Genomic DNA, 57671 nt, shown 5'->3' with positions numbered 1-57671 from the left:
GCCAGTCGGCGAGTTGGGGCTGGACGATGCGGACGGCTGACTCGTAGAACGCGTCGAGGGCGGTGGGGCCGTCGGCGGCGTACGCGTCGCGTAGTACGGCGAAGCCTTCGAGGGCCAGGTTGCGGCGGGCCATCGCGGACGGCGTACGGGCCTCGCCTTCACCGGTGAGCGTGGTGGCCTCGAGGTACGTCTCGCGGTCGGTGAGGTGCTCGGGTGGGAGCGTGAGGACGGCGTCGCCTGCCTCGGGGAGGCCGGAGTTCGACATCAGGGTGAGGATCTGCAGGCCACCGCCGTTGATCAGCCGGTGGATCGTGCCGGGGTCGAACCAGACGACCGTGCCGGCCTGCAGCGGGGTCTCGGTGAAGCCCTTCGGGTTGAGGGTCTGGACCGCGCCGGAGCCGGCGATCACGTAGTACCCCTCGGAGCAGGCGAGGTGGACGTGCGGGGTGCCGCCGACCAGACCGTCGGGCGCCTCGATGTCGTACACGGTCAGCCGCGAGACGCCGATACCGCCGGGCAGTGCCGCGGCCGGGCCGAACTCGCACATGCTCGTCTCCTCGCGTTGGGCTGCTGAAGCCTTGGAAAGGGCTTTCCAAGGCTCGTGACCGCAACCTTAGGTGGGCCGTCACGGCGAGTCAACCTGTCGGGAAAGTCGGTGGAAAGCGATTGCAGGCCGATTCCGGACAGCGGGGTGCCGATCGGCGGATGGGGTACGGCGAGGCGATGGGCGTTAGCGTCGTTTCAGGAGACGAAAGGAGCACGGTGGCCAAGCGCGGCGATTCGGCAGCCGACGGGGGCGAGACAGGCCCACCGTCGCTCGACGTCACCCTGACGGAAGACCTCCGCCTGGGCGAACGCCGGCAAGCTGAGCGTCGGCAGGCTGAGCGACGGCGGCGCGAGCGGCGGGAGTCCGGGCCGACGACCGGTGAGTTGTCGGTGGATGAGTTGTCGGCTGAACTGCAGGCGGCGGATGAGCGGGCGCGGGATGAGCAGCGTGAGCTTTATCGCACCCTCGATCTCGCTCTGCGGATCGGCGAGGTCGTGCTCTCCAGCGGCGCCGGCACCGCCGACGCGACGGCCACCATCCTCAGCGTGACCGCCGCCGCCGGACTGCGCGGTTGCGAGGTCGACATCACCTTCACCTCGATCGCGATCTCGTACCAGGCAGCGCCCGACGTCGCCCCCGAGACGCACATGCGCATCGTCCGGTACCGCGGCCAGGACTTCTCCCGCCTGACAGCCGTCGACCAACTCGTACGCCGCTTCGTCCGCGCCGAACTCACCCGCGAAGAAGCCAGCCGCGAGCTGGCCCGGATGGTCTCAGCCGGCCCGCCCTTCCCGCGCTGGAGCTCGGTAGTCGCCTGGGGCGTGATGGCCGGCGGCGCGACCCTCCTTCTCGGTGGCGGCTGGCTGATCACCCTCGTCGCCGTCGTCACCGCCTGCTTCATCGAGCTCAGCAACCGCTGGTTCAACCGCCAACGCCTCCCCGCCTTCTACCAACAGGTCGCAGGCGCTTTCGTCGCAACGGCCGTAGCCCTGGTCCTGTACGCCGTACACGCCCCAGTGAAACCATCCCTGGTAGTTGCCGCCGGCATCATCATGTTGCTCGCCGGCATCGCCCTCACCGGTGCCGTCCAAGACGCGATCACCGGGTACTACGTCACCGCCGCCGCCCGAAGCCTCGAAGCGATGCTGCTCACCGGCGGAATCATCGCCGGCGTCTCACTGGGCATCAGCCTCGGCATCAAAATGGGTCTCCCGGTAGCCATCGAGGCCCAGACGATCCAGCTCAGCAACCTCCCCGTCATGGTCGGATCCGGCGCCCTGATGGCCGTCGCGTTCGCCTACGCGTCGTACTCCCCGCTGCGTTCCCTGCTCCCGATCGCGATCGTCGGCGGGCTCGGTTCGCTCGTCTTCACCTTGATGTCGCGCGCGCAGTTCGGCCCGGCCTGGTCGACCGCGGCAGCCGCCTTCGTCGTCGGCCTCACCGGCTACTCCCTGGGCCGCCGCTCTGGCGTCCCGCCCCTGGTGGTCGTCGTCTCCGGCACGGTCCCGCTGCTTCCAGGACTCACCATTTACAAGGGTTTGCTCGAGTTGATGAGCCTCGGCAACCTCATCGGCATCGTCTCGCTGGCCACGGCGGTCGCGATCGGCGTGGCCCTCGCGTCGGGCGTGATCCTCGGCGAATACGTGGCTCAGCCGATCCGGCGTGAGGCCCGTCGACTGGAGGACCGGCTGGCCGGTCCGCGCCTGGTGGGTCCGCGGCGGCCGGTACGGCGGCGTACCGAGCGCTCGCGTTCCCACCGCTCGCGGCGTACCCGCAGTAGTAGCTAGGGAATGACTACGACCTTCCCAATGGCCTGATTGTTCTCCATATGGTGATGGGCCTTGGCGATCTCGTCGAGCGTGAAGACGCGGTCGAGGTTGGGTCGGTAGACGCCGGCCTCCACCTCGTCGACGATGCGCTGCAAGGTGGTGCTGCCCGACGCGTCCTTGCTGTGGAAGGTCGTGAGCCGGGTCCCGGACGGGATCATCGCGATCGGCTCGAAGTCCGCGATCGACCACCCGCTGAGCGACCCGGACACGCAGACCGTGCCGCCGCGGCGTACCAACCTCAACGAATCCACCGCCGTCCTCGCCCCGACGAGATCGAGCACATTGTCGGGACCCTCCGGCCAGATCGCCTGCACCGCCGCGGCCAGCGACTCGCCGTCGTCGATGAGCACGTGCTCGACACCAGCCGCGGTCAGCGCCTCGGCTTTGTCCGTACTCCGGGTAGTCGCCGCCACCGTGATGCCGTGGCCGGTGGCAATCGATGCGGCCGCCATCCCCACCGACGAGGTCCCGCCGCGGATCAGCAAGCTGCCGCCAGGCCCCAATGCATCGAGTGAGCCCTGCGCGGTCAGGTACGTCTCGGGGAGCGCCGCCAAGATCTCCCAGGGCAGCGTCGTGGTGAGAGGCATCAGCAACGAGTTCGGCAACAACGCGTACTCCGCATAGCCGCCGTCGAACGCCCGCCCCATCTCGCCCATCACCGCCGCGACGGTCGTACCCTCCGGCAGCCGCGCATCCGTCGACGCCACCACGATCCCGACGCACTCGATCCCGAGCACCCGCGGGAAGCTCACGCTGGGCGAATGCCCCTGCCGCGTTCGCAGCTCGGACCGGTTGAGCCCGGCCCCCTTCACCTGCACCAGACTCCAGCCCTCCCGCACCTCCGGAATCGGCACCTCGCGGATCTCCAGTACTTCGGGATCGCCCGCCCGGACACAGACCGCCGCTCGCATCGTCGTTCGCATGCCTCAACTCTCGCCGCGCGACCTCGTGGCGGGCCACCGGTAAACTGCCAACTCATGCCCGTTGGCCGCCAATCTCCGTCATCCCCTCGGACCCTGCATCTGTGGCCGTCCGGAGGAGTCCACGTCTGGCCATCGGGCGGGACGAGTACCGCGCACTCCCACCCGCGCGGACACCTGGTGTACGCGGCTCGCGGCGTCCTCTCCGTCCATACCGAACAAGGCACGTCCGTGGTCCCCGCCAATCGAGTGGCCTGGACGCCCGGCGGATTCACGCACTACCACCAGGCCCACGGCGACACCGACATGCGAATCCTCTTCCTCACCCCAGCTCAGGCCCGGCTCGTCCCGCCTCGCCCGTCCGTGTTCACCGTCTCCGACCTAGCGCGCGAGGTACTGCTCACCCTCACCGGCCCCCGCAGCTACGACCCGGACGCGCACCACACCGCCGCCGGCCAGGCTCGCTTAGTGCGCGTGCTCGTCGACGAACTGGACCAAGCCCAAGAACAACCCCTGCAACTCCCCGAGCCCCACGACGACCGACTACGCGCCCTGGCCCAGCTCCTGTACGACGACCCCGCCGACAACACCCCACTGGCCGAACTCGGCCACAAGATCGGCGCCAGCGCCCGCACCCTCAGCCGCCTACTCCGCGACGAACTCGGCCTGACCTTCTATCAATGGCGCACCCAACTCCGCATCTGCCACGCCCTGGTCCTACTGGCCGAAGGCCACGACACAACCCACACCGCCCACGCCTGCGGCTGGTCCAACCCCAGCACCTTCATCACCGCCTTCACCACCCTGATCGGCACCACCCCCGGCCGCTACCGAAGCGCCAACTAGCGCAGCGAGCCGAGTTCGTCGATCACCCGAGGCGGAGTGCCGAGAAACACCCGCGGATCTGTGGTCGCATAGCCGATGTTGAAGGTATCGAGCTGGTAGATCCATTCACCGCTGTTGTAGTGCACCAAGCGGTAGTTCAGCTGCCACCGCAACCACTCGCCGGCCTCGATCCGCACGGCGGGATGCCGACTGCGCGGCGGCATCGGATAGTAGGTATTCGGGTACGCCCGGCATCGCCCGTTGTCCTCGGTCAGCTCCAGCCCGAACAGGGCGAGGTCGCCCGTCGACACTCGGGGCCGATAGTCCGACCACTGCTCCATCTCGACGCTGTGAAAGATCGGGCCCGGCCCGGGCGGCAACGCGAAGGCCACCGGTACGCCGTTGCGTACCGCCGCGTTCGGTCCGCCCCGGGACTCCTTGCCCCAGCGGGTCCGCACCCGTTGCACCACGACATCCACAGGCGAATGGTGGCATCAGCGCAGGGTCATCGAATTTCCTCGAGTACTACGTCGTCGAGTTGGAGCCAGACGTCTTGGCCGTGGCCGAAGAAGCCGGCGTAGAGCTGGACCAATGAGTCGCGGCCGCTGTCGAAGATGGTGGTTACTTGGGTGTACTGCGGGTGTGCGCCGCCGGTCTTCTGGGTGATGACCTTGCCGCGGAGGGTTCGGGCGCCGAGCATCGTTTCGGTGTTGTTGTCGGCGGTGCGGATCCAGGCGGAGAGTTTGTAGCGGTGGTGGGGGCGGACGGCGACGGTCTGCTGGAGTTGGTGCTGGCCGATCGAGTCGCGGACGAAGGCGTTGCTGGTGCCGCTGTGGCCCCGGTTGGCCTTGTCGATGCCGCCTCGGCCGTTGAGTTGCCAGGGAGGCGACGGAGCGGCACCGGACTGGGCTTCGAAGCTGGGATCCGTTACCAGGTTGGTGACTGAACCGTCGTCGGTCAGCTTGGTGTGCATGAGGAAGACGTTGTACGGGTCCCACTGCGACATCGTGAAGTAGAGGTCGGGGCCGGCGGACCACGGATGCATGAAGGTTCCGTAGAGGCCGGGGAAGTCGGTGCCTCGGACAACCACCTGCTGACCGGACCACGGGCCGGTGAGGGACGCGGCGGAGCGTAGTACGACGGAAGCCCGTTGCTCGTCGAGGTACATCATCAACCACCTGCCGAGATAGGCGTTCCACTGCACGGACACTTCACTGATCGGCCCGGCAGCGATCGGTACTGCGGAACGCTCATCGCGCGACCAGTTGCCGCCGTCCCAATAGCGCCACGCCTTCTTCGACAACACCTGCTGCTCCGGTACGCGCGCCAGGTGCGCATTGCCGAACCGGCCGTTCGGAGTACCGATCATGTAGACGTAGCCGTCCGACCGGACCAGCGCGTTCATCTGGAAGTTGTCGTCCCACGCGGCCGTGTTCTTCCAGATCGCCTTCGGGTCCTTCGTCCAGGTCTCGCCGTTGTCGTCGGAGTACGCGAAGCCCGAATGGTTCGTGAACCAGCTGCCGGCCGGACCCCAGTAGTTGACCGACATGTACTGCACGTACTGCCGCTTGCCGACCGAGATCCCCGCGGTCGGGATCACGGTGTGCTCGTCCCGATCGATCTTCTTGCAGCCGAGGAACTCCTTGGCATGACCGGGCCGGTCCTCGGCCGCGCTGTCGAGCGTCATCCCGTCGGCAAGGTTGTGGTCCTTGCTCCGGAACAGCAGATTGCAACGCCAGTCGATGGTCGCCGGATCGCCCGCGCCCCCACCCGGCCCGGTCCAGCCACTGCCGTAGCTATCGCCGAACGCGGTCAGGATCTCGCCCGAACCGTTGTCCCAGAGGATGCCCAGATCGGTCGCCTTCAGCCCGAAGCGAGCCTCGGTGTCGTTGATCGATCCCGGCCCGGTGAGCTTCGCGACCCGCTCGGCCGGCGCCGGTACCGCTTCAGCAGCTGACGGTACCGCCGAAGCGCGGGCGTCCGGCGCGGGGTTGGCCGGCAGCAGCGCGGCCCCGAGCAGCACCGGAAGGATGAAGGCCAATCGCTTCTGCATGCGCGTCTCCTAGGCGGCTCGATGATGCTCGTCCAACGGCAGGAAATCGATTTCTCGCCCACGCTAGCGAGGTGCCCCAGGCAGGTCAACGGCTGATCGCTTGACACCTTTTATCCAGCTGGGTAATTTTTACACATGCGGATAAACGGGAGAGCGGGCAGTACGGCGGCCCGGCGCGAGCAGATCGTCGGCGCGACCATCGGCGTACTGGCCGAGCGCGGTTACGCGGGCACGTCGTTCGATGCGATCTGCGAGGCGGCCGGGCTGAGCAGCAAGCGGCTGATCTCGTACCACTTCCAGACCAAGGAAGAGTTGCTCGCCGAGGTGCTCCGGCAGGTGACCGAGGACGCGGCGGCCTTCATGCGGCCAACGCTCGACGCGGCGACCGGCCCGGCCGAGCTGCTCGCGGCGTACATCACCTCGAACATCGGCTTCATCGCCGCGCAGGCGGATCACGTCCGTGCTGTTCAACAGATCGTCTTCGGCGCAGGACCGATGCCCTCGGAGGAGTCCGATGGCGCAGTCGTGCGGCTGGTCGCGCTGTTCGACGAGGGCCAGCGTGCCGGCGCCTTCCGGACCTTCGACTCGCTGCTGATGGCGGTGACGCTGCGCGGGGCGATCGACGTCGCGGCCGGCCGGCTCGTGGCCGGCGCGGATCCCAAGGCCTATGCCCGCGAACTGACCGAGATCTTCGACCGAGCGACCCGAGCGGAGCTGTCGTGACCGCGATGACCGAAACCAAACCGAAGGCCCGCTGGGGAGCGGTCCTCGCACCGGTCCTGATCGACCTGGTCGCGCCGCTGCTCATCTTTTACGTACTACGCCAGTCGGGCGTCGGCGTCGTCGGCGCAACCCTGGCCGGTTCCGTCATCCCGGTACTGCGAACCGCCTACGCGCTCGTCCGCGACCGCAAGATCGACTGGATGGCCGTCTTCATGATCAGCGCGCTGGCCGTCGGCACGATCGCCTCGCTGGCACTGCACAGCCCACGGATGCTACTCGCCAAGGATGGCGTCACCACCGCGCTCTGCGGACTGTGGATGCTCGGCACTCTCCTTGCCGGGAAGCCGTTGCTGCTGTCGATCGGTCGCGGAATCGCCGAGGCCAAGCGCGGCAAAGGTGGTGGCGAGGTGTGGGCGAGCCGCTGGGAGACCGAGCCGCGTTTCCGGCACGGGCTGCGCTTGATCACGGCCGTCTGGGGCGTCGGGCTGGTCTTCGACGCCGTCGTTCGGGTGGTGATCGCCTATGCGCTTCCACTCGACGCGGTGCCCGGCGTGACGACCGCGCAATGGATCGTCCTGTTCGTCCTGCTCTACGGCTTCATGATGCTCTACTCCCGTAAGAACGACCTCCTCGCATGACCGACGACGCGCAGGTCGAGCGCGCGCGAGGCGATGCGCCGGACGGCGTGCTGGTGATCGGGGCCGGGCCGACCGGGTTGTTGCTCGCGGCGGAGCTCAGCCTCGCCGGGATTCCGGTGACGCTCGCGGACAAGGCGACCGAGCGGTCAGGTCAGTCTCGTGCGCTCAGCCTTCAACCGCGGTCCGTCGAGATTCTGCACTCGCGCGGACTCCTGCAACCGCTGCTCGATGACGCCGTCGACCAGGTGCCGGCCGGGCACTTCGCCGGCCTGCCCGTCACCCTCGACTACTCCAGCTGGGACACGCGATTCCCTTACCAGCTTGGGATTCCGCAGGCCCGCATCGAGCAGCACCTCGAGAACCACCTCGCCGCCCGCGGCATCGCAGTACGGCGCGGTCTCGAACTGACCGGCCTGACACAGGACGCAGCCGGCGTCGAAGCGTCGTTCGCGGACGGTACGACGATGCGCACCGGCTGGCTCATTGGGTGTGACGGCGGGAGGAGCGCGGTCCGCAAACTGACCGCCATCGACTTCCCCGGCCGCGACGGCAGGATGTCGGCCGTCGTCGCCGACGTCGTCCTCGACGACCAGCGGGCCGAGAGTAGTGGCCGTTGGCAACTGCCTTCGCTGGTACCGCGGGACGGCGCCGTCCTCACGCTGATCCCACTCGGCCACGGTGTCCACCGAGTGCTGTTCACGGGCCCTGAGCAACAACTCTTGGTCAGGGAGGATCCGATCGGCTTCGACGAGGTCTCGGAGGCCTTGACCAACTGGTACGGCGCGAAGGTGGTCCTGCGTGAGATCCGGTGGGCGTCGCGCTTCACCGATGCGGTGAGGCAGGCGGATCGCTATCGGGCCGGCCGGGTCTTCCTGGCCGGCGATGCCGCGCACATCCATTCACCCACCGGCGGTCAAGGGATGAACCTCGGCCTACAGGACGCCTTCAACCTCGGCTGGAAGCTGGCCGCGTACCTCAACGGCGAAGCACCGGAGGAGCTGCTCGACAGCTATCACGACGAGCGCCATCCGGTAGCGGCCGCAGTACTGGCCAACACCAGAGCACAAGGCGTGCTGATGATCCCCGACGACGACATCGCCTGTCTGCGCGAGACCTTCCTCGACCTGCTGCGGATCCCCGAGGCCAACCATCGGCTGGCCGGTGTCATCTCCGGCCTGGGGATCGCGTATGCACCCGGCGACCATCCGTTGATCGGGCGGCGGATGCCTGATCTGGAGCTGGGCGATGGGACGACAGTCGCCGGATTGCTCGCCTGTGGGCGTCCGCTGCTGCTGGAGCTCGAGGGCTTCGCGGCTGCCCGGGTTCTGGTGAGGCCGGACGGTTATGTGGCGTGGGCGACCGATGATCCGGAAGGTCAGCCGGACACCGATTCCTCGAACGCGTCGGCGGTCTGGTCGATGGCGTCTTCCTCGCGGAGCAGGACGGCGAGTTCGGCGGCGCGTTGACGGGGGCCGTCGGCAAGCATCGGTTCGAGGGCTGCGAACAGGGTGGGTTCGCTCAGGTCGGTGAAGCGCAGGGTGCTGCCGACGCCCATCCGCTGGAGTTGGGCGCCCCAGAAGGGCTGGTCGGCGAAGACGGCGCAGATCACCGTCGGCAGGCCGGCGCGCAGTGAGGTGGCCGACGTACCGGCGCCGCCGTGATGGACGGCCGCTCGGCACCGGGGCAGGACGACCTCGTGGTTGAGGTTGCCGACGACGCGGACGGTCCGGGCGTTCGCAGTACTGGCTTTGAGGTTGACGAGGGCGCGGACGCCGAGGGTGTCGGCGACCTTCTCGATCATGGTCAAGGCGGCGTCGGGGTCGAGTACGGGCATGCTGCCGAAGCCGAAGTACACGGGTGGTTCGCCTTCGTCCAGCCAGGCGTCGAGTCCGGGGTCGACCAGGTCGTCGAGCAGTCTGCGCTGCTCGGCCGACGGCGCGAGGAAGCCGGTCAGCGGTCGGCGGACGTCCCAGTCGGCGAGCTCCGGTACGAGGTGGCGGCTGTACGCCTGGATCTCGAGGGCGCCGGAACTGGCTAGGCGGCTGCCGGTCGTCTCCGTGGTCTGGGCGAGGCCGACGCGGGCGCGGAGCTTGTTGACGTAGGGCTCGAAGAGCGGCCAATTGGTTCTGTCGATCTCGGCGTACGTCTCCAGGTTCCGCTCCGGAGAGAAGATGTCGGTCGAGACGAGCAGGTGCGGGAACGCGCTGTTGCTGCGGATTGGGGCGTGGTAGACCGACGCGTAGGGGATGCCTGCCGCTTCGGCGATGATGACGGATTCGAGCTCGGTCGCAGTACCGGAGATGAAGGCATCGGCTCCGGACGCGAGGTCGATCAGGTCGGCCTGGAGCTGGTCGGCGACCTGGTTCTTGTGGTCCATCAGCCAGCGCACATACGACTGGAAGTCGCCTGCGGCCAGCCACTTCTGGCCCTGTTCGGACTCGAGGAACTCCCGGGCGCTCGTGCGCAGATCGATCGTCCGCAGGCCGAGCGCTTCGCCGAGCCAGACCAGATCGGAAGACACACCGAGCGTGACTTCGTGCCCACGTGCGGCCAGTTCCGCGCCGAGGACGGCCATTGGTTGCGCGTCCCCCCGGGTCCCCATCCCCACCATTGCTACTCGCATGCGCCCACCCCTGAGCTTGGTACGCCGCAGAACCGGCGTACGGACCCTGATGCTAAGCGGCGAACCGCTATTACGTCGCCTTCCTGCCCAATCCCTGGGCGGTGCTGGTGTGACCCCGGAACAAAACAACCGTTAGAGTTACTGACTGGAAACATCGGCCTGCTATCGCTGGGTCAACGCCCGGCGGGCTCGGAGGATCGTTGTGGCACTGGGTAGGACGTCCCCGCGGGACCTGCCGCTGTTCGCGGACCTGTCGGGGCGGGAGATCAAGGACATCTTCCGGGCCGGCGAAGAGGTCTCGGTTCCGGCCGGCTGGTCGCTGATCCTGGAGCAGACGCCTCCCGACGCGGCGTACCTGATCCTCAGCGGCACCGCCTCGGTCCGGGTCAAGGGCGAGGAGATCGCCGTGCTCGGCCCGGGCGACATCGCCGGCGAGGTCGCGGTCCGGCAGAACCGGTTGCGAACGGCAACGGTCACGGCGAAGTCGCGGCTGCAGCTGCTGCACTTCACCCGGGAGAAGTTCGACGACCTGACCACCCGCCTCCCCAACTTCCGCAACGCCATCGACGCCACCATCGTCGAACGCCGTGGCCCCCAGAAGGACTGACCGCCCCGGATCCGGCGCCGCCGCTGATCCCGCAGCGCCGCCGGCCTCCGACGCGGCCCGGGCGTCCGAGGGGCCGGCCTCCGAGGCGTCCAAGGGGCCGGAGGCGCCGGGCTCCGAGGCGTCCCAGAGGCCCGAGGCGTCCCAGGTGTCCGAGGCGTCCCGGGGGTCCGCGGCGGCTCTTGAGGGACGAGCCGACGAGGCGGACGGAGCGACGCCCGCCTCCGCGCCCCCACCTTCCGGGGCGAGCTCGACGCCGGAGCCGGACCTGGGGTTGTTGCAGCAGGAGTTCGAGCAGGCGTTGCTGGGTGGGGAGCGGAAGTTCACCCGGATCGAGGTGTCCGAGCGGGCCGGGATCTCGATCGGGCGGGCCGAGCAGATGTGGCACGCGCTCGGCTTCGCGACCGTACCGGACGACGAGATCGCCTTCACCGACGGTGATGTCGAGGCACTCCGGCTGGTCGCGGCGCTCGAGGATGACGGCTTCATCGATCCTGCGGTGGAGTCGTCGCTCGCCCGCAAGCTCGGCCAGACGCAGTCGCGGCTGGCGTCTTGGCAGTCGGCGATGTTCCTGGAGTTGCTGGCGGGCGCCAAGCTGTCCGCCGACGACGCGATCGAGGTCGCGACGTTGTTGCTTCCGGCAATGGAACGATTGCAGACGTATGTCTGGCGCCGGCATCTGGCGGCAGCGGCCGGGCGTGCGGTGGCCGGCTCCGACGAGCTGTCGCGTGGCGTCCGGGTGGTGGGCTTCGCCGACATCGTCAGCTACACGCGGCTGACCAGGCGGCTGTCCATCGTCGAGCTGGGCAAGCTGATCGAGCGCTTCGAAGGACTGGCCGCCGACGTGGTCGCGCTGAACGGCGGCCGGGTGATCAAGTCGATCGGCGACGAGGTTCTCTTCGTCACCGACACGCCCGCGCAGGGTGCCGCGCTCGCGTTGGCCTTGCAGGACAAGGTGATGGAGGCCGGCGACATGCCTGAGCTCCGGATCGGGCTCGCGTACGGCAGCATCTTGATCCGCCTCGGCGACGTGTACGGCGAGGTCGTAAACCTCGCGTCGCGGCTGACCTCGGAGGCGAAACCCGGACGGGTCCTGGTCGACCGGGAGCTGGCCGCCGCGCTCGACGGCCATCCGGCGTACCGGTTGCGTCGATTGCGTCGGGTATCGGTGCGCGGGTATCACCATCTGTCGCCATACGCGCTGCAACGATCCACCTCGGCGCCTAGCTGACGCGTTAGGGACAATGGTTGCGTGCATGAGATCGCAACGGCTGGGGAGTTGGCGGCGAGAGCCGATGGGGACGCGTTGGTGGTCTGGGGCGGGCAGGGCCTGGGCGATCGAGCCCGCGCCTGGTACGCCGGTGACGCGGTGGCCGTAGCCGTCGCCGATCTGTCGAAGCACGATCGGCTGGTGGTGCGCGGGCCGTTGGCCGATCTCGTGCCGCTGGTCGGTTCGCTGCTTGGTGAGCTGGGGACGAGTTTCCGGCCGTTCGGTGAGGAAGCGTTGATTCGCGAGTTGGTCGCGCGGGTGCCGGGGTTGTCGCTGCGGGCGACTTTCGGGTGGATGGAGACGGCGGTCGTACCGTCCCAGCCGACCACGGCTGCCTGGCTGGACGGCGACGACGGGGTAGAGGCGGTGTTGAGTGAGGCGTCGCCGGAGTCCTATGCCTGGCCGGGGGCTTCCGGCGTACTGCGGTGGGCCGGTGTTGTGGATGAGGCCGGTGACCTGTTGAGCATCGCGGCGGATGGGTGGAGTGCGCCGGAGGTGGGGTTCATGGCTGGAGTGGCGACTCGGCCGGATGCTCGGGGACGCGGGTTGTCACGGGAGGTGTGTGCGTTCGTGACGGCCGAGTTGGTGAAGCGGCATGGGCGGACCGGGTTGATGGTCCATGGGGACAACGAGGCCGCGATCGCGGTGTATCGCAAACTGGGCTACACGTATCGCGCGGTAGCCGCGGCGCACATGTAGCCCAGTTGCTTTGAAGTAGTTCAGCGGGTCGGGGTGACCGTGAGGGTGACACCCGGTTTGCCGGTGGTGGCGGGTGGGGTCGGGGTCGGCTTGGTGGACGCGGCCGGAACCGATGGCTTGGCTGTCGGCGTCGGGGTCGGCCGGGGCGTCGTGGAGGCGCCCGGGGTCGAGCCGGTGGTCGGTCCCATGGTCGGGGTGGTGGCCGGGGCCGGCGGTGGGACGAACGGGGCCTTGTCGGTCTCCGTGCACGGGGTGATGTCGTTGCCGTTGGCATCCGTCTGGGCCGGCTCGTCAGTCTTTACGGTGGCCTGCGGGTACAGATTGCTGACCGAGTCGCTGCCACCGATGGTGCCGTTGCTGGCCGCACAGTTCTGCAGCGGCAGGCTGATCGGCCGGCCGTCCTGGTCGTAGAGGCGGACCTTCACCTGGCGGCCCTGCTCGTCGAACGGGTACACGTTGCTGATCGAAGTACCGTCCAGCGCCAGGCCGTTCTGGGGGTAGTAGCTGTTGCTGGTGGCGTGGCTGCGGTAGTTGGTGAAGGGTCCGGCCGAGCCGCCGACGAAGCTGTACGCCAGCCAGAGCGGGACGATGATGGTCGCGACCACGTTCAGCGGTACGACGTACCAGAGCCAGCGGCGGTCCTGCTGTGTCTTGCGGCCGATCCAGACCGAGACGATGGCTCCGGCGAGCGCGCCGACCACGACCACGGCGGCTGCGCCGGACATGGCGAAGACCGCGCCGCCTCCGACGATGCCGCGGGCGACCCACCACACCGGCTGGCCGATGGTGACGAGGTCGCGCCGGACGTTCGGCGGGATCTGGTCGATCAGGTTGCGGATCTGCTCCGCGCCGCGCTGACCGCGATACGTCTCGAGGACGATGCGCGGATCCCTGCCCTGCAAGGCCCGCACGCCCATGAAGGCGGCGCCGGCGAGCAGGAGCACGCCGATCGTGCCGAAGAAGGCGGCCTCGCCGATGCCGTTCGTCAGCCCGATGATCAGGAACAGCGGCCCGACGATCGAGGCGATGACTCCCCAGGTCAGCGCGGCCTCGGCGCCGGTACGCTCCGGCTTGGCCGCCTTCGTCCGCGGTGGGTAGCCGGCTGCGGTGCGGAGCTCATCGGCGTACTGGCTCGGGGTGCCGAGGCGGGCCTGTAGGCCGGCGGCCGTCGGCTCTTCCTCGAACTCGGCGGCGACCTCGCTCAGGTGACCGGTCACGTCGTCGAGAACCTCGGCCAGTTCGCCCGGCGGCAGGTCGCTCAGCTCGGCCTTGACTTGGGTCAGGTAGGTCGCGACCGGTCCGGTCAGAGTGCTGTTCACGCAGCCGCCTCCTCGAGCAGCAACACCGACATCGTGTCGGCGAAGTGGTTCCACGTCTTGGTGGACTCGGCGAGCAGATCCAGGCCGGTCTTGTTCAGCCCGTAGTACTTGCGGTGCGGGCCCTCCTCGCTGGGCTGCACGTACGACGTCAGCGCACCGGCCGCGAACAGCCGTCGCAACGTCCCGTACACCGACGCATCCGCGACATCCTCGAGCCCGGCGGCCCGCAGCCGGCGCAGTACGTCGTAGCCGTATCCGTCCGCGTCCCGCAACACCGCCAGGACCGCCAGGTCGAGCACGCCCTTGAGCAGCTGACTCGGATCCATCGCCTCCACCACCTCCGCTAGGTGCACCGCGAACCCGGCCCCCTCAGACCGGCCTCGCGGTGCTCTGCCGACCACACTACTACACACCGCAGAGTACTCCGCAATCCTGTTTCACCCCGAAGCGTCACCTACCCCGCCGTCCCCCACGGGCTTTTGGCGGTGGGTGCGGCGGCGCGGGTCTGTTTGGGGAAATCGATCAAGTCGGACGGGTGGTTCGGCGGGCACAGTGGAGGCATGAACTCCACGGATGTGTTTGCCGGCTTCGTGGCCGCTGTTGCCGACAGCCTCGATGACGCTGGGACGACTGGTTGTGATCTGGCTGGGCGGGTGCACTTGTCCCGCTCGCACTGCGATCGGGTGATCGCGGCTGTGGCGGGTGAGTCACCTTCGGCGTTTCGGCGGCGGTTGTTGCTGGAGCGGGCGGCGTATCGGTTGCTGGCGGGCGATACCGGCGTACTGGAGCTGGCGATCGAGGCGGGCTACGGGTCCCATGAGGCGTTTACGCGGGCGTTCAACAGGGCGTTCGGGATGTCGCCGCGGGAGTGGCGGCGGGAGTCGTCGCGGCGGTTCTTCCTGGCGGCACCGAGTGGGGTTCATTTTCAGCCACCGGCAGGTTTGCGCCTGCCCGCAAAGAAGGAGACGAGAGGGATGGACGTACTGGTACGGATGGTCGAGCACCACGTGTGGCTCACCGGCGAGATGATCGAGCGCGGCGCGCGCCTGGACGCCGCGACCCTGGACAAGCCGATCGAGCTCTCGGTCGAGGGCATTGACGATGACGTGTCGATCCGGTATCTGCTGGACCGGCTCGTCTGGCAGGAGGAGATGTGGCTGGCCTCGGTGGAGGACCGCCCGTTCCAGGTCCCTGAGTGCGGCCGCGAGGTGACGACTCCGATCGCCGACCTACGAAGCCGGCACGCCGACGCCGGCTCCCGCTTCGTCGCGCTGGTCAACCGCCTGAACGACGAAGGCCGCTTCGACGACAGCTTCGTCGACACCACCTGCGAACCACCCCGCGTCTTCACCTACGGCGGCATGGTTGCCCACGTCCTCACCTTCGCCGCCCACCGCCGCTCCCTCCTCGTAGGCGCCTTCCACACCGCCGGCATCACCGACCTAGGCTTCGGCGACCCCATGCAGTACATCGCCGACGGCATCCCCAGCTAGCCGGCTCCCCGACAGCGGCCTCCGAATTAGTTGCCGAGGGCACTTTGTGCTTCACCTGATGATTCCAGCGCCCGGGGAATGCTCACACGGAGCACAAAGTCATCAGGGGGTGAGTTCCACGGTGTCGGTGATGAGTAGTTCGACGAGGTCGTCGCGGTAGCGGATTCGGGCGGACTGGTTGGGGGTCAGGGCGGTGATTCGGGCCGTCGTCAGGCGGCCTTCGCGCCAGGCCAGATCCACGGTGAAGCCGCCTCGGGCTCGGAGGCCGCGGATCTCGCCGGTGGGCCAAGCCGAGGGGAGGGCCGGTAGGAGCTCTATCTCGTCGGCGGTGGACTGGAGGAAGAGTTCGGCGAGGGCTCCGGTGGCTCCGGTGTTGCCGTCGGTGGCGTAGATGTTTTCGGTGACACCGGCGATGCCGGCCACCGAGTAGGAGAGCAGGTTGGATTCGCTGGCGTCGGAGATCAGGGCCCGGTAGTGGGACAGGGCTTGGTCGCCGTTCAGGAGACGGGCGTAGTAGGCCATCAGGTTGGCTTCTACCCACTCGGTTTGTTCCCAGCCGTCAGCCGCTTGGCGTCGGGTGATGGTGGTTTCGCAGGCTGCGGCCAGCTCAGGGTGTTCGCGCGGGGTGATCTGGCGTTCGGGGTAGAGGGCGATCAGGTGCGAGGTGTGGCGGTGGCTGGGGACGGCTTCGTCGAAGTCGGTCAGCCATTCCTGGAGCTGGCCGTACTTGCCGATCTGGAACGGTGGGAGCTTCTTCCGGGCGGCCTCGAGGTGGCTGCGGAAGGTGTCGTCGGTGTCGAGGAGGACGGAGGCCTCGCTGCAGATCCGGAACAGGGCCTCGATCAGCACGGTGTCGCAGGTGTTGCCCATCGAGAGGGAGCATTGGTCGCCGTCGGGGGTGAGGTACCAGTTCTCCGGGGAGTCCGACGGGCCGCTCAGCAGTAGGCCGGTGGCGGGGTCTTCGGTCAAGTACGCAAGGAAGAACTCGGCGGCGTCACGGAGTACGGGATAGGCGCGAGTCTCCAGGAAAGTCAGATCGCGGTTGTACTCGAAGTGCTCCCACAGCTGCAACGAGATCCAGATCCCGCTCGTCACATGCATACCCCAGCCGAGACCCCAGCCAGGCGCTGAGTAACCCCACGCATTGCTGACAGTGTGCGAAACCCAGCCCGGTACGCCGTAAAGCTCCCGAGCCGTCCGTTGCCCACTGCTGCGCAGCCGGTCGATCCAGTCGAACAACGGCAGCTGGGATTCGCCCAACCCAGTGATCTCGGCGGCCCAGTAGTTCTGCTGAGTGTTGATATCAAGGTGGAAGTCATTCGTCCAAGGCCCACCCGACGCCAGTCCGTCGTTCCACAACCCCTGCAGGGCAAGGGGAAGCGGCGAATCCGCACGCGACCCGGCGATGGTCAGGTACCGCCCGAACTGGAAGTACAGCGCGAGCAACTCGGGATCCTCGCCACCCTTCGCCAGCAACTCACGTCGCTCGTCCGTCGGTAGCTCCCGGACCGCCTCGCCGGTACGCCCGATGTCGAGTGCGACCCGGCTGATCAACGGCGTGTAGTCGTCGAGATGCGCCTGCCTGAGTGTCGGGTAGTCGGCCGCGTTGGCCACCAGGCGCGCGGATCGTTCGGCGGGATCGGCGCCCAGCCAGTCGGTGCCGATGGCAATCAACAGCGTCGCGGAGGTGGCCCCCGTGACGGTCAAGTGGTTGTTGGAAACAACGGTTGATCCGTCGGTGGTCACGCGGGCGCGGATGTCGAGGGCGGCGCCGGTGGAGCCGTCGCTGTGCAGGCTCTCGTGGGCATGGCCGAGCAGTCGGAGAGTGTCGCCGTCGGCGGAGACCGTTGCGGGGATCTTGCCGTCGCTGAAGGAGATCGTGAAGTCGACCGGCGAGCTGTTGGTCAGCCGCACGACGATCACCGAGTCCGCGTGTGAGGCGAAGGCCTCGCGTTCGAAGACGATCCCGCCACGCTCGAACCGGGTTCGGACAATCGCATCGCTGAGATCAAGGGACCGCTCATAGGCAGTTGTCGATCCGTCGACGGCGAAGTCCAGAAGGATTTCCGGTAGTTGGACGTTGGTGCCGAAGGCGGTCGGTTGGCCGAGGAGGTGTTCGCCGGCCAGCGCTTGCGCTGCGGCGTACTGGCCGTCGAGAAGCAGTTGCCGGATCGCGGGCAGGTTCTCCAGTGCTGTCGGGCTGACATCTGTAGTACTGGCAGCGCCTGACCAGGCGGTTGATTCGGAGAGCTGGATGCGCTCCACCCGGTCGCCCGAGTAGACCATCCCGCCCAGCCGCCCGTTCCCGATCGGCAGCGCCTCGAACCAGCGCTCCGCCGGCCGGCTGCACCAAAGCCGTCCAGCCTCGAAAGCACCAATCGACGGAGAGGCCTCAACCACTGAGTACGAAAGCATGGCCCAACCCTAGGCGAATTAATTCACCAGGGTAAGTATGCGGATCAGCGGGTGGGATCGTGCAGGTCCGGGCGCTCGCTCGGGGTGGTGATGGTGACCTGGACCGGGGCGGCCTTGGCCGCGGGCGGGTTGATCTTGCCGACGGTGATCGGGAGGTTCAGCTTGCTGCCGGCCAGGTCGATGTCGATCGTGGCGCCGGAGTCGTTCGGCGTGGTCCAGTCGTCGTCGCTCAAGGTCACCGCCAGGCCGAGGATGCGGCCCTTCGGGATCACCTCGTCCTGGGCGCGCAGCGGCACGGTGACGTTGGCCCACTTGCCGGGCGTGAGTGGCTTCGGCGTGCTCAGCGAGGCGCTGTGCGCGGCGTCGATCCAGCCCCGGCTGACGATGCCGTGGTCGCTCTGCTCGGTCAGCTTCTCGATCTCGAAGTAGCAGGAGTCGTCGTAGCTGACACTCGAGCCGTAGCAGCTCGGCACCTTGGTGGTCTTGATGCCCGCGTACCGCTCTGCCTCGCCGTACTCGACCAGGCGGGCGGTCACCGGCGTGGTGGCCGAGTCGGACTTGATCCGCAGCGTCACGGTCGCCGTGCCGCTGATCCGGATGGCGGCCGGCAACGGCGCTGACAGGAACATCTGCCGGCCCGCGATCACCTCCGACGGGGTGGCGACGATGTCGTCCTCGGTCAGGCTCGGCTCATCGGTGATGGTGACCGTGCCCTTGCCGAACGAACCGAGCTTGCCGGCCGCCAGCGGCACCGGCACGGTCTTCTGAGTGGCCGGCCAGGTGCTGTAGTTCTTCCACTTGTCCGGCGCGGTCTCGACGGTCGCGATCGGCTCGCGCATCACGTTGTTCTGCAGGCCCTGCAGCCAGTAGTCGAACCACTTGTGCAGCTCTTCGGTCCACGCCTGGCGGCGGAAGTCGAACGGGTCGACGTGGTCTTCCAGGCCGAGCCAGATCTTGCGCTTGACGCCGTTCTTGCCGAGCGCGTCCCACCACTGCGCGAAGTGGTTGGTCTGCACGTTGTAGTCGTTCAGGCCGTGCGTCATGAAGACCGAGGCCTTCACCTTCTTCGCGTCCTTCACGTAGTCGCGCTCGGCCCAGAAGCTGGTGTAGTTCCCGGTCTCGTCCGCGTCCTGCTCGCCGAGGTCCGCCCGGACGGCGTCGCAGGCGGGCGTCTTGTGGCCGACGTAGTCGCCGAGCCAGGGCATGTAGTCGATCGAGTACGGCACCCCGCCGGAGCGGGTGTAGTCGTACCAGGAGGAGATCGCCGAGATCGGCACGATCGTCTTCAGCCCCCGTACGCCGGTAGCGGCGACTCCGTTGGCCAGCGTCCCGTCGTACGACTTGCCGATCATCCCGACCGAGCCGGTGGTCCAGGTCGCGCTGACCGGATCGCCGCTGCCGGTGTGCGCGGTGTTGCGGCCGTTCAGCCAGTCGATCACCGCGACGACGGAAGCGATCTCGTCCTTGCCGCCGACATCGCCACAGCCGGTCGAGCGGTTGGTGCCGACGATGTCGACACCGACCACGGCGTAGCCGAGCGGGACGAAGTAGTTGTCGTAGTACAGCGGCATCTTCTGGATGTCGCCGTTCTCGTCGTAGGTCTTGGTCTCGCCCTCGTTGCCGCGGCCGCAGCAGGAGTAGTACGGCGAGGCGTCCATGATGACCGGGATCTTGCGGCCGGCCGCGGCGGTCTCGCGGGGCCGGACGATGTCGACCGCGACCACGTCGTCGGTGCCGTCGGAGTCGGTGTCCATCGTGGTGTCCACGTAGACCGACTCGCGGATCGCGTTGCCGTAGTCGTAGACCGGCTTCGTGCTGTGCGTGCGCGGGTCCACGTTCGGCGGTACCGAGGAAGTCGCTGCTCCCTCAGCCGCCGGTGGCGAGGCCGCCTGTGCACCCTGTGCCGAGTTCTGCTGCTCCGGGGTCTCGGAGGGGGCGAAGACTCCAGCGGGCCCGTCCAACGGCGGCGCGGCGGCTGCGGTACCCGTGACGGTACCCAGACACACCAGCGCGGTGGACGAAGCCAGAAGGAGGACCCTGGCGCGGACGGTCGTCATGGCTTGGAAGGCTAGTCATTCGAGGGCCGCAAAGCCAGGTTCTGGAAACATTGCCCGGTAGTTCCCAGCCACACACGGTGATGATGACGCCACTTCCGATAGTGTGACCGCCACCCAGGGGGAGATGCACGGAAGGTGGGTAAGGCGATGAACCTGCGAGCACCGGTGACACTGCTCGATGTGGCGCAGCGGGCGGGTGTGTCCGTAGCGACCGCCTCCCGCGTCCTGAACGGCGGGGACCGGGTGCCGCGCCCGGAGCTGCAGGAACGCGTCCGGGACGCGGCTGCGGCCCTCGGCTACACGCCGAACGCGCAGGCCCAGGCACTGGCGAAGTCGTCCACCAACGTGGTCGGCATCCTGGTCCACGACATCGAGGACCCGTACTTCGCGGCGATCGCGAACGGCGTGATGCGAGCCGCCGACGAACGCGGCCTGCTGGTGATGATGGCGAGCACGTTCCGTGACTCCGACCGTGAGATTGCTTACCTCTCTTCTTTGCGCGCCCAGCGGGCCCGGGCCGCCGTGATGATCGGTTCACGCCGTACCGACGCCGAAGGGCTGGCCCGGACGGCGACCGAGGTCGAGACGTTCCTCAACTCGGGTGCCGGCCTGGCGCTGGTCAGCCAGTCGGGGATGCCGGTGCACACGATCGAGCCCGACAACCGGGCCGGGGCGGCTGAGTTGGCGCGGTCCCTGGTGGGGCTCGGGTTTCGCAAGTTCGGCATCCTGGCCGGTCCGGAGGGGCTGGCGACGGCGCGGGATCGGCGGGACGGGTTCGTCGAGGGGCTGGCCGAGTCGGGGTTGCAGCCGGTCGCCGTACAGGCTGGTGAGTTCACCCGTGACGGTGGGCATGCGGCGGCGCTGGAAGTCCTTGCGGGCAAGGCGGATCTCGACTGTCTGTTCGCTGTCAACGACGTGATGGCGGTCGGCGCGATGTCGGCGCTGCGGGCGCAAGGCGTCGACGTACCGGGGCAGCTCGGGGTGGCCGGCTTCGACGACATCGCAACGCTGCGGGACGTCTGGCCGGGTCTGACCACGGTGCGGCTGCCGTTGGAGCAGATGGGCCGGCGGGCGCTGGAGCTTGCCATCGAGGGTGGCGAACCGAAGACCGAGACCTTCAAGGCCGAGGTCGTACTGCGGGAGAGCACCCGGCGGCGCTGATCGTTGCCGCTGCTGAATATGCTCGCGGGGTGACTGATCCCGCGCAGGTCTCCGAGATCTTCGACCCGTCGGCCTGGAAGCAGGTGGACGGGTTCGAGCTGACCGACATCACGTACCACCGGGCGGTGGATGCCGGGGTGGTGCGGATCGCGTTCAATCGGCCCGAGGTGCGCAACGCGTTCCGCCCGCAGACGGTCGACGAGCTGTATCGGGTGCTCGACCACGCGCGGATGTCGTCCGATGTCGGGTGTGTGCTGATCACCGGCAACGGGCCGTCGCCGAAGGACGGCGGCTGGGCGTTCTGTTCCGGCGGCGATCAGCGGATCCGCGGCAAGGACGGCTACAAGTACGCCGAGGGCACGACCGCCGACACGATCGACCCGGCGAAGGCCGGCCGGCTGCACATCCTCGAGGTGCAGCGGCTGATCCGCTTCATGTCCAAGGTCGTCATCTGCGTCGTACCCGGCTGGGCCGCGGGTGGTGGACACAGCCTGCACGTCGTCTGCGACCTGACGCTGGCGTCGGCCGAGCACGCGCGGTTCAAGCAGACGGATGCGGATGTGGCGTCGTTCGACGGGGGTTTCGGGTCGGCGTACCTGGCCCGGCAGGTCGGGCAGAAGTTCGCGCGGGAAATCTTTTTCCTTGGCGATGAGTACTCAGCGGAAGATGCTTACCGGATGGGCATGGTGAACAAAGTCGTGCCGCACGCGGAGCTGGAAACGGTCGCGCTGGAGTGGGGCAAGAAGGTTTGCGCAAAATCACCGACCGCGCAGCGGATGCTGAAATACTCGTTCAATTTGATCGACGACGGACTGGTCGGCCAGCAGATCTTCGCCGGCGAGGCGACCCGGCTCGCCTACGGCACCGATGAAGCAGCAGAGGGCCGCGACTCCTTCCTGGAGAAGCGGCCCGCCGACTGGTCCGACTATCCGTACGCCTTCTAGCCCCAACCGCGACCCCCGCGACCCCCTCGACCCCCGCGACCGCCTCGGCCCCCGCGGGCCCAGCAGGGCCGAGTCGCCGGCCGGACTAGTTGCTGGCGGCAACTAGCGGCTCTGGGTGCATACCCAACTCGGTGGGCAACCGCTTACCTCGGCGTGTCGGGGCGATCCGCGGGGGTTGTGTATGCGTGGCGGTCCGGGTGATGCCCTCGTCGCGGTGGGACAGGTGTGTTGGTGGGGTTGGCGCTGTCGCGCGGCGACAGGTCGGCCCGGGGTGGGGGTGATCCGGGTCGGCTGATGCCGTACGGGTGTTTGCGGAGCTTTCCCTTCGGGGCAAGGGATTTGGGGCGGATTCTCCCCCCGAAACGGGCGAATCGCCTCCCCGGTTCCGGAGAGGATCCTCCCCGAACCGATTCAGTGCGGTGGTCGCGGGGTCGGCTGGCGGGTTTTGGCGCCGCTGGCGTGATGCTTGAGGCCAGCCGCCCAAGAACCTGTCGGCGGGCCAGGGCAATTGGCGTCGAGCGCCGACCTTAGCTGGGTGGCGTGGGTTGGCGAGGGGGCCTGGCGGCGCGATCCGCGGACCTCGCCGAGGGCAATGCCGAATCCAGTCCAGCCTTGGTCAGGGCTGGCGCCAGTGCTGGTCGGCGGCGCCGGTGCAGTGGCGGAGGAACAGCCGGCCGCCGTTGTCGCCCTTGTCCGCGGTGATGCACTTGCCTTCCGCGGCGGGGTTGATCAGTTCGTTCTTCTGGGTGATCCGGAACTGCTGGGCGGCGTTGCCGTTGCAGGCGACCAGTTGGACCGGGGTGTTCTCGGCGATCGAGCCCCAGGCCAGGTCCATGCACTGACCCAGTGAGCGGACCGTGCCGTCGGGGTTGAAGGTCCAGGTCTGCCCGGCGCCCTTGGTGCAGTCCCACACCTGCAGCGGGGTGCCGTCGTTGCCAGACCCCGCGCGGCCGTCCTTGACGTCCACACAGCGCTTCGAGCCCTCGCTCTGCAGCGTGGTCGGAGTGTCCTTGCGCGGCTGCAGCGCCTGACCCTCAGCGGCCATGCCCTGTTTACCGGGCTCTGTCACCTTCACCGTCGTGGTGGCGGTGGAAGTTGTGGTGGCGGTCACAGTCGCGGGCTTCAACGCGGCCGGCGGCGCCGTCACGGTCACCGGCGGCAGCGTCACGGTGGTGCCCGGCTGGACCACGGTCACCTTGCCGCCGGGTGCGGTCATCGTCACCGTGGCGGTGGCGACCGAGACGCGTGGGGCGGAGGTGACGGTGGCGGTGGAGGTCGTGGTGGCGGTCGCCGTAGTAGTTGCCGTGGGCACCTTGGTCGGCGTGCCGGTCGGGGTCTTGAGCACCAGTGGCGCATCGACCGCGACGACGGTGTCGGACTTGGATCCCCCACCCAGGTGGGTGATCAGCGGTACGGCGACGGCCGCGCCGGCCACGAAGGCGGCGACGAACGCGGTCGTCGTCCAGGCCCGGCGATCGGGCATCGGCGCCACCCGCGGCAGCAGTGGTCGACGGGCGAAGGTCTTGGCGAAGCGGGCCGAGTTCTGTCGGCCGGGCCGGCCGGAACCGGGCGATCGGAAAGGCCTCACGTCAACTCCATCGGTGGGGGCGGAAGCGGCCTGCCTTCGTTGTCAGGGCATGGCCACAACGAGAATCTCCCGAACCAGGGGTTGGAGTCAACGGATCCGTGAGTCACGCTCTCATTACAGTCAGAGACTGGATTGTTGCTGATTGTTCACCTACAGTCAGCGCTATTGGTTGCATTCCTCTACTAAGTTCAAGCTCTGAATTCCAGGCCCTCCGCCCCCTAAATGAGGTCCCGACATCGACGAGATCAGCGCGAGCCGGATGAAAGCCATCGAGCTTTGTCTGGCCGAACGCGAAACCCTGCGCCGCTATGTCAAGGGACTGCTCGGCTGGAATACGTTTGCCGTCGAGGATGTGATCCAGGAGACATTGCTGCGGGCCTGGATCCAGGCCGAGAGCCTGGACTGGGAGAGCCGGCCGATCCGGATGTGGCTGTTCCGGGTGGCCCGCAACCTGGTCATCGACCTGCACCGCCGGGAGAGCCGGGCGATCCCGGTCGGGCTGTGCCAGGACGAGTTCGAGGCCGGTACCAGCGAACCCGACCCGGCCGAGCAGGTGACGCAGCGCACAGTGCTGGTCGAGGCGCTCGGCCGGCTGTCGCCCTCGCATCGCGAAGTGGTCACCAGAGTTCATCTTTGCGGCCACCCGGGTGAAGATGTCGCCATGGCGTTGAACGTCCCGCTCGGGACAGTGAAGTCGCGTACCCACACGGCCGTCCGCACCTTGCGGGGGGATCTGTTGCGTCGCGGATGGGGCGAGGCCGCTGCATGACGGCAATGCAAGGGGGCGGTGGTGTCCGCCAGATGCTCGGATACGCCGGCCTGGTGTTGCTGGGGCTCGTCCTGCTCAACCTGCTGGTCCGCCGGCTCGGTGGCTGGAAGCGGCTGTTCCGCTGGATCAAGCGCGAGTTCAGCCGGACGGTCCATGCGTTCTACGACCCGATCGCGGCCCGGATCCGCTATCGGCTCCGGGTGAGTTTCCTGAGCCGGATCCTGCGCAACAGGGCCGGCTGGGCCCAGGCGGAGCAGGCGATGGGCTTCGCGGCGGCGATCGACCCGGCGATGACGCCGTACGCGCTGGCGCTGGCCAAGCAGCGGATCGGCGTACTGGTCGCCGGGATCGCGGCTGAGCGGCCGCTGCCGGCGCCGTGGGAGAAGGACGAGCTCGATCCACGGTTGTGGTGGATCGAGCGGCGAGATCTCGCCGGGTACTCCGCTCCGGGTGGGTACGTTCCGCCGCAGACGCCGCTGCTGGCATGCCTCGGGACCGACAGCAGTGGGAAGAACGCGATCATGATCGACCTGTTGGCGGGGCCCCCTTCGCTGTCCGTGTACGGCGTACCGCGGACGGCGCGTGCTGTCGTCCAGGCGCTGGCTGCGCAACTCGACGTACGGCTTCCCGCTGGTGCGGTCGAGGTCGCTGATGGGATTCATGGCAAGCATGACGGGATGCCGTTGGCTGATGCGATCCAGAGGCGTGGTGCTTGGTTCGTGATCGGTGCGGAGCAACTCGATCGGCCGGTGCCTCCCGGCGTACGGCTGGTCAGTCTTGGTGTCGGCCGGGGGAGCTCGCGGTTGATGGAGACGACGCCTGATCGTGGGCTGCGGCTGCATGGGGCCGCGTCGTGGCTGGAGATCGATCCGCTGCCGTTGGCCCGGGCGGTCGCTAAGTCGGTACTTCGGATGCCGCCGCACGACTTCGAGACGCGTGGACCTCGTGGGCCGGCTGTCGGCGCGGATGATCTGGGTGACTTGGACCTGCCGGTGGGTGTTGCGGGTGTCTCGGTGCTTGCTGGTGACGCGGGACGGCCGAGCGATCAGGCGTCTGATGGGAAGGCGCCGTCGTGGAACTGAACCTCACCACTGTTGAGCAGCAGGGCAAACGGCGTACCGACCGGCTGGTCCGGCTGCCGCGCGGGCTGTCTGTCGGTGGGTTTGCCGAGGGGCTTGGGCGGCCTGGACTGTCTTTGTTCGTTGGGACCCGTCGACTGGACGCGGGTGCGCCGCTGGCTGGTTCAGGGGTTCGCGACGGCGGGGTGCTCGGTGTGGGTGCTCCCGCCGAGGTGCCGAACCTGGTGCAGAGCTCGGCTGGTGCGGCGCCGGTTGTCGTCGAGTTGCATGCGGTGTCGGGGCCGGAGGCCGGGCGGGTCTGGCGGATTGGGCCGGGTAGCCATGAGATCGGGTCGGATCCGTTGTGCTCGATCAAGCTCAACGGCAGTGGTGTGCCGCCGCGCGGGCTGTGGGTGACCGTCGGACCGTCGGGCGAGACGTACTGGCATCAGACCGAGCCGATGCGCGGCAAGGTGATGAGTCGGCGGATCGGGCCGCCGGAGGACGACGCGGCGACGAGTGCGATCCGGGTCGAGGATGCGTTGAACCCGACGGACCAGGCTTCGCCGGCGAGCGATCCTGGTGAGGTACCGGTCGGGCAGGTCAACGAGTGGCCGCCTGAGGAGGATCTCTCGGTCGGGTCGGTGCTGCTGCGGTGCAGCGGGTCGTTGGAGCCGGTTGCTGCGATCAGAGCTGCGGACGACGGGTTTGGGCTCGACTACAACCGGCCGCCACGGATCGCGCCGCACCTGGACGACAACAAGCTGCGGCTGCCCAATCCGCCGCCACCGCCGGCGAAACGGCCGTTCCCTTGGCCGGTTGTGCTTGCGCCGGTCGTGCTGGGCATGGTGATGGTCGGGCTGTTCAACTCGTACTACTTCCTGGTCTTCACGATGCTCAGCCCGCTGATGATGGGTATGAACTACTTCAGCGGCCGGAAGAGCAACCGGGCCGAGCACCTCGAGGCGATCCGCCGGTACAACGCGCGGCGGGCGGCGCTGGAGGAAGAGATTCATGTCGCGGTGACGCGGGAGCGATTGATCCGCAACGTGACGGCGCCGGATCCGGTTCGCGTCGCCCAGTTGGCGATGCGGCCGGGGAGCCGGTTGTGGGAGCGACGGCGGAATGACCCCGACTACTTGTTGTTGCGGCTCGGGACTGCGGATCAGGCGTCGCTGAAGGAGCTCGACGACCAGGGGCGTGAGGAGAACCACCGGACGATTCGGTGGACGATTCCGGATGCGCCCGTCGCCGTGCCGCTGCGCGGGCATGGGGTGATCGGCGTTGCCGGGCACTATGCCGAATCGCGAGCTTTGGCCAGGTGGCTGGTGGTGCAGGCGGCGGTGCTCCATTCGCCGCGGCAGTTGCGGATCGTAGTACTGGCCGAGCCGGATCGGATGGACGACTGGGCCTGGGTGCGGTGGCTGCCGCATTTGCGTCCTGAAGGGTCGCCGGCGGCGGTACTTATTGCGAATGACGAGGCGACGACTGTTGCTCGCGTCACCGAGTTGATCTCGCAGGTGCAGGGGCGGCAGCGGCGGATCGAGGCCTCCAGCAACAAACAGGAGCCGTTGAGCGATCCCGAGGTCGTGGTGATCGCGGACGGGGCGCGGCGGTTGCGGGACGTACCGGGGTTCATTCAGGTACTGACCGACGGGCCGGCGGTTGGGGTCTACAGCATCTGCCTGGATCGTGATGAGCGGTTGCTGCCGGAGGAGTGCGGCGCGGTGATCGCGACCGGGCTCGAAACGCTGACCGTGAAGCGGCCGGGGTTGCCGGACCAGAAGAACGTGCGCGCGGATCTGGTGACGCCGGAGTGGAGTGAGCAGATCGCTCGGGCGCTGGCGCCGGTGCGGGACGTCAGTCCTGATCACGACGCCGGGTTGCCGAGGATGGTCAAGCTGCTCGAGGAGCTTGACCTCGAGCCACCGACTGCTGGGGAGTTGCTCTCTCGGTGGGAGCGACGTCCGGGTAGCACTTCGTTCGTACTGGGTGCTGACTTCGACGGGAAGTTCGTCCTCGACCTGGTGGCGGACGGACCGCACGCGTTGATCGCCGGTACTACGGGATCCGGCAAGTCGGAGTTGCTGCAGACGCTCGTCGCGTCCTTGGCCGCCGTCAACCGGCCGGACGAGTTGACCTTTGTCCTGGTCGACTACAAGGGCGGTAGCGCTTTCAAGGAGTGCGCGGGGCTGCCGCACACGCTCGGCATGGTGACCGACCTCGACTCGCATCTGGTCGAGCGGGTGCTGGAGTCGCTGGAGGCCGAGCTGCGTCGGCGGGAGCGGATCCTGGCCGATGCGGACGCCAAGGATCTGGTCGACTACCAGGCCAAGCGGCTGGTCGATCCGTCGCTCGGGCGGTTGCCGCGGTTGGTGCTGGTGATCGACGAGTTCGCTGCGATGGTACGGGAGATTCCGGACTTCGTTCCTGGGTTGATCAGCATTGCTCAGCGTGGTCGGTCGCTGGGGATCCACTTGATTCTGGCGACGCAGCGGCCGGCGGGTGTGGTGACCGGTGACATCCGGGCGAACACCAACCTGCGGATCGCCTTGCGGGTCACGGATCAGGCGGAGTCGCAGGACATCGTCGACGTCAACGAGGCGGCCTCGATCACGCCGGACATTCCGGGGCGGGCGCTGATCCGGCGCGGGCCGCGGCTGGCCGACTTGTTCCAGACGGCGTGGGTCGGTGCCGAGCGCAACGTCGCGGACGACTTGGTCGAGCAGGCGCCGGCTGAGCCGTCGAGTGTTCGGGTTCTTGATCTGGACTGGGAGGCTCTCGGTCGGGCGGTGGCCAAGGACGATGCGCCGGTCGAGGTGGACGACAGGCCGGCGACCTTGGCTGTCACGGACTTGATGGCGTTGGTCGAGGCGGTTCGGTCGGCTGTTGATCAGCTGGAGGACTTCGCAGTACAGCCGAAGCCTTGGCAGCCGGCGTTGAGTGGGCAGTTGCTGCTGAGTGACCTTCCGGATACTTCGAAGCAGCCGTTGTTCGCGCCGTACGCGTTGGAGGATCTGCCGGCGCTGCAACAGCAGCGGGTTGCCGGGGTGGACTTCGAGACGTTCGGGCATCTGTATGTGATCGGTGCGCCGCGGTCGGGGCGGACCCAGATGCTCCGGACGCTGGCTGGGTCTGCAGCTCGCACCATGAGTGTTGCGGATCTGCACATCTACGGGATCGACGCTGCCGGTGGCGGGCTCGCGGTGGTGGAGACGCTGCCGCATTGTGGGGCGGTTGTCTCGCGGCACGACATGGAACGGATGAGCCGGGTACTTCGCCGGCTGAACCAGGAGATCACCGAGCGGCAGGAGCTGGCCGGTAAGCACAACGCGACCGGGCTGACCGAGCTGCGGAAGTTGTTGCCCAAGGCATCACGACCGGCCCACATCCTGGTGCTGATCGACGGCTGGGACGCGTTGTCCTCGATGCTGGACGATCACGACCAAGGGCAGGTGCTGCAGGACGTCATGCGGCTGCTGCGTGAGGGTGCCGGTGTCGGCGTACATGTGGTGGCTACCTCGGAACGGTCGTTGCTGGGTGGACGGTTGGCGTCGCACAACGACCACAAACTGCTGCTGCGGCAGGCGGATCGTACCGACTACCAGGCTGCTGGATTGCGGCTGACGAAGGTGCCGGCGAACGTTCGTCCGGGTCGGGGCTGGCATGTGCTGACCGGGACCGAGACGCAGATCGCCGTACTGGCCGAGGGCGGTGGTACCGCGCAGGTCGAAGCTATCCGTGAGATCGCCGCCGAAGCACGCAAGCGCGACGCGAAGGTCCCCGCCGACCGACGCCCCTTCGCCGTCGCCGAGCTGCCGTCGTCCGTGGAGTTCGCCGAGGCCTACGAGCTGGTCGCAGTCGAGGACCGCCGCCCCCAGTGGGGCCTGATCGGCCTAGGCGGTGATGAGGCCGGCGCCCTGGGTGTCGACCTCAGCGGAGTCGCGTCCTCCTTCGCAGTACTGGGCCCACCCGGCTCAGGCCGCAGCAACGCCCTCTCCTCGCTAGCAGTCTCACTCCTGGCAGGCGGCACCTCAGTAGTCCTGATCACCCCAAGAGAAACCCCGCTACGTACCCTGGAACGCCACCCCCAGGTCACCTTGATGCCCCACGCAGACCCCGGCGAAGACATGCTCCGAGCAACCCTCGACGCCATCACCGGCCCCAAGGTCGTGATGATCGACGACGCCGACCTGGTCATGATGGCCGCCGCCGACAAACTCCTCAAAGAGATCGTCGTCTCCGGCCGAGACAACAACGTAGGCCTGGTCTTCGGCGCCTCCACAGACGGCTTCCAAACCGGTATGGGCGGCTGGCCCACCGCAGCCCGCCGAGCCCGCCGAGGCCTCCTGATAGAACCCCGCTCCATCGGAGACGGCGACCTGATCGGCGTCCGCCTCTCCCACAACATCACCCGAGCCACCCCCAAAACCGGCCGAGCCTGGACCACCGGCCCCGGCTCCACCCCCCTAGCAGTACAAATCCCCCTGACCACCCTCCGCCCCTGACACACAAGAAGTGCAAGAACCAAAACAAACGCAAAGACAAAACACAAAACAAAGAGACAAGAACAAAACACAAAAATATGGACCAGGGCAGGTCAGTGGTTGGCTTGGCTGCCCGGCCGCGGCTCCGCGGTGCACGGGCCCACCGCAGTGCCGTCCAGGCTGGTGTGGGCAGGTCCGTCGAGCAGGCAGCTTGACGGGATGAACGAGCAGGTGCGATTATTCGAACGTTGCGAAAGTCTGTTCGTTTCGTTCGTTGGAGGGTGTCGTGAGTGCTGAGCTGCTCAGTTCGCAGACTTACCTGCCCGAGGAGCAGGAGCAGATGGCGACCGTTGCCAGCTTCCTCGAGGCTCACCACAGCAAGACTGGCGAGCGTCTGGAACGGCGCTACTTCCTGGCGGGCGCGGATGAGCATGACCAGGTCGAGGTTCCTGAGTCACTGCACCGGGTGCTCGTACAGGCGGTGGCAGCACTCCAGGCCGGTCGGGCGGTGACGATCTCGCCGACGATGCCGAATCTCACCACCCAGCAGGTCGCCGACCTCCTCGGTGTCAGCCGGCCGACGGTCGTCCGTCTCATCGATGCCGGCGAACTCGCCTCCGAACGGATCGGAAATCGCCGAAGGATCCTGCTCAAGGATGCTCTGGCCTACCGCGACGCGCGCCGGCAGCTGCAGCTCCAGGCGATCGCCGACACATCGGTCGACCTGGACGAGGAAGAGGATGTTGCCGTGGTCGATGAACTTATCGCCCAGATCCGGAAGGACCGCGCCGAGGCGCGACGCCGCGCATCCGGGCGCTAATGCTAAGTCACCGATCTCTGGCAGTATCGGGGAGTGTTCGCCGCACTCCTCGATACCTGCGTCCTTTGGCCTAGCAAGCAGCGCGACTTTCTGCTCAGTCTGGCTGTCTTCAACCTCTATCGACCGCTGTGGAGCAGTGAGATTCTCGACGAACTCCTCTCCACTGAGACTGCCAAGCTGACCAGAAGGTACGGGCTGCCGCGAGCTGAAGCCGAGCTGCGCGCGGCTCGCCTGGTCGAGCGGATGCGGGCGCGCTTCGATGACGCCGAGGTCCAGAACTGGGAGCCTTACGAGGGCACGTTCGGGCTCCCGGATCCCGGCGACGAGCACGTGATCGCGGCAGCACTGGCCGGTCAGGCCGGCGCGATCGTGACCAACAACCTCAAGCACTTCCCGCCGGACAAGATCCCTTCCGGCATCCAGGTCATCCCGCCGAGCGTGTTCGCAGCCAATACGGTCGCCGTCGCACCGCATCGCGCCCTCGAGGCGGTGCTCAGCATCCACGCCCGGTTGAAGACCCCACCGATGTCGTTAGACGACCTCCTCTCCGTACTCCGTAGAAGATACGGAATGGATGAGGCAGTCGATCTGATCAACGACGTCCGCTGAGCTGAACCTCAAGCCAAACCTGGCAGCCGTCGCTTGATCGCTCGTTCTGTTTGGAACGCGGAGCCGCGGCTGCAGGTTCGCCGTAGCCGTCCAATATTTCCATGTCTTACTTTGTTCTTCTTTGTAGTTGTACTTGTATTTCCCTTTGATTGTTTTGGGCTGGGTGTGCGAAGGGCCCCAGGGGGTGCCTGGGGCCCTTGGTGGTGCGGGGGGTTACTTCGACTGGTTGAGGCTGGCGCTGATGCCCTGGTCGAATTGTTCGGCGTTTTCTTTGATGGACTTGAACATGTCGGAGAAGTCCTGGATGCCCTTGACTGCTGCCTTCAGGCTGGTGTCGAAGTTGTTGTAGGTGTTGCGGATGACCTCGCTGGACTGCTTGAAGACCATTCCGTCGTCGACCAGGGTGTTCACCCGGGTGCGGAGGTTCTCGATCATCGGGGAGATCTGGTCGTGGGCGTTCGTCATCAGGTTGCAGACCTCGACGATCTTGCCGTAGTCGAGGTTGATGCCGTCGTAGGCCATGGCGGGTGCTCACTTTCTCGGTTGGGGTGAACGGGTACTGCGAACAGTCAGAAGCCGCCCGTGTAGGTGTAGTCCTCTTCCGGCGGCTTGTTGTCCTCGATGCTTTCGGGTGTCTCCACCCAGGGCTGGCTGGTACCGCGCCAGTCGTCCGGCGTTCGGGTGTAGACGTGTTTCGTACCGTCGGAGTTGACGACGGTCTGGGTGCCGCTGCCGTCCTTGTTGAGGTCGGTCGTGGTGGTGTCGACCTTGCCGTCGGTGTCGGTGCTGCTCGACGAGCTGTGCGAGCCGTTCGGCTTGCCGTCGGCGTCGACGTGGATCTGGGTGTCGTTGTGCACCGTGCTGCCGTCGGGGTAGGTGGAGTCGGTGACGATGTGGTTGCGGTTGTCGCCGTACGTCGTCGTCGACGTGTAGGTCTTGCCGTCGTAGGTGACGGTGGTCTCCTCCTTGATGACGTTGCCCTTGTCATCGAGGGTGAGGTGGGTGTGGATGTTGCCCCGGTCGGTGACGATGGTCTGGTCCAGCGGGGCCGGGCCGGGGTCGGTGGCGCTGCAGAACTCGGGCTGCTTGTCGCCGGTGCACTCACTCAGGTGGGACTGCTTGTGGTCCCACTGGTCCTTGTTGCGTTGCCAGTTCGACAGCGCCAGGCTGCTGTTGGTGGCGTTCATGCCCTGGGCGATCTCGGCGTCGAACTGCAGGAACGCCTCGCCGACCGAGCCGAACGAGTCGCCCAGCTTGGTCAGGCCGTCCTTGGCCTTGCCCATCGTGTACGACGCGTTGGAGTGCAGCGTGTAGACCGCGTAGGAGATGTCGCTGCTGCCCAGGATGGAGTCGTCGGTGCCGTCGCCCAGGTTCTGGAAGACCTCGTTGTCCATCGACGGGATCAACTCGTCGGCCAGCTGATGCAGATCGCGTTTGGCGTCGTTCAGCAGGTTGTAGTTCATCTTCAGTTTGTCCGGCACCGGGCACCTCCGCTGTCCAAACGGTTCCACCCAGTCCACGTGGCGGCCCGCGATCAGGTTCAGAAATAGTTTTCCGGCCCGGAACTGAACCTCGGAGCGCTCTCAGGCGTGGACTTTCCGGAGGGACCACTGTCGGCGTGAGGGAGGGTTCGGATGCCGCGGCCAGGTGACTGGGATGCGATCGGTCTGGGGGGCGACCCCACGCCGGGCGATCCCGAGAAGATCAAGGCGCTGGCCGACGGGTTCCAGAAGATGGGCGGCAAGGCGCGGGAGATCATCACCGCGATCGAGGCCGTGATGAACAAGAACGACGACTCCGTCTTCGTCGGGGACACCGCCGACGCACTCCGCGGCAAGGTCGACGGCCGGCTGCGCGGGCACGTCGAGAGCGTCGCCTCCGCCTTCGAGTCGTCCGCCACCGCGCTGCGGGAGTGGAGCGGCGTGGTCGTCGAGCAGCAGGCGAAGGCCGACGCCGCGCTGAACGCCGGGCGGGGCCTGGCCGAGGACGACCCCGACAGGGAGACCCACAAGAACACTGCGCAGGCCGCCGGTACGTACCAGTCCGAGCAGGCCTCGAGCTACGCCGGCCGGATCAACGGTGTCTCGGACATCAAGATGCCGATCTCGGACTGCGAGGTGTTCTGGGAGGCCTTCAAGTGGCTGGCGATCATCCTGATCATCCCAGCGCTGATCTTCGGTGGCCCGATCGCGCTGATCGCGCTGGGCGTCAACCTGGCCCTGTTCATCAAGACCATCGTCGACGTCGCCAAGGGTGACGCCAGCTTCCTGGACCTGTTCCTGGCCGGTCTCGGCCTGATCGCGCCGACCACCAAGGCGCTGCCCATCTTCAGCATCGTGAAGGCGATCGGCAAGGGTATCGGGGCCGGCGTCAAGGGCATCGTCCAGACCTTCAAGAACGTCTTCAGCAAGGACTTCCTGTTCAACGGCCTGCTGGCCGGGCTGAAGAGCATGCCGATGCTGGCCAACATCGCGATCAGGGAGACCGGCCTGTTCGTCGTCAAGAACATCCGGAACTTCCCGATCAACGCGGCCAACTTCGGCAACAACTTCGGCAAGATCGCGCTGAACGGGATCAAGAACCTCGGCACCGGCTTCGCCAATCTGCCGTCGACCCTGTTCCGCGGGCTGGGGACGATCGGCAAGGGCTTCGCCACCGGCCTCGGCAACACCTTCAAGTTCGTCCAGGCGCACTTCGGCAACCTGCAGTGGACCCGGATCTTCCTGCCGGTGGCCGCGGACGAGATCCGGGCCTTCCGGCTGGCCGGGATGACGGACTTCGGCGCCTTCACCCAGGCTCTGAAGGTCGGCGTGATCGGCCGTGGCATCCAGGGCAAGAACGTGTTCGGGATGCCGATGACGAGCGCGATCGGCAAGTCGATCGCCGGCATCCCGATCGAGACCACCGGCGGCGCGCTCGGCGGCAAGACCAACTTCCTGCACACGATGATGAACCCGCCCGAGATGATCCCGCTCAACATCAAGGGCCTCGGCGAGGTGTCCGGCGCCGGGTTCAACGCGGGTCACGTGAGCATCGCCATCGACGACATCCCGACCGGCAACTTCGCCCCGGTCAAGGGTGGCGACCTGGGCGTCAGCGTGCACACGCCGACCGTCACCACGCCCGGCGGCATCCACATCCCGAGCAACGCCGGTACCAACGTCCCGGTCGTCCCCGGCGGCTCGATCATCCCGTCGGCCCACGTCGGTACGCCGCAGATGCCGTCCAACGTCGTCGCCAACCTGACCCAGCCAGCGGTCGGTACGCCGGTCCTGCCGATCCACGTCGCCACCGGCGCGACCCCGCCCTCGGTCCACGTCAACACGAACCTCGGCGCGAACGGCGTCGTCGCCAACATCCCGTCGCCGCATGTCGGTACGCCGGAGTTCGGCAACTCCCTGCACATGAACAACGTGAACGTGCAGTCGCCCGGCCTGAACAACATCGGCTCGCTGCACGTCCCGACCCCGAACGCGAACTCCGCCGGCCTGAGCGACCTGGCCGGCTCCGCGATCCGCAACAACGCCCCGGCCGTCTCCCCGCACTTCGGTACGTCGATCGGCGAAGGCGCGGCCCATGGCTTCCAGACCAACCACTTCAAGCTCAGCATCGACGAGGTCCTGAACGCGCCGAGCCCCGCGAACTTCAACGGCCTGCACGCGCTGAACCCGCCCGCCGTCGACCGGATCAACGCAGCGCTCGACCTCGTCCACAACCCCGGCGCGACGACGCAAGGCGTCACTCCGCCGTCGATCCACACCGCCAAGCCGGCCGGTACCGACGTCAACGTCAACGTCCACCTGAACGGCGGTGCCGACTTCAAGCCCCCCGCGCCCGCGACGATCAAGGTCGACAACCCAGGCCTGGCCGGCGCCCAGAACGCCCCGACCGTGCCGTCGGTGAACGTCCAGCCGATCAACCTCCCGAGCCGCGCCGCCGACCTGCACGTCCAGCCGGCCACCGCGCACAACGCGGGCCAGGGGACGACGGTGCCGAGCACGAACCTGCCGGGCAACGTCGGCGTACCGGGCCACAGCCTCGATGCCAAGGCCGTGACGCCCGAGACCCAACTCGTCCCACTGCATCCGCAGCCCGCGCCGGCCGTGCATAACAACCCGGGCGTCCACACCCCGGGCTTCAACGGCTTCGACAACGCGGCACTGCACAACCCGGGCATGCACAACCCCGGCGTACACGACCCGGGCTACTCGCTGGCCAAGGGCGCCGACATCGGCAACTCCGGCCACGGCACGAACACGATCGCCAGCCGCTCCGAGATCCAGCTACACGGCCTCACCGACCGCCCCGGCGCCTACGTCAAGGTCGAGCGGACCGAAGGCGGGATGAGCAGCTACAACCTGTACGGCGGCGGGCCCGACGGCCGGATGGACGTGCTTGCCGGGGGCAACCTTCGCTTCACCGACACGGCGACCGGTCAGACCACCCGCTTCGACAGCGGCGGCATCGTGATCGACCAGGGCCTGCGGCTGACCAAGACCGACGGCGTACTCCGGCCGACCGACCACATCGTCGTGACCAAGGGCGGCGAGTTCCGCGCCACCACACTGACCGGCGACATCACCCCCGGCATCAAGATCACCAAGCTCGACAACGGCGGCATCCAGCTGATCGACGAGAAGGGCCTGACGTTCCACTACAACGCCCAGGGCAAGCTGGACAACCAGACCCTGAGCGCAGCCTGGGACAAGGACCTGGCCGCCAAGGCGGGCGTCTTCCGTCAGCCGGGCGACACCGACGCGATGGTCAACGCCAAGATGGCCGACTTCGGTCAGGTGCAGCGGGCACAGTCGCACTTCGACAACGCACTCGACAACGTGGCCGTGCACGGCGAGCGGCTGGACGGGCCGTCGACCGGGCCGGCGGTCGGCGACCAGGTGCACATCGACCTGCGGGCGGCCGAGAACGATCTGGCCAACGCCAAGGCGAGCTTCGAGAGCAAGCACGGGCTCAGCGTCGACAACCTGCAGGCGCAGCTCGACAAGCTGACGATCGATTCGCTCAAGGAGCGGCCACGCCTGCTCGGCGGGGTCAGCCGCAGCTTCGACCTGCCCAACGGCAACGGGATGAAGTTCGAGCTGAACGGCAGCCAGATCAGCTTCAGCGGACCGAAGGCCGACGCGTTCAGCAGCACGCTGAACGGCCGGACGCTGACCATCACCGAGATGGGTGACGCCGGCAAGGCCGCGCACACGTGGACGTACTCGCTCGGCTTCGGCGGGCGCGCGAACCAGATCGGCGAGTCGTTCCCGCTGAACGGCGGCCTGTTCGACGGTCAGCCGATCAGCCTGCAAGGCGCGATGGGTCAGTTCGACAAGGCCCTGGTGACGGATCTGCGCGGCAACCACCTGCCGGTGAAGTTCACCGACGACGGGCTGATCGTGCCGTCGCCGCAGGGACCGCTGGTGTATGACAAGACCGGCAGCTTCCACGGCGTCGGACCGTCGACCGGGCACGACCTGCCGAAGCCGGCCGCGCCGGCCCACCTGACCGGCGACGACCTGGTCCGCTGGAACGCGCAGGCCGACATCTCCCGGACGCACCTCACCCTGGCCGCCGACAACAAGCAGCTCGACCTGTTCATGAAGGGCGTCGCCGGTGGCTCGTTCACGTCCAAGAAGGGCTTCGACGGGTACATCAACCCGTCCGCGCTGAGGGACGGCTCACTGGTCAACAACGTCCACAAGTTCGAGAACTTCGCCAAGGAGCTGGCCTTCAAGGGCCCCGAGGACAACCTGACCGTGTACCGCGGGGTGTCGATGGACCCGGCCAGCGCGCAGGCCGGCAAGTTCACCGAGCGGCTGCCGATCTCCACCTCGAACACGATGAAGTTCCAGGACGAGTGGGCCAAGAACGGGGTCAACACCAACCGGGTCGTCTTCGAGATCGACGTACCGGCCGGGCACAGCAAGATGTCGATGGCCTACCCGGACGGCTACCAGGCCGTGAAGGGTGACGCGCCCGAGATCAACGCCAGCCAGTTCGAGGTGACGCTGTCGCCGACCACGCTGGTCCGGACCGGCCCGAACCGGACGCTGGACAACGGGATGACGATCATCCCGGTCAAGGCCGAGCAGATCCCGCCGTCGATGTACGAGTCGGTGATCACCGCCAAGTGGCCGGGACTGTCCTCGGAGACCGCGTTCGGCGACTTCGTGAAGTCCTTCGAGCTCGGCGCCCTCAAGCAGTTCCCCGATCTGGAGAACGTCACCTCGAAGGCGGTCTCCAGTACCGACGGGCTGACCCACACCGTCACGGTCAGCAAGCCGGGCTTCGAGGGCCACGACCTGACCATCACCGTGATGCGCGACCCGAAGGCCGACTCGGTCCGGGTCACCATCGCCTCGGACGGCGCGAACAAGTTCGACCAGACCTGGTCCAAGACCGACTTCAGCAACATCGCCACCGACCTGCGCGGTGGCGTCCTGCACAACAACGAGAAGTTCAGCAACTTCCCGAAGCCGTGGCAGTGGGAGAAGGCGACGCCGTTCCGTGCCGAGGGGCTCAGCGACGCCCAGGTCCTGCAGCGGATGGACGACTGGGCCGCGGTCGAGAAGGCCCAGATCGAGCTCGACTCGATCAAGCGCGACTTCGGGCCGCAGACCGGCCGGGTCGACGGCTCGTCGAAGGCACCGTCGGTCGGTGACCAGGCGAGGCTGGAGATCCACCTCGCCGAGCAGCAGCTCGTCGAGGCGAAGGCCGCCTTCACCCAGTTGCACAACCTGGACGCGGACGCGACGGCCGACTGGCTGGCCGCGCTCAAGCAGTCGGACCTCAAGCTCAACCCGGGCCTGCTCGGAGCCAGCGGCCGGCCCGGTCGTGGCGTCGACCTGCCGGGCGCGGACGGCGTACAGGTCGTTCGGGACGGCCGGAACTTCAAGGTGTCGGGCGAGGGCGCGGATCAGTTCCATCTGCAGACCGGTGCCGACGGCAACATGGTGATCCAGAAGCTCGGCGACGGTGGCGACGTACTGCACTCGTGGACGATGCGGCCGGGCTTCCGGCCGAGTGTGATCGGCGAGACGCTGACGCTGGGCGACGGACCGCTGGCGGGCAAGTTCCTCAGTCTGGAAGGGACCGCGGGCAAGCTCGACGGGGTCATCGACGACGTCCGTGGCGGCATGCCGGTCAAGGCAGAAGGCGACGGTATCGTCGTCGCCGCACCTGGTGGCGTCTTCAAGTACGACCGCGACGGCTTCTTCCAGGGACCGGGCGCGCACCCGGGCGACCAGCTCGGCAAAGCGGTACCGCCGCCGCACCTCACCGGCACGGACGCGACCCGCTGGACCGCGCAGGCCGACATCTCCCGCACGCACCTCGGCGAGGCGATGACCAACAAGCCGGTCGAGAACCTGATGAAGGACGTCGCCGGCGGCAGCTTCACCTCCAAGAAGGGCTACGGCGGCTTCGTCAACCCGACGGCGCTCGAGGACGGCACGCTGCTCGGCAAGATGCAGAACTTCCACACCGTCACCCAGGACCTGCTCACGAAGGGCCCGGCCGACAACATCACCCTGTACCGCGGGGTGTCGATGGATCCGGCCGCGGCGAAGGCGAACGAGTTCACCGAGCGGCTGCCGATCTCCACCTCGAGCTCGGTGAAGTTCCAGGACGAGTGGGCCAAGAACGGCGTCAACAGCAACCGGGTCGTCTTCGAGATCGACGTACCGCCCGCGCACAACAAGCTGTCGATGTCGTACCCGGAGGGGTACAAGCCGGGCGCCGGTGAGGCGAAGGCCTGGAACCAGGACCAGTTCGAGGTGACGCTGGCGCCGACCACGTTCGTCCGGACCGGCGCGAACCGGACGCTGGACAACGGGATCACGGTGATCCCGGTCAAGGCCGAGATGATCCCGCCGTCGGCGTACAACGACCTGATCAACGCCAAGTGGGGTGGGCTGGACTCCGCGACGGCGTTCGACGACTTCGCCAAGTCGTTCGAGCTGACCGCGCTGCGGCAGTTCCCCGACCTGGAGAGCGTGACGTCGAAGTCCGTACTGAGCGGCGACGGGATGATCAACAAGATCACCGTCAGCAAGCCGGGCTTCGAGGGTCACGACATGCACATCACGGTGACCCGCAACGCGGACGCGGACTCGGTCCGGGTGACCGTCGACGTGGACGGCGCCACCAAGTTCGACAAGAGCTGGAGCGGGCAGCAGTTCTCCAACCTGGCAACGGATCTGCGTGGCGGCGTACTGCACAACAACGAGCAGTTCACCAACCTGCCGCAGCCCGCGCGCTGGGCCGAGGAGGCCGCGCCGCCGGTCCACATCGACGTCAAGGGCAAGGGCAAAGCAGTCGACCAGGGCAGCCTGGGCGACGACTTGGCCTCGCTCAACCGCAACTGGGACAACGACATCGCCTCGCTCAACAAGGCCTGGGCCGACGACATCGAGGCGTTCAACAAGGCCTGGGCCGACGACCTGGCGGCGAAGACCAACGTCTTCCGCAAGGTCGGTGACACCGACGCGGTGGTCGACGCCAGGATGGCCGACTTCAGCCGGGTCGAGCACGCCCAGGGCAACGTCAAGGCGGCTCTCGACGACATCGCCCAGCACGGTGGCCGGCTTGACGGCGCGTCCACCCGGCCGGACATCGGCGACCAGGCGCATCTCCAGCTGAGCGCGGCCGAGACCGACCTGGCCAACGCGAAGGCTGCCTTCGAGGGCAAGCACGCCATGAAGGTCGACGCCATCCAGCAGCAGCTGGACAACCTGCTGCTCGACTCGCTGAAGGACCGGCCGCGGCTGCCCGGCGCCGGCATGCGTCGCCCGATGCCGATCTCGGGCACCGACGGGATGTTCAAGATCGAAGGCAACTCGGTCAACTTCCTCGGCGACGGGGTCGACGACTTCCGCGGCGTGCTGGACGGCAAGGCGCTGACGGTCACCAAGGTCGATGCTGATGGCAACGTTCTGCGGACGCTGAAGTACGAGCTCAACGATCTCGGCTGGCCGATGATGAAGACCGACCAGCTCGTCCTGCACGGCGGCGGCGATGTGTTCGACGGCCGGGCGCTGACCGCGGAGTGGAGCGGCGGATCGTTCGGTCGCGGGGCGGTCGACGATCTCGGCGATCACGTGCCGGTCAAGTACAGCACCGGCGAGGGCGAGTACAGCGTGCCCTCGATGTCCGGGACCCAGGTGTACGACCGCACCGGCAATTTCGTCCGCGTCGAGCCCGGCGTCAAGGGCAAGATGGCGGACCCGATCCCGCCGGTCCACCTGGAGGGCGACGACCTCGCGAAGTGGATGGCCCAGGCCGACATCTCCCGCACGCACCTGACGGCGGCCAGCAAGTGGGACGACGTCGGCGACATGATGCAGATGGCCTACGAGGGCAGGTTCACCTCGCAGAAGGGCTTCGGCGGATACATCGATCCGTACGTGCTGGAGACCGGCCTCAGCAAGCTGACGAAGGACGTGCATGCCTTCAACGACGTGGCCGAGGGGCTGCTGTTCGACGGCCCGATCGCTCCCACCAGGGTCTACCGGGGGATCGCGATCGACTCGGCCAGTGCCCAGGGCAACAAGTTCGTCGAGCGGCTGCCGGTGTCGACGTCGACCAACTGGGAGTTCCAGAAGACCTGGGCGAAGGGCGCCGACCCCGGCAAGCGGGTCGTGTTCCAGATCGACGTACCGCCCGCGCACGGCAAGTTGGCGCTGTCCTACCCGGAGGGTTACCAGCAGGGCCTGAAGGATGCTCGCGCCTTCAACCCGGACCAGTTGGAGGTGACGCTGTCGCCGACCGTGCTCGAGCGCACCGGTGACTCCTTCGTCAAGGACGGGCTGACCGTCATCCCGGTCCGGGCCAGGCAGATCCCGCCCGGCCAGCTGGACAGCCTGATCAGCGAGCGCTGGCCCGGGATGTCCTCGGCGGACGCGTTCGACGACTTCGGCCGCGCGTTCGACCAGGTCCACCTGCAGAAGTTCGGCAACATGTCCGACGTCACGGTGACGTCGAAGCTGAGCACCGACGGCATGGTCCGCGACATCACCGTCAGCAAGCCCGGTCTGCCGGGCCACGACATGACCATCAAGATCACCCGGAACGAGTACGCCGATTCCGTCCACGTCACCGTCACGGCCGACGGCAAGACCACGCTGAACCGGAACTGGAGCCAGACCGAGTTCAGCAGTATCGCCACCGACCTGCGGGCCGGGACGCTGCACGAGAACGACGTGTTCATCGCGATGTCGAAGCCGGCCGCGTGGAACAAGCAGACGTTCAGCGCGCAGTGGGACGCCGACTTCGCCGCCAAGGCGAACGTCTTCCGCAAGCCCGGCGACACCGACGCGCTGGTCAACGCGAAGATGGAGGACTTCTCCCGGTTCCAGCAGAGCGAGCTGAACCTCAAGCACGCGGTCGACAACCTCGACCTGCACGGCGCCCGTCCCGACGGCCCGTCGGCCAGCGGGGTCTCCGTCGGCGACGAGGTCCGGATGGATGTCGACGGTGCCCGGGCCGACCTCGACACCGCCAAGCTCGGTTTCAAGCGCAAGTACGACATGGATCCCGACCAGCTGAAGGCGGAGCTCGGCGATGCGGTGAAGCGGCCGAAGCTGCCTGGCGCCGGCCGGCAGTTCGAGGTACCGGGTGGCGGCGTCTCGTACCAGGTCGAGGGTGGCGCGGTGCAGTTCACCGGCACCCGGGCGGGCGAGTTCACCGGTTCGGTGAACGGCCGGGAGATCACCATCACTCAGGTGGGCGCCAGCGGCGAGACGCTGTCGACCTGGACCTTCCGGCAAGGCTTCGGCCGGCCGAACCTGACCGGCCAGACCATCCACCTGGCAGACGGTCCGCTGGCCGGCGAGGTGGCCAATCTGCGCGGACTGATGGGCCAGCTGGACGGGACTCTCGGCGACGGCGGCGTCTGGCCGATGAAGGTGGTCGGCGACGAACTGTTCGTGGCCACCCCGGGCGGCCCGCTGCGGTACGGCCGGGACGGGTCGTTCCACGGCCCAGCACCGACCAGTACGTCGCACCTGCCCGCGCCCGCGTTGCCGGCCACCATCCACGGCGACCCGGTCCGCTGGACCAACCAAGTCGACTTGTCGCGCACGCACCTCACCGCGGCCGCCGAGAACAAGGCCGTCGAGAACCTGATGAAGGACGTCATGGGCGGCTCCTTCACCTCCAAGCGCGGCTTCGAGGGGTACGTGAACCCGCTCGCGCTCGAGGACGGCACCCTGGTCGGCAAGGTGCAGACCTTCTCCGACGTCACCCGCGACCTGCTGCTCAAGGGCGGCGACCGGGACATCACCCTGTACCGCGGCGTCTCGATGGACCCGGCCAGCGCCAAGGCGAACGAGTTCGTCGACCGGCTGCCCAGCTCGACCTCCAACAACATCAAGTTCCAGGAGGAGTGGGCGAAGAACGGCGTCGCGAGCAACCGGTTCGTCTTCGAGATCGACGTACCGGCCGGGCACGGCAAGCTGTCGATGTCCTACCCGCCCGGCTACCAGGCAGGGCTGGACGAGGCGCGCGCGTGGAACCAGAGCCAGTGGGAGGTCACGCTGGCCCCGACAACGCTGGTCCGGACCGGCCCGAACCGCTTCGAGAACGGGATGACGATCATCCCGGTCAAGGCCGAGGCGATCGCGCCGTCGGCGTACAGCGACCTGATCAACGCCAAGTGGCCGGGGATGAAGTCGTCCGACGCCTTCACCGACTTCGCGAAGTCGTTCGAGCGGGACAACCTGCGCAAGTTCACCGGCCTGGAGGACATCACCACCACGACGGTCAAGAGTGGCGACCGGCTCACCATCACCGGGACCAAGCCGGGCTTCGAGGGCGAGCTGAAGATCACCGTACTCCGGGACGCCGAGGCCGACTCGGTCCGCGTGACGGTCGCGTCCGACGGCCTGACGACCTTCGACCAGACCTGGAGCAAGACCGACTTCAAGCACATCGCCACCGACCTGCGCGGCAACGTCCTGCACAACAGCGACCTGTTCGCCGGCCGGATGGAGCCGGCCTCGTGGAAGGGCGCTCCGGCCGCCAAGCAGACGATGGAGCAGATCTGGAACGCCGACTCGGCGGCCCGGCTCGACGTGTTCCGCCGGGCCGGGGACACCGAGGCGGATCTCACCGTCCGGGTGGACGACTTCACCAGGGTGCAGAAGGCCCAGAACGAGTACCGGGCCGCGCTGGCCAAGTACGACGAACTGAGCGGACGTCCCGACGGCTCTTCGCGTGGTCCGGCGCTCGGTGACCAGGCGCGGATCGAGCTGCAGACCGCGCAGCACAACCTCGACCTCGCGAAGAACGCGTTCGACGCCAAGCACGGCGTGCAGTTCGACGGGCTGCAGCAGCAACTGGACGACTTGTTGTCGGCCTCGATCGCGGACCGGCCGCGCCTGGTCGGTGGCATGCGGGAGACGACCACCGGCGTCGGCGGCAGCGTTCGGCACAACCCGATGGGCGGCGGCCCGGTCCGGACTCATGACCTGCCGGCCGACGTGCAGGTCCGCGTGCAGGGTGGCCAGGCGCAGATCGTCGGCGGGGTGCACTCGTCGGTCCAGATGCATCAGACCGGCAACGTGCTGACCATCAGCAAGGCCGGGCCGGACGGCTTCACGCCGGCGCACACCTGGGAGTACCGGGTCATGCGCAACGGCTCGCTCACCCTGTCCGGCGAGTCGGTCCAGCTGACTCACGGCCCGCTCGCCGGCCGGTGGCTGGAGATGGGTGAGGACGGCTTCACCGGCAACATCTACGCGGGGACGTTCGACGACGGACTCGGCGGGAACTGGCCGGTCAAGGCGAACGGCGACACGATCACGATCGCCTCCCCGCAGGGCGCGCTGAGCTTCGACCGGTCGACCGGCGCCTTCCGGCAGCTGGATCAGGGTCTGACGGCGAACGCGCCCGCTCCGGTGGTACCGGCGCACCTGACCGGTCCGGACGCTGCCGCGCGCTGGACCGGCTCGGTCGATCTGTCCCGCACGCACCTGGCGGCCGCGGCCACCGATGCCAACGTGCTGAAGCTGATGGAGGACGTCCGCGACGGCGCCTTCACCTCGCATCGCGGGTACGGCGGCTATGTCGACCTCTCGATGACCAACGCGGACAGCCTGGTCGAGAAGGTCGACGACTTCGTCCGGACCACCACCGATCTCGCCTTCCACGGACCGAACGCCCGGGTCACCCTGTACCGCGGCATGTCCCTCGATCCGCTGGCGGCGCAGGCGGACAACTTCGTCGAGCGGCTGCCGTCGTCGACCTCGAACGGGATGGAGTTCCAGCACACCTGGGCGCAGAACGGCGCGAAGTCCAACCGGGTCGTGTTCGAGATCGACGTACCGGGTGAGCACGCCAAGCTGGCTTCGGCGTACCCGCCGCACTTCCAGCCCGGCGCGGCCGACGCACCGCCGGTGAACCCGCACCAGTTCGAGGTCACGCTGGCCCCGACGAACCTGGTCCGGACCGGCCCGAACCGGGTCGAGGACGGGCTGACGATCATCCCCGTCCGGGCCGAGCAGCTGCCGCAGAGCACGTACGACGACCTGATCCACCAGGAGTGGCCGGGCTTCTCGTCGCAGCAGGCCTTCGACGACTTCGGTCACGCGTTCTCGGCCGACGGGCTGCGCAAGTTCCAGGGCATGACGGACGTGTCGGCGACCTCGACGATCAGTCACGACGGACTCGTCAACACGATCAAGGTGAGCAAGCCGAACAGCGCCGACGACCTGACCATCACGATCACCCGCAACGCCGGCCGCGACACCGTCACTGTCGAGGGCAGGTTCAACGGGGTCCGGTTCTTCGGCAACTCGTGGAGCGGTTCGGAGTACCTGCACTTCGCCACCGATCTGAAGGCCGGCGTGCTGCACAACAGCGATGTCTTCGCCGGCAAGATCGACCCGCTGTCGTGGCGCCAGGCCGCGACGAACGTCAGCCAGACGTGGAGCAGCGACATGGCTGCCCGGGCGAACCTGTTCCGGCAGCTCGGCGACTCCGACGCGCTCGTGCTGACCCGGATGGACGACTTCCAGGCGGTGCAGAAGACGTACGACGACTTCGCCGCCGCGACGAGGTACGGCGACGAGAACGGTCCCAACGCGGCGAGCACCTCCAACGGGCTGTCGATCGGGGACCGGGCGCACTTCGATCTGCACGCCGCCCAGGAGAAGTTCGTACTGGCCAAGCAGACCTTCGAGGCCCAGCACCCCGGGCTGTCGGCCGACGGGCTGCTGCAAGGACTCGACGACCTGCGGATCGCGTCGGTCAACGGCCGCCCACAGGGTCTGGGGGCCGGTGGCTACTGGTCGAGGCCGGAAGCGAACACGACCGGCTACCACGTGGTCGAGGGCAACCGGACGATCCACTACGACAGCGGCGGCACGCTCACCGAGGTCCACTTCAAGCTCGACGGGACGACCGACCGGTTCGTCGCGCATGATGCCGACGGGTGGCATGTGCTCGGCGACGGCGCCGAGAACGTCGCGGTCCGCGGGCTGGACGACGGCGGCTTCCGGATCTACGACGCCGACGGCGGCATGCAGCGGTACGCCGCCGATGGCACACACCTCGGCGACGGGGCCTCCGTTCTCAACGCGCAGGGTTTCCGGGGCGACCGGTTCATCGAGGTCGACGGAGCCGCCGGCGCACGGCTGGTCGATCTGCAGGGAACGCATGTTCCCGGGACGACGGTCGATCTGCTGCCGGACGGCGGCTTCCGGATCAACACCGCGCAGGGGAACAGCGCGCGGTACGGCGCGGATGGAGTGCTCACCGCGGATGGTCTGCGGCTCACCGATCCGCAAGGCCTGCACGGCGCGTTGTTCACCGAGCCGAACGGGGCCGGCGGTCTCCGCGTCGTTGACGTCAACGGTGCCCCGGTTCCGCACACGCAGGTCACCCGGTTGGGCAACGGCCAGTTGATGGTCGTCGACAACAACCTCGGGGACATCCGGTACTTCGGCAACAACGGTCTGCTGGAGGGCACCGGCGTACGGGTGGCGCACGCCGACTTCCCGGGACAGGTCTTCCTGTACCGCGGCACCGACGGCACGTTCTCCTTCATCGACGACCTCGGTACCCGGTTGCCGCATCAGGTGGATGTCCTGCAGGGCGGCGGTTTCCGGCTCACCGATCCGGCCAACGGCATCGCGCGGACCTTCGATGACGCGGGTCTCGCGATCGACCGGCGGATCCCGCTGCACCAGCCGGGTGTTCAGCCTGGCCAGCAGTTGATCGTCGTCCACGACGTGCACGGCAACGTGAGCATCCGGACCGGCGCCGACGCGCCCGGCCCGGGCACGGTCGAGCTCACCGGCAACGGCGGCTACCGCGCGATCGACGGCGGCAACTACCACCTGTACGACGCCAACGGCGCCCACCAGGCACACGGTATCCCCGTCACGCTGCACGGCGAGGACGGCTTCCTCGAGATCGGTACGGCCGGGGCGCAGCGGGTCGACGCGCAGTACGCGCCGATCGCCGGCCGCCAAGTGAACTTCGACGCGGCCCGTGGCGAGATCACCGTCAGCCGGGTCGGTGGCGAGGACGTCTTCGACCTGCAGGGCGTACCGGTCCGGCAGCTCACCGACCTCGACGGACTGGGCGCGAGCCAGCTCGGCGGCCGGGTCACCCGCGACCAGAACGGCGTCGTCACCTTCGTCGACAACACCGGTACGGCGATGCCGAACCGGTACCACGCCACGGTCGATGCCCAGGGCAACGTGCGGGTCGAGATCCGGCTCAACGGCAGCCCGCGCAACGGTGAGTACCACGTCTACAACCGGGCCGGAAACCTCACCGAACAAGGCTTCCCGGTGCTCAACAACGGGCAGGCCACGCCGTTCCGGTACGTCGTCGACCGGGCCAACAGCACCTGGACCCGGACCGGTGGGACCAGCGCGGACGGCGTCTTCCAGCACGGCAAGGTCGAGGTGACCGGGGTCGGCAACGGGCAGATCAAGCTGATCAGCTCGTCGGCCAAGGAGGTCCAGGTCTTCGAGCGCCGGTGGCTGCCGGGCGGCGAGATCATGGACAGCTTCCGCAAGACCGACACGCTCGGCTTCGGTACCTTCAACCGGCGGACCACCTGGGCGACGTACGACAACGCCGGTGGGGTCAGCAACTGGGGCAAGCGGGAGTTCGACACCAGCGGCAACTCGTGGATGGACGTCGACCACAACGGCCGCCAGGTGCACCACTACCAGCAGGGCCTGCAGAAGTACGACAACCCGATCGCCGACCAGATCGGCCCGATGGGCAAGGCGGAGAAGGAGATCACCGGCCATGTGCTGGCGGTCCGGGGCGCGGACGGCAACTGGACCTGGAACCGGTTCGATGCCGACGGCGGACTGATCGGCTCGGGTCAGCGGACCTGGGAGAAGCTCGGCGACGGCTTCATCGACCGGGTCAGGCTGCCCGGTCAGACCACTGATGACATCGCGCAGCAGAAGTGGGGCACCTGGAACAGCACCGAGCACGCGAACCAGTATCAGGAGTTCAAGCTCGAGACCGGTGCGAACGGACTCGAACGGCCCGGTAGCTGGGAGATCCAGGGCAAGGCCGGGAAGCCGGTCGGCAGCGGGACGAAGCTGCCCAACGACGACATCCTCAGCGCGCACCGGGTCGGCGAGCAGCGGCCGCCGGTCTGGTTCCGCGACTACATCCAGCGCAACCCGGTGCCGGAAGGCAACGTGTCGCATGTCGCGAACGACGCCCGGTACCAGATCTACCGCTGGGAGACGACCGGGGCGACCAACCCGGGCCACGGCGTCCGGTACGTCGCGGGCGACGAGTCCTTCGTCGACGTCGGGCTGGACGGCCGGTTCGTCCGGTTCGAGGGCAAGCTGCACGACGGGTCGAAGCTCAAGGTCGGCGACCAGGTCGAGGCGCTGACCGACGCGCACCCGAACCCCAACGGCGGCGCGGTGATGTCGTGGGAGAACGACGGCACGAAGGGCTGGCGGATCTTCGACAACACCAACAACAGCTGGCAGGACTTCAAACCGTCGATGGGCCCGCACCAGCCGGGTCAAGGGCCGGACTGGATCCTGGTGCGGCAGAGCCATCCCGGTGGCGAGGTCCGAGAGTTCCCCGAGGCCGGCAACACCCACATCTGGGTGCAGCGTGACGCGCACGGCAACCTGGTCGGCTCGTCGCACCAGATCCCGCCGTACGGGCACAACCCGCCGACCCGCTACATCGAGGCGACCGGCCCGGCCGACGGGTCGCGCTGGACCTGGCGTGAGCTGGACCTGAACGGCAACCCGACCGGGGTCGGTGGCGAGCGCTTCCACTTCAAGGGCTCGCGCGACCAGTCGATCAGCTGGGACAACTCGTTCCGCGACTTCGATGCCCGAGGCAACCTGGTCCGCGACCGGCACATGCTGGACGAGGGCCGGTACGTCGAGTCGTGGAAGTCCGGCAACAACAACTGGCACAGCGCCGAGTTCGACAAGTTCGGCCAGCGGGCCGACGCGGCGATGACGTTCGACCGGCGGTGGAGCAACGGCACCGGGCGCTGGTCGAACCAGTGGAACGGGCAGTCGACGCACTTCCGCGACGTCACCCCGAACGGCGCGACACACCCGGGCGAGGTGCGGTTCGAGACGCCTCAGCACATCGGCGACGGCCGCCCGGTCCGGGTCCGCGAGTACCACGTGGACGCCAACGGGCAGAGCGATCTGGCGCAGTGGAAGGAGTTCGACTTCGACAAGATCATCCGCGAGCGGGCGGCGTCGGGCGCGAACTACCTGGAGACCGACAAGCTGCACGGCCAGTGGAAGATCTGGGACAACAACGGCCGGGTGGTCGGCGAGCGGTCCGACACCGGCCTGGTCTTCGAACTGCGCGACAACCGGCTGATCCTGACCGGCAACGAGTTCGACTTCCGCGGGTCGATGACCGAGTTCCGCGGCTGGAACGCGCGGATCGGCGACGCCCAGCGACAGCCGTGGCACCTGCAGTCCAACTGGACCTTCGACCCGAAGGCGCTGCAGGCAGGCGGCAACCCGCTGCGGATGGAGGCGAACTACGTCTCGTACGGGCGGCTGCTGACCCAGAAGATGCTGCTCACCGCCGGGACCGAGTTCGTCCTCGACTACGCGGCCAGCCTGATCATCATGGCGATCATCGCCGACGCGCAGAACAAGCCGTTCAGCGGCACGGACGCGCTCAAGGCGCTGATGAACGCGGCCGTCGGTACGACGCTGCGCACGGTGGCCGGTACGGCGCTGACCGAGACCCGGCTCGGCGGCGGCCTGCGCGACCTGAAGCAGACGATGGGCAACCTCGACGGCGGCAGCCTGGCCACCAAACGGCCGAACAACAACACCGCCCAGTGGGGCGTCGAGTGGGCCGGCAACACCAGCGCGACCAAGTGGCGCGGCGGTACCTTCGACTACGGCTTCGGCATGCTGATGCTGCCGCTGACCGGGTTCGTGAACGGCACGATGAACGCGGCGATCTTCGGGGTCCCCGGCAAGGACGGCAAGACCCACACCGTCGGCGGCTGGCAGGCGCTGGCCGAAGGCGGGATGTCGGTCGCCACCGGCTACGCGATCGCCAACAGCATCGGCATGCTGCGCACGATCGGGATGGGCTTCAGCGCCGGGCGGTACTTCCAGAAGGGCGGCATCGCCGACATGGCGACCGGCTTCGGGCTGAAGTTCTTCGAGAAGGGGATGGCGTCGCTGCTCGCCCCGGCGCTGCGGGCGTCGATGAACCCGGAGTGGTCGCGGCCGAATCCGCAGCCGTTGATCCTGCCGCCCAGTGTTACCGTGCCCCAGAATCAGCCACAGCCGCAGGTGACCAGCGGCGGCGTGATCCTGCCACCTGGGGTGCAGCAGCCTCAGCCCCAACCGCAGCCACAGCCGTCCGCCGGCCCGACCGGAACGCCGTGACCGGGAACGAACCGATGGAGAGCCAGTGACGACGAGGTATGTCGCCCCGAAGGGCGGCCGCGGGACGTACCGCCGGATCTCCGACGCGGTCAAGGCCGCCAGCCCTGGTGACGCCGTCGTGGTCTCGCCCGGCAGCTACACCGAGCAGGTGGTCCTCGACCGCTCGCTGGTGATCGTCGCCGAGCAGGGCCAGGGCAGCGTCGACGTGGTCGGAGTCGCCGGCAGCGGCGTACCGGCGATCGTCGTCGAGGGGCTCGAGTGCGTACTGCGCGGCCTGTACGTCCGGGCCGCCGACGACAGTGAGACGCCGACGATCGGGGTGGCCGGCGGGGCCGGGCTGCTGATCGAGGACTGCGTCGTGACCGGCAGCCGGATCCATGCCCGAGGCAACGAAGGCCAGGGCTCGGACCTCAGCGGGTACGGCGTGACCTCGGTGCTGGTCCGCCGCTCCAAGCTCGGCAGTGGCCGGCTGGCCGCGATGCACCTGTCCGGCCGGGTCCGCGCGCAGGTCGAGGACTCCACGATCGAGAAGATCGACGGCATCGGGATCGTCTTGTCGGGTGGCGCTTATCTGGAGGCCAACCGGCTCCGGATGAGCGACACGGTCGGCTACGGCTTCCGGTTGCGTGGCGACAGCCGGGTGAAGCTCACCGACTCGGTACTCCGCCAGACGGGCATGGCCGGCCTGCTGCTCGAGGACGCGTCGACGGCGCAGTTGACCGAGCTGTCGATCGACAAGGCCGGATCGGCGGCGATCCACGCGGCCGGGTCTGCGCGGGTCGAGCTGGTGGACTGCCGGTTCCGGGACACGCAGGCCAGTGGGTTCGTCATTCAGGATCAGGCGTCCGTGACGGCCAGGGGTTGTGCGGTGTCCGATTCGGGGGCCAATGGGCTGCTGATCTCGGATGGGGCCCAGGCGACGATGACGGACTGCCGGGTCGACAGGTCGAAGTACAGCGCGTTCCATCTGACCGGTGCGGCTTCGGTGAAGCTCGTCGACAGTCTGATCCGTGGTGGCGCCGAGCACGGGGTGCACGCGACCGGTACGTCGAAGGTCGAGCTGGACGCGTGCGGCATCACGGACATCGGGCTGACCGCGTTGTCGGTCGTCGACGAGGCGACGGTGAGGGCCGAGGACTGCCGGATCACCGGAGGCGCGATCGGTGTGCATCTGGAGTCGACGGCTGCGACCAGCCTGGAGACGTGTTCGGTGGCCGGGACTGTCGGGACCGGGATCGAGTTGTCGGGGACTGGGTACGTCCAGCTGGACGCAGTACGGGTGAGCCGGACGAAGGCGGCCGGGATCGTCATCGGGACCGGTGCATCGGCGGAGATCAACGGCAGCACGATCGAGAAGTGCGATGGGTCGGGGCTGGTCGTCTGGTCCGGGGTGACGCCGACGGTGACCGGGCTGCGGGTCGTCGGGGTAGCCAAGAACGGGATCTACATCGCCGAGAAGGCTGCTGGGTCGTATACCGACTGCGACATCGTCGGTGCGAAGTACCCGGCTCTGCATCTCAGCAAGGCATCCACGCCGGTACTACGGCACGTCCGGATCCGTGATTGCGACGGCGCGGTCGGCCAGGACGAGGGCGCGAACCCGGTCTTCGAGGACTGCACGGTGGACGGCGTACCGATGACTCCGGCTACTCCTGCGGCGGCCTCGGCCGGTACAGGCGGTTCTGGTGGTACTCCGCCGGTGCCGGTCGGACCGGTGGGGACGCTGGACGAGAGCATGCCGCCCGAGGACGAGAAGCTCGAGGACGTACTGGCCGAGCTCGAGGAGCAGATCGGCCTCGGACGGGTCAAGCGTGACGTCCAGTCGATGGTGAACCTCATGCAGGCGGTCCGGATGCGGCAGGAGGCCGGGCTGCCCGCGCCACCGCTGAGCCGGCACCTGGTGTTCGCCGGCAACCCGGGTACGGGCAAGACGACGGTCGCGCGGCTTTATGGGCGCGTGCTGAAGGCGCTCGGCCTGCTGCGGAAGGGGCATCTGGTCGAGGTGGACCGGACCGCTCTGGTCGGCGAGTACGTCGGTCATACCGGTCCGAAGACGCAGGCCGCGGTCAACCAGGCCCTCGGTGGCGTGCTGTTCATCGACGAGGCGTACTCGCTGGCGCCGATCGGGATCGGCAACGACTTCGGCGCCGAGGCGATCGCGACGCTGGTCAAGATGATGGAGGACCATCGCGAGGATCTGGTCGTGATCGTGGCCGGCTACGTCAACGACATGGGCCGCTTCATCGGCTCGAACCCGGGCCTGTCGTCGCGGTTCACCCGGACCCTGCTGTTCGACGACTACACACCGGCCGAGCTGGTCGACATCTTCGAGTACCACGCCCGCGAGCACCAGTACGAGCTCTCCGAGGACGCCCGGCGGGCCCTCTCGGAGATGTTCCAGGTACTCCCACGCGGCGAAGGCTTCGGCAACGGCCGCTCGGCCCGCCAGATCTTCCAGCAGATGACCGAACGCCAGGCCTACCGCCTGGCCACCCTCACCGCCCCCACCCCAGACCAGCTGGTCTCCCTGGAGGCGGCCGACCTGCCGATCGACTACACGGCGAATTCCTGACCTGCTCTTGCGCGATGCGCGGCCGGAAATGACGCTGTAGGCAACGGAACCCGGACGGGGAGGTTGCGACCCATGCCCGCACCACGGACCTCGACAGGTGTGACGGCGGCTCTGATCGCGCTGGTCACGGCGCTCGCACTGCTGCTCACCAGCACCCCGGCCTCAGCAGCCTCAGCGGCCTCAGCGGCCGAACAACGAGCCGCTGAGCGCTGGTATCTCTCGCTGGGTGACTCGCTGGCCTTCGGGTTCCAGCGGTTCAAGGTCGGACAGCCGGCTGAGGCGTTCGACACCGGGTACGCCGATCTGCTGGCCCCCCGGCTGCATCACGGGCAGCAGCGGACGACCCTCGTGAACTACGGCTGTCCAGGCGAATCGACGACCACCTTCGCGACGGGGCGGTGCCCGTGGGCGGGAGCCGGGCTACCGCTGCATGACGCGTTCACCGGGACCCAGCAGGCGGCCGCAGTGCGCTTCCTGCGGGATCATCGAGGCAGGGTCGATCTGGTCACGCTGTCGCTGTGGGGAAACGACGCCAATGAGTTCGTCGCGTCGTGCAACGGGAATGTGCAGTGCATCCTCGACGGCGCGCCGGCCGCGATCGCGGGCATCGCGGCGAATCTGTCCGGCATCCTGCGCCAACTTCACCGGGCCGCACCGGACGCCCGCCTCGTGGTGCTCGGCGCCTTCGACGTCAACGTCGGCGCGTTCCCGGTCACCCACCCGATCATCCGGCAGCTCAACGCCGCGATGGCCGCCGCGGCGGCCGAGCACGGAGCCCGGTTCGCGGACCCGATGCCGGTCTTCAACCCTGAAGGCGACACCGGCGCAACGCTGTGCACCCTGACCCTGCTCTGCCGCGACGGCGACGCCCACCCGTCCGATGCCGGCTACCAAGCCCTCGCCGACCTGATGGAGTAGGCCTCTCCCCAGCTTCTTCTTCCTTTACTGCGCCACGCCGTACAGGCGGTCTCCGGCGTCGCCCAGGCCCGGGACGATGTAGCCCTTGTCGTTGAGGTGGGAGTCCATGCCTGCGATGACGAGGGTGCAGGGGATGTCGAGGTCGGCCAGTTCGCGCTCGATCCGCTCGACGCCCTCGGGGGCGGCGAGGATGCAGATGGCGGTGATGTGGTCGGCGCCGCGGTCCACCAGGAACTGGATCGCCGCGGCGAGGGTGCCGCCGGTGGCCAGCATCGGGTCGAGCACGTAGCACTGGCGCCCGTGCAGATCCTCCGGCAGCCGCTCGGCGTACGTCGAGGCGTTCAGCGTCTCCTCGTTGCGGATCATCCCGAGGAAGCCGACCTCGGCCGTCGGGAGCAGCCGGGTCATCCCCTCCAGCATGCCGAGCCCGGCGCGCAGGATCGGGACCACCAGCGGCTTGGGGGAGGTCAGCTTGATGCCCTCCGCCTCGGCGACCGGGGTGGTGACGCTGATCGGGCCGGTCCGGACGTCCCGGGTGGCTTCGTACGCGAGCAGCGTGACGAGCTCCTCGGTCAGTCGCCGGAAGGTCGGCGAATCCGTCCGCTCGTCCCGCAGGGTGGTGAGCTTGTGAGCGACCAGCGGATGGTCCACGACGAGGATCTGCATGCGGCGAACGCTACCGTCGGCGATTCGCCACTGGAAACTCTGTGCCCTTTTAGGATTGAAAGGCAGTCGTTTTAGGTCAGTTGGCCCCCGCCCCGGGGCGCCTGTTCCGAATCGACCCCAGGACGGTGCGCCGTGCCCGAATCCACCGGCAAGTCACCCGAACAGCTCGACCGCCTCCGCCGCCGCGCCGCCTTCCTCCGCGAACTGGACGAGGCCCGCGCCCTCCGTGCCCGGGTGGCCCCGCGGCGCGCCCGGGTCAAGCAGATCCGGGCCGCCATGCGCCGGGCCACATATCACCACTGACCGTGCGAACAACAGCAGAAAAAACAGAAAAAAGCCGCAAAGTACGGTGCGAGTCTGCGACCATGCAAAGGTGTCTGATCCCACGGCTGGGCCGATGACCACTACCGAGACGTCCACCGACCTGGATTTCGCGGTCGCTGCCTACACCGAGGACGGGGAGTGGCTGGTCGCCCCACTGGTACTGCGGGGTGAACCGGACCTGTCCGCGCTCGTCTCCGCCCTGCGCCGTTACCCCGGTGACCAGGGCGTGCTCGGGATGATCTCGGTCGACGAGGACTTCTTCATCCTGCTCCGGGTGGTCGGCGGCCGCGCCCGGCTGCTGATCTCCGACGTCACCGCCGCCACCGAGTGGCCGCTGGCCAAGCAGGTCGTCGACGAGCTGGACATCCCGCTGGCCGATGACGACGACGAGCAGGTCCCGGCCGGCGACCTCGGCATCGTCTCCGACCTCGGGATGACCGCGATGGATCTGGGCGCGCTGATCGACGACGTCGACCTCTACCCCGAGGAGATGCTCGAAGAGATCGCCGAGGTGCTCGGCTTCGGCGAGCGGTTCCACGAGGCGCTCGAAGCAATTGGCTAGCCCCGCACACCGCGCCTACGCCCGGCTGATGGGGCTGGCGCTGGAAGAGGCCGAGAAGGCGCACGGCAGTGCCGACGTACCGATCGGCGCGATCGTCGTGGACGCTGACGCCCAGGTGATCGGGCGCGGTCACAACGAGCGCGAACTGACCGGCGACCCGACCGCCCACGCCGAGGTGCTGGCGATCCGCGAGGCGGCCCGGCACGTCGGCGAGTGGCGCCTCACCGGCTGCACACTCGTCGTCACCCTGGAGCCCTGCACGATGTGCGCCGGGGCGATCGTGTTGTCGCGATTGGAGCGCCTGGTGTTCGCGGCGTACGACGAAAAAGCGGGCGCCGTGGGCTCCCTTTGGGACGTCGTACGGGACCGCAGACTCAACCATCGCCCCGAGGTGATCGGCGGCGTGATGGCCGACGAAGCGGGCGCGAGGCTACGCGATTTCTTCACAGGCCATAGGTCTTGATAGCCTCTTCGGCGGTGGCGTGTCCGAGCGGCCGAAGGAGCGCGCCTCGAAAGCGCGTGAAGGGTACCCCCCTTCCGAGGGTTCAAATCCCTCCGCCACCGCCAACCACCCCCGGGTGGTAGAAACACCGAGGACCCTGATGCTGTGTGATGCGTCAGGGTCCTCGTTTTTTGCCCGGGTTGTCGTCTGCTCCGTTTTCGGCTTGTGATTCGTTGCCGGAGGCATGGCTCCACTAAGCTGCAGTCCCGACCCGAGAAGTAGAGGGCCGCTGTGGATGTCACCGAGCTCGACCGGATTCTGCTCGCCGGCGCCGCTGTGTTGCTGGTGGCGATCATTGCCGTCCGGTTGTCGGGGCGGCTGGGGTTGCCGTCGCTGCTGATTTATCTGGCGATGGGGTTGCTGCTGGGTGAGTCGGGTGCGGGGATCCAGTTCGAGGATGCTCAGCTCGCGCATGCGCTGGGGTTCGCGGCGCTGGTGATCATCCTGATCGAGGGCGGTCTGACCACCCGGTGGAACGAAGTACGCCCGGTGATGCCGATGGGCGTCGTACTGGCGACTCTCGGTGTCGCGATCAGCGTGGGCGTGGTCGCGTGTGTCGCCCACTTCGTGCTCGGGCTCGACTGGCAGATCTCGGTGCTTCTGGGTGCTGTCACCTCGCCTACGGATGCTGCTGCCGTCTTCTCGGTACTACGCCGCGTCAACGTCCGTCCGCGGCTGCGGGGGATGCTGGAGGCCGAGTCGGGCCTCAACGACGCTCCTACGGTCCTCCTGGTGACTCTGGTGAGCACCGACGGCCTCAAGGAGCACGGCCTGCCGTACTTCGCCGGGCTGGTCGTCTATGAGCTCGTGGTCGGCGCTCTGTTCGGCTTCGTGATCGGCTGGGCGGCCGTCGGCCTGATCCGCCGGGTCGCACTCGGCTCGGCCGGCCTGTACCCGCTGGCGATCGTTTCGCTCTGCTTCGTCTCGTACGCCGGCGGCACGGTCCTGCTGCACGTGTCCGGGTTCGCCGCCGTGTACGTGACCAGCCTGATCCTCGGGCGGGCCGAGTTGCCGCACCGGATCGCGACCAGGTCGTTCGTCGACGGGTTCGCCTGGCTGGCGCAGATCGGGCTGTTCGTGATGCTCGGGCTGCTCGCGTCGCCGGGGCGGATCCAGCTGAACGACGTACTGCTCGCGCTGGTGATCGGGATCGCGGTCACCGTGGTCGGGCGGTTCGCGGCGGTGACGTTGTCGGTGTCGTGGTTCAAGATCCCGTGGCGGGAACAGACCTTCGTCGCGTGGGCGGGGTTGCGGGGCGCGGTACCGATCGTGCTCGCGACGATCCCGCTCGCGGAGAAGGTGCCGCAGGCGGATCGGGTGTTCGACGTGGTGTTCGTGCTCGTCCTGCTGTTCACGTTGCTGCAGGGGCCGTCGCTGCCGTGGCTGGCGAAGCGGTTGAAGGTGCTCGACGACAATGCGGCGGTCGAGGTCGACATCGACGTGGCGCCGCTGGAGTCGCTGGGCGCGGACATGCTGCAGGTGCTGATCCCGAGCGAGTCGCGGCTGGCCGGCGTCGAGATCGGCGAGCTCCGGTTGCCGCCGGGCGTGTCGGTGTCGCTGGTGATCCGCGACCACAAGGCGTTCGTCCCAGAACGCCGGACGGTACTCCGCGCAGGCGACGCAGTACTCGTCGTCGCCCCCTCCGCCCTCCGCGAACCCACAGTCCGCCGCCTACGAGCCGTCAGCCGGGCCGGCCGCCTAGCCGGCTGGTTCGGCGAACGAGGCCGCGAACAGCACTAGCCCCCCGCCCCTCACCCCAACCCACTCGCCCACCGCCCGCGCCCGCCCGCCC

General features: G+C 67.8%; 36 protein-coding genes and 1 tRNA gene (1 of these 37 cut by a window edge). 24 read left to right on the top strand and 13 right to left on the bottom strand.

Annotated features, from left to right (window positions below):
- Positions 1 to 547 carry the 5' portion of a cupin domain-containing protein gene (locus tag ABD768_RS25850; RefSeq protein WP_343967122.1) on the bottom strand. 188 nt of this gene lie to the left of the window's left edge, so 547 of the gene's 735 nt are visible here — the first part of the coding sequence; the start codon lies at positions 545 to 547; the stop codon falls past the left edge of the window.
- Between the two features lie 215 nt (positions 548 to 762).
- Between ABD768_RS25850 and ABD768_RS25845 the strand changes: the two genes are divergently transcribed.
- Positions 763 to 2334 (top strand): threonine/serine exporter family protein, encoded by a 1572-nt coding sequence (locus ABD768_RS25845; protein WP_344844783.1) that lies wholly within the window; start codon positions 763 to 765, stop codon positions 2332 to 2334.
- On the opposite strand, the gene ABD768_RS25840 is transcribed toward ABD768_RS25845, so the two are convergent.
- Positions 2331 to 3299 carry a zinc-binding dehydrogenase gene (locus ABD768_RS25840; RefSeq protein ID WP_344844780.1) on the bottom strand — a complete coding sequence of 323 codons (969 nt, stop codon included), beginning with the start codon at positions 3297 to 3299 and terminating at the stop codon, positions 2331 to 2333. The genes ABD768_RS25845 and ABD768_RS25840 overlap by 4 nt on opposite strands.
- 177 nt (positions 3300 to 3476) lie before the next feature.
- Here ABD768_RS25840 and ABD768_RS25835 point away from each other — a divergent pair, with 177 nt between their 5' ends.
- Entirely contained in the window at positions 3477 to 4142 is a 666-nt protein-coding gene (locus tag ABD768_RS25835; protein ID WP_344844777.1) for a helix-turn-helix transcriptional regulator, read from the top strand.
- Here ABD768_RS25835 and ABD768_RS25830 read toward each other — a convergent pair.
- Positions 4139 to 4600 carry a hypothetical protein gene (locus ABD768_RS25830; protein WP_344844774.1) on the bottom strand — a complete coding sequence of 154 codons (462 nt, stop codon included), beginning with the start codon at positions 4598 to 4600 and terminating at the stop codon, positions 4139 to 4141. The genes ABD768_RS25835 and ABD768_RS25830 overlap by 4 nt on opposite strands.
- 26 nt (positions 4601 to 4626) lie before the next feature.
- On the bottom strand, positions 4627 to 6174 hold the full coding sequence (locus ABD768_RS25825; RefSeq protein ID WP_344844772.1) for a glycoside hydrolase family 183 protein: 1548 nt from the start codon (positions 6172 to 6174) through the stop codon (positions 4627 to 4629).
- A gap of 135 nt (positions 6175 to 6309) precedes the next feature.
- Between ABD768_RS25825 and ABD768_RS25820 the strand changes: the two genes are divergently transcribed.
- Genes ABD768_RS25820 through ABD768_RS25810 form a run of 3 tightly spaced genes read left to right on the top strand, consistent with a single transcriptional unit; the run spans position 6310 to position 9001 of the window.
- Positions 6310 to 6897 carry a TetR/AcrR family transcriptional regulator gene (locus ABD768_RS25820; RefSeq protein WP_344844769.1) on the top strand — a complete coding sequence of 196 codons (588 nt, stop codon included), beginning with the start codon at positions 6310 to 6312 and terminating at the stop codon, positions 6895 to 6897.
- A gap of 5 nt (positions 6898 to 6902) precedes the next feature.
- Positions 6903 to 7535 carry a VC0807 family protein gene (locus ABD768_RS25815; RefSeq protein WP_344844768.1) on the top strand — a complete coding sequence of 211 codons (633 nt, stop codon included), beginning with the start codon at positions 6903 to 6905 and terminating at the stop codon, positions 7533 to 7535.
- Positions 7532 to 9001, top strand: coding sequence for an FAD-dependent monooxygenase (locus ABD768_RS25810; protein ID WP_344844767.1), 1470 nt, complete (start codon positions 7532 to 7534; stop codon positions 8999 to 9001). Before ABD768_RS25815 ends, ABD768_RS25810 begins: the two co-directional genes overlap by 4 nt.
- Here ABD768_RS25810 and ABD768_RS25805 read toward each other — a convergent pair.
- A complete protein-coding gene (locus tag ABD768_RS25805; RefSeq protein ID WP_344844765.1) occupies positions 8911 to 10158 on the bottom strand; it encodes a glycosyltransferase in 1248 nt (415 codons plus the stop codon). The two genes, ABD768_RS25810 and ABD768_RS25805, sit on opposite strands and share 91 nt — an antisense overlap.
- A 202-nt stretch (positions 10159 to 10360) precedes the next feature.
- Between ABD768_RS25805 and ABD768_RS25800 the strand changes: the two genes are divergently transcribed.
- Genes ABD768_RS25800 through ABD768_RS25790 form a run of 3 tightly spaced genes read left to right on the top strand, consistent with a single transcriptional unit; the run spans position 10361 to position 12731 of the window.
- Positions 10361 to 10765, top strand: a complete 405-nt coding sequence (locus ABD768_RS25800) for a cyclic nucleotide-binding domain-containing protein (protein ID WP_343967141.1) — start codon at positions 10361 to 10363, stop codon at positions 10763 to 10765.
- The gene (locus ABD768_RS25795) at positions 10746 to 11993 is read left to right on the top strand and encodes an adenylate/guanylate cyclase domain-containing protein (protein ID WP_344844764.1); all 1248 of its coding nucleotides are present in this window, start codon (positions 10746 to 10748) and stop codon (positions 11991 to 11993) included. The genes ABD768_RS25800 and ABD768_RS25795 overlap by 20 nt, the downstream gene beginning before the upstream one ends.
- A gap of 21 nt (positions 11994 to 12014) precedes the next feature.
- The gene (locus ABD768_RS25790; protein WP_344844762.1) at positions 12015 to 12731 is read left to right on the top strand and encodes a GNAT family N-acetyltransferase; all 717 of its coding nucleotides are present in this window, start codon (positions 12015 to 12017) and stop codon (positions 12729 to 12731) included.
- A 20-nt stretch (positions 12732 to 12751) separates the two neighbouring features.
- Here the strand turns inward: ABD768_RS25790 and ABD768_RS25785 are convergent, their stop codons facing one another.
- Both ABD768_RS25785 and ABD768_RS25780 read right to left on the bottom strand, forming a co-directional pair.
- Positions 12752 to 14050 (bottom strand): HAAS signaling domain-containing protein, encoded by a 1299-nt coding sequence (locus ABD768_RS25785; protein WP_344844759.1) that lies wholly within the window; start codon positions 14048 to 14050, stop codon positions 12752 to 12754.
- Positions 14047 to 14376 carry a PadR family transcriptional regulator gene (locus tag ABD768_RS25780; protein WP_343967149.1) on the bottom strand — a complete coding sequence of 110 codons (330 nt, stop codon included), beginning with the start codon at positions 14374 to 14376 and terminating at the stop codon, positions 14047 to 14049. The genes ABD768_RS25785 and ABD768_RS25780 overlap by 4 nt, the downstream gene beginning before the upstream one ends.
- A 234-nt stretch (positions 14377 to 14610) precedes the next feature.
- On the opposite strand from ABD768_RS25780, the gene ABD768_RS25775 reads away from it, so the two are divergent.
- Positions 14611 to 15543: a helix-turn-helix domain-containing protein gene (locus tag ABD768_RS25775; protein WP_343967151.1), complete on the top strand. Its 933-nt coding sequence runs from the start codon at positions 14611 to 14613 to the stop codon at positions 15541 to 15543.
- A 102-nt stretch (positions 15544 to 15645) separates the two neighbouring features.
- On the opposite strand, the gene ABD768_RS25770 is transcribed toward ABD768_RS25775, so the two are convergent.
- Together ABD768_RS25770 and ABD768_RS25765 are read right to left on the bottom strand one after the other, a co-directional pair.
- Positions 15646 to 17958 (bottom strand): glycoside hydrolase family 95 protein, encoded by a 2313-nt coding sequence (locus ABD768_RS25770; RefSeq protein ID WP_344844757.1) that lies wholly within the window; start codon positions 17956 to 17958, stop codon positions 15646 to 15648.
- Positions 17959 to 18002: 44 nt separating this feature from the next.
- The gene (locus tag ABD768_RS25765) at positions 18003 to 20015 is read right to left on the bottom strand and encodes a Xaa-Pro dipeptidyl-peptidase (RefSeq protein WP_344844755.1); all 2013 of its coding nucleotides are present in this window, start codon (positions 20013 to 20015) and stop codon (positions 18003 to 18005) included.
- A 147-nt stretch (positions 20016 to 20162) separates the two neighbouring features.
- On the opposite strand from ABD768_RS25765, the gene ABD768_RS25760 reads away from it, so the two are divergent.
- A complete protein-coding gene (locus tag ABD768_RS25760; RefSeq protein WP_343967157.1) occupies positions 20163 to 21176 on the top strand; it encodes a LacI family DNA-binding transcriptional regulator in 1014 nt (337 codons plus the stop codon).
- A 29-nt stretch (positions 21177 to 21205) separates the two neighbouring features.
- Positions 21206 to 22120 carry a 1,4-dihydroxy-2-naphthoyl-CoA synthase gene (locus tag ABD768_RS25755; RefSeq protein ID WP_343967159.1) on the top strand — a complete coding sequence of 305 codons (915 nt, stop codon included), beginning with the start codon at positions 21206 to 21208 and terminating at the stop codon, positions 22118 to 22120.
- A 616-nt stretch (positions 22121 to 22736) separates the two neighbouring features.
- On the opposite strand, the gene ABD768_RS25750 is transcribed toward ABD768_RS25755, so the two are convergent.
- The gene (locus tag ABD768_RS25750; protein WP_344844752.1) at positions 22737 to 23708 is read right to left on the bottom strand and encodes a ricin-type beta-trefoil lectin domain protein; all 972 of its coding nucleotides are present in this window, start codon (positions 23706 to 23708) and stop codon (positions 22737 to 22739) included.
- Positions 23709 to 23967: 259 nt separating this feature from the next.
- Here ABD768_RS25750 and ABD768_RS25745 point away from each other — a divergent pair, with 259 nt between their 5' ends.
- From ABD768_RS25745 to ABD768_RS25725, 5 genes are all read left to right on the top strand, one after another.
- Entirely contained in the window at positions 23968 to 24477 is a 510-nt protein-coding gene (locus ABD768_RS25745) for a sigma-70 family RNA polymerase sigma factor (RefSeq protein WP_344844750.1), read from the top strand.
- Complete coding sequence (locus ABD768_RS25740) at positions 24474 to 25559, top strand: hypothetical protein (RefSeq protein WP_344844747.1); 1086 nt, start codon at positions 24474 to 24476, stop codon at positions 25557 to 25559. Before ABD768_RS25745 ends, ABD768_RS25740 begins: the two co-directional genes overlap by 4 nt.
- A complete protein-coding gene (locus tag ABD768_RS25735; protein WP_344844746.1) occupies positions 25550 to 30043 on the top strand; it encodes an FtsK/SpoIIIE domain-containing protein in 4494 nt (1497 codons plus the stop codon). The genes ABD768_RS25740 and ABD768_RS25735 overlap by 10 nt, the downstream gene beginning before the upstream one ends.
- A gap of 265 nt (positions 30044 to 30308) precedes the next feature.
- Positions 30309 to 30842, top strand: coding sequence for a helix-turn-helix domain-containing protein (locus ABD768_RS25730; RefSeq protein ID WP_344844743.1), 534 nt, complete (start codon positions 30309 to 30311; stop codon positions 30840 to 30842).
- Between the two features lie 33 nt (positions 30843 to 30875).
- Positions 30876 to 31451: a PIN domain-containing protein gene (locus tag ABD768_RS25725; RefSeq protein ID WP_344844740.1), complete on the top strand. Its 576-nt coding sequence runs from the start codon at positions 30876 to 30878 to the stop codon at positions 31449 to 31451.
- Positions 31452 to 31664: 213 nt separating this feature from the next.
- Here the strand turns inward: ABD768_RS25725 and ABD768_RS25720 are convergent, their stop codons facing one another.
- A complete protein-coding gene (locus ABD768_RS25720; RefSeq protein ID WP_270134663.1) occupies positions 31665 to 31973 on the bottom strand; it encodes a hypothetical protein in 309 nt (102 codons plus the stop codon).
- A gap of 47 nt (positions 31974 to 32020) precedes the next feature.
- Positions 32021 to 32932, bottom strand: coding sequence for a hypothetical protein (locus tag ABD768_RS25715; protein WP_343967169.1), 912 nt, complete (start codon positions 32930 to 32932; stop codon positions 32021 to 32023).
- Between the two features lie 153 nt (positions 32933 to 33085).
- Here ABD768_RS25715 and ABD768_RS25710 point away from each other — a divergent pair, with 153 nt between their 5' ends.
- The 3 genes from ABD768_RS25710 (at position 33086) to ABD768_RS25700 (ending at position 53825) form a co-directional block, all read left to right on the top strand.
- Positions 33086 to 50335, top strand: a complete 17250-nt coding sequence (locus tag ABD768_RS25710; RefSeq protein ID WP_344844738.1) for a hypothetical protein — start codon at positions 33086 to 33088, stop codon at positions 50333 to 50335.
- A 25-nt stretch (positions 50336 to 50360) separates the two neighbouring features.
- A complete protein-coding gene (locus ABD768_RS25705) occupies positions 50361 to 52907 on the top strand; it encodes a right-handed parallel beta-helix repeat-containing protein (protein ID WP_344844736.1) in 2547 nt (848 codons plus the stop codon).
- 72 nt (positions 52908 to 52979) lie between these two features.
- Positions 52980 to 53825 (top strand): SGNH/GDSL hydrolase family protein, encoded by an 846-nt coding sequence (locus ABD768_RS25700; protein ID WP_344844733.1) that lies wholly within the window; start codon positions 52980 to 52982, stop codon positions 53823 to 53825.
- A 24-nt stretch (positions 53826 to 53849) separates the two neighbouring features.
- On the opposite strand, the gene upp is transcribed toward ABD768_RS25700, so the two are convergent.
- A complete protein-coding gene (upp, locus tag ABD768_RS25695; RefSeq protein ID WP_343967176.1) occupies positions 53850 to 54491 on the bottom strand; it encodes a uracil phosphoribosyltransferase in 642 nt (213 codons plus the stop codon).
- 132 nt (positions 54492 to 54623) lie between these two features.
- Between upp and ABD768_RS25690 the strand changes: the two genes are divergently transcribed.
- The 5 genes from ABD768_RS25690 (at position 54624) to ABD768_RS25670 (ending at position 57619) form a co-directional block, all read left to right on the top strand.
- On the top strand, positions 54624 to 54794 hold the full coding sequence (locus tag ABD768_RS25690; protein WP_343967178.1) for a hypothetical protein: 171 nt from the start codon (positions 54624 to 54626) through the stop codon (positions 54792 to 54794).
- 94 nt (positions 54795 to 54888) lie between these two features.
- A complete protein-coding gene (locus ABD768_RS25685; RefSeq protein ID WP_343967180.1) occupies positions 54889 to 55377 on the top strand; it encodes a tRNA adenosine deaminase-associated protein in 489 nt (162 codons plus the stop codon).
- Positions 55378 to 55405: 28 nt separating this feature from the next.
- Positions 55406 to 55840: a tRNA adenosine(34) deaminase TadA gene (gene tadA / locus ABD768_RS25680; RefSeq protein ID WP_343967182.1), complete on the top strand. Its 435-nt coding sequence runs from the start codon at positions 55406 to 55408 to the stop codon at positions 55838 to 55840.
- Positions 55841 to 55853: 13 nt separating this feature from the next.
- Positions 55854 to 55944 (top strand) — tRNA-Ser (locus tag ABD768_RS25675).
- A 166-nt stretch (positions 55945 to 56110) separates the two neighbouring features.
- The gene (locus ABD768_RS25670; RefSeq protein ID WP_343967184.1) at positions 56111 to 57619 is read left to right on the top strand and encodes a potassium/proton antiporter; all 1509 of its coding nucleotides are present in this window, start codon (positions 56111 to 56113) and stop codon (positions 57617 to 57619) included.
- Positions 57620 to 57671: the final 52 nt, after the last annotated feature.

The sequence above is a fragment of the Kribbella ginsengisoli genome, from assembly GCF_039537185.1.
In the GTDB taxonomy this organism is placed as follows: Bacteria; Actinomycetota; Actinomycetes; order Propionibacteriales; family Kribbellaceae; genus Kribbella; species Kribbella koreensis.
The sequence above is the reverse complement of the archived record's forward strand: the minus strand, read 5'-3'. Positions and strand labels throughout refer to the sequence as shown.

Coding starts and splice junctions, on each gene's coding strand:
- ABD768_RS25840 (WP_344844780.1), bottom strand. CDS start 3,299: ATGCGAACGACGATGCGAGCGGCGGTCTGTGTCCGGGCGGGCGATCCC.
- ABD768_RS25825 (WP_344844772.1), bottom strand. CDS start 6,174: ATGCAGAAGCGATTGGCCTTCATCCTTCCGGTGCTGCTCGGGGCCGCG.
- ABD768_RS25820 (WP_344844769.1), top strand. CDS start 6,310: ATGCGGATAAACGGGAGAGCGGGCAGTACGGCGGCCCGGCGCGAGCAG.
- ABD768_RS25815 (WP_344844768.1), top strand. CDS start 6,903: ATGACCGAAACCAAACCGAAGGCCCGCTGGGGAGCGGTCCTCGCACCG.
- ABD768_RS25810 (WP_344844767.1), top strand. CDS start 7,532: ATGACCGACGACGCGCAGGTCGAGCGCGCGCGAGGCGATGCGCCGGAC.
- ABD768_RS25805 (WP_344844765.1), bottom strand. CDS start 10,158: ATGCGAGTAGCAATGGTGGGGATGGGGACCCGGGGGGACGCGCAACCA.
- ABD768_RS25780 (WP_343967149.1), bottom strand. CDS start 14,376: ATGGATCCGAGTCAGCTGCTCAAGGGCGTGCTCGACCTGGCGGTCCTG.
- ABD768_RS25775 (WP_343967151.1), top strand. CDS start 14,611: ATGAACTCCACGGATGTGTTTGCCGGCTTCGTGGCCGCTGTTGCCGAC.
- ABD768_RS25770 (WP_344844757.1), bottom strand. CDS start 17,958: ATGCTTTCGTACTCAGTGGTTGAGGCCTCTCCGTCGATTGGTGCTTTC.
- ABD768_RS25765 (WP_344844755.1), bottom strand. CDS start 20,015: ATGACGACCGTCCGCGCCAGGGTCCTCCTTCTGGCTTCGTCCACCGCG.
- ABD768_RS25760 (WP_343967157.1), top strand. CDS start 20,163: ATGAACCTGCGAGCACCGGTGACACTGCTCGATGTGGCGCAGCGGGCG.
- ABD768_RS25745 (WP_344844750.1), top strand. CDS start 23,968: ATGAAAGCCATCGAGCTTTGTCTGGCCGAACGCGAAACCCTGCGCCGC.
- ABD768_RS25740 (WP_344844747.1), top strand. CDS start 24,474: ATGACGGCAATGCAAGGGGGCGGTGGTGTCCGCCAGATGCTCGGATAC.
- ABD768_RS25720 (WP_270134663.1), bottom strand. CDS start 31,973: ATGGCCTACGACGGCATCAACCTCGACTACGGCAAGATCGTCGAGGTC.
- ABD768_RS25710 (WP_344844738.1), top strand. CDS start 33,086: ATGCCGCGGCCAGGTGACTGGGATGCGATCGGTCTGGGGGGCGACCCC.
- ABD768_RS25700 (WP_344844733.1), top strand. CDS start 52,980: ATGCCCGCACCACGGACCTCGACAGGTGTGACGGCGGCTCTGATCGCG.
- upp (WP_343967176.1), bottom strand. CDS start 54,491: ATGCAGATCCTCGTCGTGGACCATCCGCTGGTCGCTCACAAGCTCACC.
- ABD768_RS25685 (WP_343967180.1), top strand. CDS start 54,889: ATGACCACTACCGAGACGTCCACCGACCTGGATTTCGCGGTCGCTGCC.
- tadA (WP_343967182.1), top strand. CDS start 55,406: ATGGGGCTGGCGCTGGAAGAGGCCGAGAAGGCGCACGGCAGTGCCGAC.